Genomic DNA, 55,129 nt, shown 5'->3' with positions numbered 1-55,129 from the left:
GTAGTCCTTGCAGAGCTTGTAAAGGACGGCCTCGTACTTGCCCGTGAAGCTGTTGAAAATGTTCCAGTTCAGGAGGTGGAAGATCGAGTCTTTGCGATCGAGGTTCTCGACCGCCTCGCGGAGCACATCCGGAAAGACGACACCGATCCTCGTCGACATCACCTTCCACTGGCTGATGAAGCCCGTGCCTTCCTTCGCCTTCTGGCCATCCTTCTCAAGGACGTTGCGGACGAGGGACTCCACGCGGAGCGCCTCGAGGTCGCGCTCAATCTCGCTCGTCTTCGGCTGGTAGCCAAGCGCCTCGGTAACGGCGGACATCGATAGGTAACAGTACTCCCCCGCCCTGAAAGCCTCGCCGTCCTCGTAAAGTTCGCGGTAAGTCCGGAGCATGAGGATCCAGTACTTGTACTGGAGCAGCGTGATCTTGTGCTTGATGTGCACGAGCTCCTGCGGGGCCTTGATCTGAGCCAGGGAGCTCTCCCCTGTTTTCTTCAGCTCTGTAGCCATGTTCTGCGAGCGCGTCACGGAATGTCTCCCGATGCTGTTCAAAGGACTAGACTTGTAAAAATTTTTTCTAGTCTAGTCTTAAGCGAACCGTATCACACCAGGCAAGCTGAAGGGAGGGGGGATTTTCTAGACCTTTGCAGGATTCTGGACACGGGCGGCCAGATGGGGGGGAATTTCTAGACCTTTCTCGGGGGCCCTTCAGCACCGGATCGCTCCGTTGTCAGGAGAATTCTGCCGATCCGTGGGAAATCCGTAAGACGCAACACCGAAGTGACCACTGGAGAGGGGAGGTTCCCAGGCTTTTAAAGGGTTCAGGCCTAAAATCGCTTGCCGGATGGGGTGCAGAATCTAGTTTTCGGCCTTTTTAAGAGGTTCCCCGCTATGAGAATCGGCAGCAACGGTCCATCCGGACCTTTGGTCTGGGGGAGGGGTTTTTCTAGACCTTTACCAGTTCGGGTGAGGGGGTTTCCTAGACCTTAGGGGGGGGGTTTCCTAGACCTTTCGGGAATCTCTAGACCTTTCATTGGAAAGGGGGGGGGGTTTCCTAGACCTTAGAGGGGGGTTTCCCTAGACCTTACGAGCTGGAAACCCAGTACCAGCGCGGGTTTCCGGACGCCTAAAGTAGTTAAAGCTGCTTAATATTAAAAAGCAGTAGCAGTCGGAACCATTCAAAGGTGCCGAACCCCAATGCCTCAAATGAGCACCGAACGCTGCGGCTTTTTCAAATCGAGAATCAGGAAACCCTAGCGTTGTAAAGGTCAAAGAGAGGGCAACCCGAAAATGGCTTGCAAAGTCGGGATTGTCTGCATAACGGTAAACTCCCACGCTGTTTGAGCGTGAGCTCGGGTAACCAGAAGACTTCAAGATATCTTGCAAAGCATGTACGACGTACATGCATCGGTTGCACTGCAACATCAGAAAATCAACAGAACGGGAGAAATCCAAGTGACCGCGAAAATCATCGCCTTCAGCAACCACAAAGGGGGCGCCGGGAAGACACTAGGCAGCATGACCCTGGCTGGCTTTCTAGCCAAAAAGCATTCTGTTCTGGTGGTGGATGCCGACGAACTCCAGACGGCAACTAAGTGGGCTGCTCAAGCGGACGATGCAAAGCCCTTCCCAGCCTCTGTAGTTGGATTGTCTGCAGCCGGCGGGAAGATACATCGAGAACTCCAGCGGCTATCCCAACAGTACGACTTCATTATTGTCGACTGCCCTCCGTCCGTGACCTCGCCGATCCCCCAGTCAGTCCTACTTGTTTCTGATCTCGTTATCATTCCGACGCGTCCCAGCCTGGCTGACATCTGGGGCGTCAAAGACACGCTTGGTCTTGTCGAGCGGGCCAAGGTGCTCAACGAGAACCTCAAAATCGCCTTTCTGGTGAATGCCTTGACCCCGCGGACGCAGCTCGGGAAGGACTCGCTAGAAGTTCTTCAGACGATGGATGGTCACTTGCTTAAGACCGTTTTCCGTCAACGCCAGGCGTATGCACAAAGTCTCGTCCTGGGCGGCACTGTGTTCGATGTCCCAGGAGCCAAAGAAGCTCAACAAGAAGTGACCGCAGTGGGTCACGAGGTGCTCGAACTCTTGGGCATGCAAGGCACCTGACAGTAGACTCAATACCGATTTTTGTCATACTATCTAACGATATGATGATATATCAGTGTGAGGATGTTCTCGTATGAACAAGCTCAAAAACAAAATGCTGGCTGGGGCTGCTGCTCCCGATAAGTTCGCTGCTGCTGAAGCGGCAATGGCCGCTGGAGGCCTAGTTCAGGCGGTGGCTACCGTTGCTGAGTCAGCTGAATCTGCGCGGGTAGCGCCTGCTAAGGCGCCCGAGGGAAAGCGACCTACCCGCAGTGGACAAGCAGTACGCGAATCACTGACGCTTCTGCCTGATGAGAGCGCGATCATCGACAGCCTCCGTTTGCGGCTTGCGACTGTCGGGATCATCCCAAACCGTAGCGAGCTTATCCGAGCTGGCCTTCTCGCCATGCGAGATCTCGATGCTGAAACCCTGGCGCAGCTGTTGGAGAAGGTTCCCAAGCTCAAGCCCGGGCGGCCTGTTTGATAAAAATACTATACAATGATATTACGGTAATACTATATTCTGCATGTCTATGCCCAAGATCATCTACGTCCTGAAGAACGAAGTGATGCCCGGCCTAGTCAAGATCGGTCTCACAACTGATAGCGTGGAGTCGCGTATCGCCAGCCTTAGTACCGCAACCGGCGTGCCTTTGCCCTTCGAATGTCACTTCGCAGCTGAGATCCCTGATGGGGTGAACCTCGAAAAGCTGGAGAAGACGTTGCATCAACTCTTTGCAGAACGGCGTATCAACCCGAAGCGAGAGTTCTTCAAGGTTGAACCAGAGAAGATCGTCCTTGCGCTGAGCATTGGCGGTTTCAAGGAAGTCACCCCAGGCAAGACGAACATCGACCCGGTGGAGGTCGAGGCCATGGAAAAGCTAAAGGAGCAACGTAGAGCCCGCATAAACCTGAGCCCCCTGGGCATCGAGCCCGGAGCGGAGCTAGTGCTGTCACGTGATGAAGACGTGAAGGCCTTCGTAGTGCCCAACAACAAGGTCAGCTACAAGGGCGAAGTGATGAGCTTATCTGCTGCTGCCCTGAAAGCCTTGCAAGAGATGGGATACAAGTCGACAACAGTCAGCGGCTCAGGATACTGGATGTTCGATGGTGAACTTCTCGATGAGCGCCGAGTGCGGCTTGAGGCTCAGCAGTTTGAAAATCAGCCATGACTCGCTCGGATCTGATCGAGAGACTTTCCAGTACGTTTCCTACCTTAACCGCCGCGGACGTGACAGCCGCAGCCAAGGTCATCCTTAAAGCTATGGCTGATACGCTCGAGGAAGGTGGACGCATTGAGATTCGAGGTTTCGGATCCTTTAGCACCAATGTCCGCCCTCCTAGACTCGGTCGAAACCCCAAGACAGGGGTGACGGTTGATGTTCCAGCCAAGAGGGCGATCAACTTCAAACCCGGGCTCGAGCTTCGCGAGCGGGTTGATTTCTCTAGGACTTAGCTTCGCCGAACAACGCCAGTTGGCCTTTGAGCTCTGTTGCGGTAGTTTCAGCCCGACGAGCCTCTTCCTTGGTTTGAGCCAGCTCTTTGCTTGTACTGTCCAGAGATCCTTGGAGAGCACTTACTTGGTTCCGCAGCTTCCCGGCCTCCTGGTTCGCGTCGCGCAGGTCAGTTTCAGCCTTGGCCAATCGGCCTTTTAGGTCTTCAATCGAAGCCTGACTCTGCTCGAGTTTGGCGTTCGAGACCGCAGCAACCTGCTCCGCAACCACTCGGGCCGCGCGCTCAGCCTCGAGATCTGTCTTCAGCTTGGTTAGTTCAGCCTCAAGGCGGGGCACCCCTTCGAGGCGCAACTGGAGCTTCGCAGTCTCGGTCCGAGCTGCTTCAGCGGCCTGGCGCTGCGTCTCGGCTGCTTGTCTTGCTTCAGTGAAGTCTGCATGCAGTTGCGCGTAACGCCCCTCGAGCTGACTGTTATCCCCTTGCAGCGCCTCCAGTGCAGTCTTGAGATCCTCCAGATCTGATGCCTGAAGCTCGTTCTCTGCGATCAGGTCTTTTTGCGTCTGTTGTGCCGTAACGAGGTCTTGTTCGAGGTTCAGTTTTGCAGCTGCAACTTCCTGGCCGATGAACTCAACCAGGGCGCGCTGAAGTGCAGTAGGTAATGCGACAGGCGTGTCCGGCGCCCGGCTCTGCCCGGCCTGCCAATTCTGGAGCAGTCGCAGAACTGTCGCCATCGAGCCTCTTCCAAGCTCTTCGCGAACTCCTCGAGCAGTCGGCCTACCACCGCCGGCGCGGATACGGTCGGCGACAGCGTTCACTTCCTCCTGAGTAACCGTTGCTTCACGAGCCATGTCGAATCCTTTTAATGCGTTACGGTATGATATTACGTTATGATACGTTATGTTATGAATTGAGACAAGGGCAACATATACCCGACGGCCGCTGGCGTCTCTTCATGCACGAAGTTAATGCAGAACTCGACCGCGGTGAATCGATGGTGGTCGTGCTTGCGGCTGTCGGTTTGACGCCAATTGACGCTGTCTCCGATACCAACGTATACGACCTCGAGGTCAATGATTTCGACGGTACTGCAGTTATCTCGAGTTACGCCATCGACCGCCGGATGCAACGCCCGTACCTGCACACTGAGCGCTGAGCGCTTCCGACAGGAAGGCGTCCAGGCTACGACGCCGAACAACTCTGCCACCGACTCAGTGACTCTCAACATAAGCTGGTCGGTGAAGGAGTTCTAGGCGTCCAAGCACTGCTTAAATTTTAAGCGAATCTTCCAAACCCTTGTCTGCCAAGGGATTCAAAGCAAAGCAACCAGGCTGTCCACGAACTTATCCCCAGATGATGGGGGTGAATTTAAAATAATAATACGATATGTTTATATTATTAAAGTTTAATATTTTTGTTTTCAAGCTCAGATCAGGTCTTGCTCGAACGAAGCTCGCATCCGAGTCCGCAATGAGATCTCTATGTGCAAAGTGAAGATCATCCTATCCAGGTTTGCCGAGGCCGCCGACTTTATTCGCGCGCAGTGCAAAAACGATCAAGTACTGGTGGTGTCCAGCATCGTGCCGGCCAGTGGATTTGACTCGGAGGTGGTGCGCTTAGAGCGCACCTTCTGCCCATCCCATTCCACACAACTCATCCGCCATACCCCTGCCAGCTGAGGCGCACCCCGAATAACCCTTTGCATTAGTCTGGTATACCTCGTGCTTGCGTCATGCCATTTTATCGACCAAGGCATGATCATGAACCACCAAGGGAGCTGGGCAATGGACGAGTTTGGCGGGGCGCAGGTTGGGGATGCACGTCTGGGCAGGCGCCTGATCAAGTTGGTGGATCGGCTCGGTGATGCCCCATCAGCGAGCATTCCGGGTGCGTGCAATGGGCGCACTGAAACGCAGGCGGCTTACCGATTCTTCGACCAGGCGCGTGCGGACAAACGCGGGCTGGGCTGGGAGTCCGTTCTGGCGCCGCACATGGCGCGCACCGAGGCCCGTATGGCAGCGCACCCGGTAGTGCTGTGCCTGCAGGACACGACCGAGCTGGATTTCAACGGCCAAGACATCGACGGCTTGGGACGCTTGTCCTATGAAGCACAGCGCGGGATGTATGTGCATCCGACCTATGCGGTGACGCCCCAGCGACTGCCGCTGGGTATTCTGGACAACTGGATGTGGGCACGACCGCTGGGCACGCTGGAGAGCCGGCGCTGGGTTGAAGGGTATGAACGGGTGGCCGAGCGTGCGCAGAAATTGCCGGGCACGCGGCTGGTCTATGTCGCTGACCGCGAGGCCGACATGCTTGAGTTGATGCAGCGCGCCCATGCGCTGGCCTATCCGGCGGACTATGTGCTGCGCGCCCAGCACAACCGGTGCCTGCCCCAGGGCGGCAAGCTGTGGCCCGCGACGCTGGCCACGCCCTCTCTGGGCGAAATCGAATTCACTTTGGGCCCACGCACCCGACAGCCCGCACGAACCGTACGCCAGACACTTCATGCTCACGTCGTGGCGCTGCCTGACGGTCAGGGCGGCACCCTGCAGGTGAGCTGCCTGATTGCCTGCGAAACGGGCCTGCAAACCGGGCAAAAGCCTGTCGAATGGCGCTTGCTGACCAACCGGGTCATAAGCACCGTGGAGCAGGCCGCGGAGTTGATCGACTGGTATCGCTGCCGCTGGGAAATCGAAACCCTGTTTCATGTGCTCAAGAACGGCTGCCGTGTCGAGGCGCTGCAGCTGGGGGAGATCAAGAAGCTGGAGTTGGCGCTGGCTATCTACCTGGTTGTGGCCTGGCGCCTGACACATCTGCAGCATTTGGCCCGCACTCATCCCGAGCTGCCCGCCAGCGAAGTGTTTGATCCGGTGGAGTGGCAGGCCGCCTGGCTGCTGGCCGAGAAAGACCCGCCCAAGAAGACGCCATCGGTGCGCGAAGTCATCCGACGCATCGCCATGCTCGGTGGCTTTCTTGCCCGAAAAGGCGATGGTGAGCCCGGGGTCAAAACCTTATGGCAAGGCTTTGCGAGAGTCACCAGCTTCGTCAGAGGGGTCGAGAAAATGCGAACGATTCATGCGTTATGAGTTGTGTGGAATGGGATGCCTTCTGCCGCCTGGCGGAGATTCAGACTCGGCTCACACAGAGCAACATAACCGGCCTCGTTACGGAGATCGACGGGTGTTGTTCGGCGGCCTGATCGTGTAGCTCCCTTCTGGCTCGCGTGGTGTCTCAATGACGGCTTCGCGGGCATGGCCGGGAGCCGGTGCGCCTTTGGCCTTCGGTATCTGGCGGGGTGAACTCGCTCACCGGAAAGCCGTGTACGGTGCATCACCAACCCTGGGGAGATACCTATGTGGGCGGGGAGTGATCTGTTTAATAGTCATGCGTTGCCGGTCGTGATGCCACGATGACGTTACAAAGCGCAGCTGTTCCGCGTCACAGGAACTGCAAAGATGAAAAACCAGATCGACAACCTTGCACGTGGTATTCAACATGACCTCGCGCAGCCATCTCCAACCGTGCGCGAGGTGACTGCCTTTTTCAGGCCATCGGCCCATTCTTAGTCGTTAGGCCGGGCATGCGACTATGCGCTGCAGTAGCTAGCCATTCTCTCCGATTTCTGATCGCGACTTTTTATGGCGTAGCCCTAGCGAACAGCCGCCCTAGTGCGGGCTTTAGGCGTTTTGCAAAAAAAAATACCCCGACGCCTTATTGACGGTCGAGGTAACTTGCTTTAACCTAATAAAGTTGGACAATTCTCGGTACTGGGCGCAACCGGTACCGAGATCTACCAACTGGATCAGTCCCAAAACTCTGAAGAAAGAGAGCGTTTTATGGTATGCCTTTAGATTACATCCAAACTCTGGGTTATGTGTGCCTTGCCATCTACTATATGGCTAAAACACTGTCAAAGTTTCCGCTGTTTTAACTCTTAAATTTCCCCGCTTCGGCGGGGTTTTTTTAGTTCAACTCATCGGGGAGGTGATGCAAATTACTCCGAACTAAAGGGCCGCTTTGCTTGAGCAAAACGACCCGAGGAACATGCGGATAATATATAAATTATCCGCTTAAGTCAACAGGTGTTGACTTTTATAGGTTGTTGTTTTTGTTATGATTTTTTGTGTTGCTTGAAAAATTAGTTGATGGTATTGATTTTTTTGTTTCTAAGTATTTGACTTTAATGAATTTTTTTTTACTGCTGGCAATTGTCTGGGCTTGACAAGTTGCCTGGCGAGGGGGCGAGAAGTGGGGGGCAGAGAATCGATTTTTGAGTGCAACAGTTCAGGCAGCGGCGCTTTGTTAGACAAGGTGGAGCACGGTTTTCCTGCCCGCGCCCCTCGCTATGGGGCTGCCCCGCATTGAACGGGGCAAGACTTGATACCTGTCCTTGCCCCCATAGCTACACCGAGGCCTGCTGCGGTCAACAGCTGGCTCCGTGGAGGGTGCATTGATGGCTCACGAGCTAGCAGTTTCATGGGTTATATCTCTAGCCGGCATATATGCCGTCTAGAGTAACATTAAAATCTTCGATTTTCAAGGCTTAAAAGGCAAAAGCCATTGATTTGTATAGGTCTGTGTCTTGACTTAACATGTAAAAAAATCTATGCTGACGGGCATATATGCCCGTCAGCATGAAATATTAAATGGCAACTCGCCTTCAGATCGCTAAACCCGACATCGTTAAGGCTTTATCGCAAGGTCCGGCAATCCTGCGACCTAGCGATCTCGCAAAGGTCTTTGTCCAGAACCGCTCATTTTGGCGTCTTGCGCAGAACACCACCCTGCGTGAGTTTTCGAACTTCATGGTGGAGAAGAGCGAACTGAGGCAGGTCGCCATCACCTTTCCTCGGGAAGTCGTCTCTGGCTTCACTTGGGGTGAAGTTCCTCTCCTGGAAACATTGCTCGGGCTGGTGAAGGATAGCTACTACAGCCACTACACTGCTGTCCGCATTCATGGTTTGACGGAGCAGATTCCGAAAACCGTCTATCTAAGCCGAGAAAAACACCGTGGAGAGTCTTCCCGAAGGGAAACCCCCCCGCTCTACCCACAGGAGAATATCGACGAAGCCTTTCAAAGGCTTCCACGTATGTCTAGCAACCAGATCGAGCTCGAGGAGGAAGGTATTCGCGTCATGCTCTTGGAGGCGGCCTATCACGAAGGGCTCGGGATCTCTGCTGGTGAGGTGAACTTTGGAGGCGAGCGCCCTCTCAGGCTCCGATACACCAATCTTGAGCGAACAATGATTGATATTGTCGTCCGGCCCTTCTACGCAGGCGGCGTTTTCGAAGTGGCTAAGGCCTTTGAGAATGCCAAGGAGCAGCTATCCGTCAATGCGATGAGGGCGATGCTCAAGCAACTGCGTCTCGGCTATCCGTACCATCAGGCTATCGGCTACTACCTGGAGCGTGCAGGCTATCGGGCTTCCCAGGTGGAACTGTTCAGGCGAGAGCCAATGGAACGCGATTTTTACCTGACCCATGCCATGGGCAGGACGACCTATCACAGCCGCTGGCGCTTACATGTTCCAGAGGGGTTCTAGGCCCCGGCATGCCTCGACCACGAAATCGAAGTACTCGTTGAACGGCTTGACCTCCACGCCGGGCTTCATGGTCGCTCTGACCGCTTCGTAGCCCTGAGCATGGAAATCCCGTGTATATCCAATCTTCCCCAGCAGCGCCAGAGGGACGCGCTTCGCGGCGAACATCTGCTCGACCATATACCTCACCCTTTCTGTGGTGAGATCAATGTCAAACATCCGCACAAGGACCTCGATGTCGAGAAAGTCCCGTGCGCGCTGGTTGCCGAGCCCGTTCCGCTGGATGATTTCAGCGTACTCGGGCATCTGCTGGCAGATCGCGCGAAGCTTCTCACTCACGATCATCTCCGGCGGATATGCGTAGATCACGTAGCCGTCGAGCTCGTATTCCTTCTTGTCGGCGGTGTATTCGTGCCGGCTGATGTCAATCGTGAACTTGGGGCCTTCGCCAAGCCGGATGGCTTCGCGCCGCATGGTCGCCAGATCGTGCTTGACCTCGTCCGCCCGCTTCTGGGAGATCAGTTTGAACTCAACCAGGTATCCCCCCCAGAAAGACGCTAGATCCTCTGGCATCTTGCCGGGTTTCTGGGTCATTTTCACGTCGAACGCGTAGTATTTGTGCTGTTCGAAAGTCGCTCGGATTGTCCGCTCGATCTTGGGTTGCACAGCCTCATAGTCGAGGTCTTCGTCCATCGAGAAATCCAGGTCAACTGATGCCCGTGAGTTGGCTTGATGGACGATGTCCATGGCGTTACCGCCTTTGAGGACGAGTAGATCCATCAACTCGTCGTCAGCGAACATGGCAACGATCGCTGCACGCTTGATGACTTCCAAGTCTTTAGCAGTTGCTACGCCTGCCGTTGCACGATCCTTCTTCATCTAGTTGTCCTGGTTGAGGGGGAGTCTTGGTCAGTGGACCAAGCTTCGTCGGACGGACTCGACAAGCTCGGCAATGTCATCTGCTGGATACCCGAAGATTGTGCGCTGACCGATCTTCGGGTTCTCCGAGGAAACCCGGAAACTACCGCTGTTGATGTCGAACACACCGTCGTACTCGACATAGAAGGTCTTCTCGTCCTCGATGATCTTGGCTGGTTGCCGCTCACCATGCCAAAGCAGGCAGAGGGAACGATAGTCATCAGCATCCAGCAGCCAAGCATCCCCGTCGCCAGTGGAAAACAGGATGCAGGACTTCAGGCGAACCAGGTTACTGGAGCCCTTGAGCGCACAACCGATGATGTATTCAACTTCTGACGTGAACGACAGCTTAGTGGGGTCGATGAAATCGGCTTTGATCGAAGTCCCTTGCGACTGCCGAGAAGCCGACTCTTTCAAACACCAGGTGACATGTCCCCAGTGGTTGAAGCCATAGGTTCGGGCAACACGGTCAAGAGCTTCGGCCTGCTGAATAGCCTTACTACGCTTGAGCTTCTTGGCCTGCTGCTTGAGCTTCTCGACGAAAACGTCAGTAACGGGGATGTAGCGCATGGAGACCTCCATTAGCGCGGAAGGCACGGTGCCCGCATCCGAGTCCGCAATGGGATCTCTATGTGTAAAGTGAAGATCATCCTATCCAGGTTCGCCGAGGCGGGCAGCAGGCTTTGATCCAGCCCGCGGTCATTGTAGCCAAAATGCCGGATGGCATCACGCCTGAACTCCCTGAAACGGTTATCTCAAAAACGACCGTTTCTGAGACATCGCCACCTCTCTGGCCAGCTGTCGTTTTCAGAAGACGATTGCACCAATTAACTGGACGTAACGTCCGGAGTGCAGTCAGCTCCTGATAGCCAAATATCAGAAGTCATCTTCACCAATCTCGACTATGCTCAATACTCGTGTGCACCAAAGCGAGGTGTGAGCATGCCGTCAGACACATCATTGATTGCCGAGCAAGGCGTGGCCACCCTGCCCGATGCGGCATGGGCGCAGGCCCGGCAACGGGCGGAATTCATCGGGCCGCTGGCAGCCCTTGATGTGGTCGGGCATGAAGCCGCCGATGCCGCTGCTCACGCGCTTAGCCTGTCCAGGCGGCAGGTGTATGTCCTGATCCGCCGTGCCCGGCAAGGCTCGGGGCTTGTGACTGACTTGGCTCGCAGCCAATCCGGCGGCGGAAAAGGCAAGGGACGCTTGCCGGAATCGGTCGAGCGCATCATCCGCGAGTTGCTGCAAAAGCGCTTCCTGACCAAGCAGAAGCGTAGCTTGGCGGCGTTCCACCGCGAGGTCGCGCAGGCTTGTAAAGCACAAAAGCTACGGGTGCCAGCGCGCAACACTGTGGCCCTGCGGATCGCCGGCCTCGATCCGCTCAAGGCCGCTCGCCGCCGGGAAGGTCAGGATGCGTCACGCAGCCTGCAAGGTGTCGGTGGTGAGCCCCCCGCCATGACCGCGCCACTGGAACAAGTGCAGATCGATCACACAGTCATCGACCTGATCGTGGTGGACGAGCGCGACCGGCAACCGATTCGCCGGCCGTACCTCACCCTCGCCATCGACGTGTTCACCCGCTGCGTGCTCGGCATGGTGGTCACATTGGAAGCGCCGTCATCCGTTTCGGTCGGCCTGTGCCTTGTGCATGTTGCCTGCGACAAGCGTCCCTGGCTGGAGGGTCTGAATATAGAAATGGATTGGCCGATGAGCGGCAAGCCCAGGCTGCTCTACCTGGACAACGCGGCCGAGTTCAAAAGTGAGGCGCTGCGCCGTGGCTGCGAACAGCACGGCATCCGGTTGGACTATCGTCCCCCAGGGCAGCCGCACTATGGCGGCATCGTGGAACGGATCATCGGCACGGCGATGCAGATGATCCACGATGAATTGCCAGGGACGACCTTCTCCAACCCTGACCAGCGCGGGGACTACGATTCCGAAAACAAGGCCGCTCTGACATTGCATGAGCTGGAGCGCTGGCTCACGTTGGCGGTGGGCACCTATCACGGCTCTGTGCACAACGGCCTGCTTCAGCCGCCGGCGGCGCGCTGGGCCGAGGCGGTGGGGCTTGTCGGTGTACCGGCTGTCGTCACCCGCGCTACGGCTTTCCTGGTCGATTTCCTGCCCATCATTCGCCGCACCCTGACCCGCACCGGCTTCGTCCTCGACCACATCCACTATTACGCCGATGCGCTCAAACCGTGGATCGCGCGGCGCGAGCGCTGGCCGGCCTTCCTGATTCGGCGCGACCCGCGTGACATCAGCCGTATCTGGGTGCTGGAACCGGAGGGGCAGCATTATCTGGAAATCCCCTACCGTACCTTGTCGCACCCGGCAGTCACCCTCTGGGAACAACGGCAGGCGCTGGCGAAATTGCGGCAGCAAGGGCGCGAACAGGTGGATGAATCGGCGCTGTTCCGCATGATCGGGCAGATGCGCGAGATCGTGACCAGCGCACAGAAAGCCACGCGCAAGGCGCGGCGTGATGCGGATCGCCGCCAGCACCTCAAGGTGTCGGTTCCGCCGGACAAGCCGACTCCACCGGAAACGGACGTTGCCGACCCGCAGGCAGATAACCTGACACCGGCCAAACCGTTCGACCAGATCGAGGAATGGTAGCCGTGGACGAATATCCCATCATCGACCTGTCCCACCTCCTGCCGGCAGCGCAGGGGCTGGCTCGGCTGCCGGCGGACGAGCGCATCCAGCGCTTTCGCGCCGACCGCTGGATTGGCTATCCACGCGCAATCGAGGCATTGAACCGGCTGGAAACCCTGTATGCGTGGCCGAATAAGCAACGCATGCCCAACTTGCTGCTGGTCGGCCCAACCAACAACGGCAAGTCGATGATCGTCGAGAAATTCCGGCGCACACATCCGGCCAGTGCTGATGCCGACCAGGAGCACATCCCGGTGCTGGTCGTGCAGATGCCGTCCGAGCCGTCGGTGATCCGCTTCTACGTCGCACTGCTCGCCGCGATGGGCGCGCCACTGCGCCCGCGCCCACGGCTGCCGGAAATGGAGCAACTGGCGCTGGCCTTGCTGCGCAAGGTCGGCGTGCGCATGCTGGTGATCGACGAGCTGCACAACGTCCTGGCCGGCAACAGCGTCAACCGCCGGGAATTCCTCAACCTGCTGCGCTTCCTCGGCAACGAACTACGTATCCCGCTGGTCGGGGTCGGCACGCGCGACGCCTACCTCGCCATTCGCTCGGATGACCAGTTGGAAAATCGGTTCGAGCCGATGATGCTGCCGGTGTGGGAGGCCAACGACGATTGCTGCTCACTGCTCGCCAGCTTCGCCGCTTCGCTTCCACTGCGGCGCCCCTCGTCGATTGCCACGCTGGACATGGCCCGCTACCTGCTCACACGCAGCGAAGGCACCATCGGCGAACTGACGCACTTGCTGATGGCGGCAGCCCTCGCCGCCGTGGAGAGCGGCGAGGAAGCGATCAACCATCGCACGCTGAGCATGGCCGATTACACCGGCCCCAGCGAGCGGCGTCGGCAGTTCGAGCAGGAACTGATGTGAAATCGGCTCCACGCTGGCCGCTGCATCCAGCTCCCAGAGAAGGCGAAGCCCTGTCCTCATGGCTCAATCGCGTCGCCGCCTGCTATCAGATGGATATGCTCGACCTGCTGGAACACGATCTCGGGCACGGCCAGGCCGATGATCTGGACACCGCACCACCACTGGCGCTGCTGACGATGCTCTCCCAGCGAAGCGGCATCGAGCTGGACCGGCTGCGCGGCATGAGCGTCGCCGGCTGGGTGCCGTGGCTGCTGGACAGCCTCGACGACCGTGCTCCGGCCGCCCTGGAAACCTATGCGTTCCAGTTCTCGGTATTGCTGCCGAAGCGCAAGCGCAAGACGAGATCGATCACGAGCTGGCGCGCGTGGCTGCCCGGCCGGTCAATCCATCGGGCCTGCCCGCTCTGTCTGAATAACCCAACGGATCAAGCTGTGTTACTCGCCTGGAAGCTGCCCCTGATGCTGAGCTGTCCGCTGCATGGCTGCTGGCTGGAATCCTATTGGGGCGTACCGGGGCGTTTTCTCGGCTGGGAGAACGCCGACGCTTCGCCGCGCCCAGCCAACGACGCCATCGCGACGATGGACCGGCGTACCTGGCAGGCGCTGACGCTGGGGTATGTGGAATTGCCGCGTCGACGCATCCATGCCGGCCTCTGGTTTCGGTTGCTGCGCACCCTGCTTGATGAGCTGAATACCCCGCTCTCGCATTGCGGGACTTGCGCCGGCAGTATTCGCTATATCTGGGAGCGCTGCGGCCATCCGCTACGCGCCGGGCAAAGTCTTTGGCATCCCTACGAGATTCTGGACCCGACGATACAGTTGCAGATGCTGGAGGCGGCGGCCATCGCCATCGACCTGATCGAATCGAAGGTGCTGAGTCCGCGCGGGGAACAGGCTGTGCTGTTCCTGCCAGAGCCGTTGACCGGGTTCACCAATGGCCTGCCAGCGGTTGTGCAGAAAACCGAGCCGATCAATCATTGGCAGCAAGCCGTCAAAGCAATCGGCGATGCCATTGTCGAGGCGCGACACAACCCCGAAACCGCCCGCTCACTGTTCGCGCTCGCATCCTATGGACGGCATGACCCCGAGTCGCTGGAGCGCTTGCGCGTCACGTTTGTAAAGGAGGGCATCCCTCCAGAATTTCTGTCACATTATATGCCTGACGGACCCTTTGCATGCCTTAGACAGAATGACGGGTTAAGTGACAATTTTTGACGGCCATAACTTTCTGGATCACACTGTCACATAATCGAACGTATATGTGACAGGTACGACATGCTGATAGGCTACATGCGGGTATCGAAGGCGGACGGCTCCCAGGCTACCGATTTGCAGCGCGACGCGCTGATTGCCGCCGGGGTCGATCCAGTACATCTTTACGAGGACCAGGCATCCGGCATGCGCGAGGATCGGCCCGGCTTGACGAGCTGCCTGAAGGCGTTGCGAACTGGCGACACACTGGTCGTGTGGAAACTGGATCGGCTCGGACGCGACCTGCGACATCTCATCAACACCGTGCACGACCTGACTGGGCGCGGCATCGGCTTGAAGGTATTAACCGGGCACGGCGCGGCCATCGACACCACGACCGCCGCCGGCAAGCTGGTCTTTGGCATCTTCGCCGCCCTGGCCGAGTTCGAGCGCGAGTTGATCGCGGAGCGCACGATTGCCGGCCTAGCCTCGGCCCGCGCGCGCGGGCGGAAAGGCGGCCGGCCGTTCAAGATGACCGCCGCCAAGCTGCGGCTGGCGATGGCGGCAATGGGTCAGCCAGAGACCAAGGTCGGCGACCTGTGCCAGGAACTTGGCGTCACGCGGCAGACCCTGTATCGGCATGTTTCACCCAAGGGTGAGCTACGTCCAGATGGCGAGAAGCTACTCAGCCGAATTTGATGCCGGCATGAGGCAACGTAGCGACAGCGTGGTTTGTCTCAATGGGAAGCGCTCATGATCGATCTTTGAAGGCCCGCAGCAGTCGTGTCACAGACAGGACGAACAAACCGGTCAGCGTGAGGGCTGCGATACCCCAGTACTCTCCGATGAACGCGCCGGCCGTCGTGCCGGCCAGCACAATGGCGAGAATCGGCAAATGGCAGGGACAGGTGAGCACGGCCAGCGCGCCCCACAGGTAGCCGGTGATCGGTTTGTGCGTCTCGGACGGCAAGCGCTCGGGGCTGTTCATGGCAGACTCTCCGCGTGCTGTGCCGGCTCGGTCGGCATGGTGGCCAACTGCACCTCCAGATCGGCCAACGCTTCGCGCCGACGCTCGACGAACTGGCGCAGAACGGCAAGCTGCGCGGCCGCTTCATCGCCGTCCGCAGCATCCAGCGCCCGGCACAGCCGCGCCAGCGCGTCCAGGCCGATGCCCGCCTCGAAGGCCGCCCGCACGAAGCACAGCCGTTGCAAGGCGGCATCATCGAACAGGCCATAGCCGCCCGGGGTGCACGCCACCGGACGCAGCAATCCGCGCAGCAGGTAGTCGCGCACGATATGCACGCTCACCCCGGCATCAAGGGCCAGCCGGGACACGGTGTAGGCGCTCATTGAAAACCTCCTTTTTTTATCCAGCGCAGCAGGAAAGCTGCTTCACGTCCTTGTTGAAGGTCTGCGCCGCAAGCTTCAACCCCTCGACCATTGTCAGGTAGGGGAACAACTGGTCGGCCAGTTCCTGCACCGTCATGCGGTTGCGGATGGCGAGCACCGCCGTCTGGATCAGTTCGCCCGCTTCCGGGGCCACCGCCTGCACGCCGATGAGCCGTCCGCTACCTTCCTCGATGACCAGCTTGATGAAGCCGCGTGTGTCGAAGTTGGCAAGCGCTCGCGGAACGTTGTCGAGTGTCAGCGTGCGACTGTCGGTCTCGATGCCATCGTGGTGCGCTTCCGCCTCGCTGTAGCCCACGGTGGCGACTTGCGGGTCGGTGAACACCACTGCCGGCATCGCGGTCAGATTGAGGGCTGCGTCGCCGCCGGTCATGTTGATCGCGGCACGGGTGCCGGCGGCCGCTGCCACGTAGACGAACTGCGGCTGGTCGGTGCAGTCGCCGGCCGCGTAGATGTTCGGGTTGCTCGTGCGCATGCCTTGGTCGATAACGATGGCCCCTTGCGCATTGACAGTGACCCCCGCCGCGTCCAGCGCGAGGCTGCGCGTATTCGGTGCCCGACCGGTGGCAACCAGCAACTTGTCAGCGCGCAATTCACCGTGTCCGGTGGTCAGCACGAATTCGCCGTTCACATGGGCGACCTGGCTGGCTTGCGTGTGCTCCAGCACCTCGATGCCCTCGGCGCGGAAAGCGGCTGTCACGGCCTCGCCGATGGCCGGGTCTTCCCGGAAGAACAAGGTGCTGCGTGCCAGGATCGTGACCTGGCTGCCGAGCCGGGCAAAGGCTTGCGCCAGTTCCAACGCCACCACCGACGAACCGATCACGGCCAGGCGTGCGGGAATGGTGTCGCTGACAAGCGCTTCGGTGGAAGTCCAGTAGGGTGACTCTTTCAGGCCCGGAATCGGCGGCACGGCCGGACTGGCACCGGTGGCGACCAGGCAGCGGTCGAACGTTACCTCGCGCTCGCCACCCTCGTTCAAACGGACGACCAGGCTCTGGTCGTCCTTGAAACGCGCTTCACCGTGCAAAACGGTGATGGCTGGATTGCCGTCCAGGATGCCTTCGTATTTGGCGTGCCGCAGTTCATCGACACGGGCCTGCTGCTGGGCCAGCAGTTTGCTGCGGTCAATCGCAGGCACAGTTGCCGCAATACCGCCGTCGAACGGACTTTCCCGGCGCAGATGGGCAATATGGGCAGCGCGGATCATGATCTTGGACGGCACACAGCCGATATTGACGCAGGTGCCGCCGATGGTGCCGCGTTCGATCAGCGTGACCGTCGCGCCTTGCTCGACGGCCTTCAGCGCCGCCGCCATCGCGGCCCCGCCGCTGCCAATGATGGCGATATGCAAACCGGCGCCCTCAAGTGCATCACGGATTTTTGGTTCATCTTTGAAATCACCAACCCGGATCGAGCCTTGATAACCCAATGCGGCGATGGCGGCCAGCAGTTGGTTGTGGCTCACGGCGGTGTCTGCCATGACTTGCGCGCGGCTTTCTGGATAGGACACCACAGCGGCATTCACGCCGGGAATCTTTTCCAAAGCATCTTTGACATGGGTGGCGCAGGATGTGCAGGTCATGCCATTCACGGTGATTTCGGTCATTTTTTTACTCCATTGAATTTCGGGGTGCAGCAGGCATCGGCTTGGCGTTTTCGTTGGATGGCGTAGATGGTCAAGCCGATGAAAATCGCCAGCGCAGGCAGCAGCACATAGTCCAGATAGCCGGTCAGCGCGGACAAGCCGACCACACCGAGCAAAATGACCAGAACAGGGGTGAAGCAACACAGCGCCACGAGGGTTGTGCCAATGATGCTGACCCGCAGCAGTGTCTTCGGGTCTTTCATGATCAGTTCTTGACTGATGATGGGTAGCCCGCATCCTCGGTAGCCTTGGTCAGTTTCTGCACGCTGGTCTTGGCATCATCGAAGGTGACCACCGCTTCGCGCGTCTCGAAGGTCACGTCAACTTTACTGACGCCATCGACCTTGGAAATCGCCTTCTTGACAGTGATCGGACAGGCCGAGCAGGTCATGCCCGGTACGGACAGCGTAACGGTCTGGGTGGCGGCCCACACGGGGGCAACAACGGCAGCGAGGGCAAGGGCGGAAAGCAGCTTTTTCATGGTGAACTCCTGTGATCAATAGAAAAATGGCACGACGTAGGGAAATCCGAGCGCGACCAAAACCAGCACGGCCACGCCCCAGAAAATGAGCTTGTAAGTAGCTCGCACTTGGGGAATCGCGCAAACCTCACCCGGTTTGCAGGCGGCTGACGGCCGGTAGATGCGCCGCCAGGCGAAGAACAACGCCACCAGCGCCACGCCGATAAAGATGGGGCGATAGGGTTCCAACACCGTCAAGTTGCCGATCCAAGCGCCGCTGAACCCCAAGGCGATCAGAACCAGCGGCCCGAGGCAGCAAGCCGAGGCGAGGATGGCGGCCAGCCCGCCAGTGAAGAGCGCGCCGCGCCCGTTTTGAGGTTCAGACATACGTTTGTCCTTTCGAATCTGAATTGGATAGCTTAAGCTTACTTCCGTAGTTATGTACGGAGTCAAGCGATATGGAAAACAATTTGGAGAACCTGACCATTGGCGTTTTCGCCAGGACGGCCGGGGTCAATGTGGAGACCATCCGGTTCTATCAGCGCAAGGGCTTGCTCCCGGAACCGGACAAGCCTTACGGCAGCATTCGCCGCTATGGCGAGACGGATGTAACGCGGGTGCGCTTCGTGAAATCAGCCCAGCGGTTGGGCTTCAGCCTGGATGAGATCGCCGAGCTGCTGCGGCTGGAGGATGGCACCCATTGCGAGGAAGCCAGCAGCCTGGCCGAGCACAAGCTCAAGGACGTGCGCGAGAGGATGGCTGACCTGGCGCGCATGGAGGCCGTGCTGTCTGATTTGGTGTGCGCCTGCCATGCGCGGAAGGGGAACGTTTCCTGCCCGCTGATTGCGTCACTGCAAGGGAAGAAAGAACCGCGCAGTGCGGACGCGGTGTAGCCCGAGGGAACTACGCCTTAGCGTGCTTTATTTTCCGTTTTCTGAGGCGACTCCTTCCTCATCGTGTCGCTGCTGATATCAGCGGCGGTGGTTCCGATCACCTTGCTGCCCAGTCATCCGCCGGCCCAGGTGGAACAGGAATGGGTCGCGTTCAGGGACCTCGTCCTCGTATCACCTCTCGCTGCGGCTGGCGCTTTCCTGGCCGGCCTGGCTATCGGTGGTTTCTGGGGCATGGGCGCGAACTTCGCCCAGAGCATCGGCCTCGATGTGGGCGGTATCTCCGCCTTCATGGCTGCGGTTCTTGGTGGAACGCTCGCCTTCCATTGGCCACTCGGTTGGCTTTCGGATCGAGTGCCCCGGAATCTTGTCATCGCCGGTGCGGCGCTGGCGTCCGCAGCGTCTGCCATCGGCGTAGCGTTGGCGGTGGAAGCGCCTCTGCCGCTGCTCCTTGCGGCAGGTGCGCTGTTCGGCGGCTTTGGCATCCCGATTTATTCGTTGTGTCTCGCCGTCGCAAACGACGATCTTCCGGCCGGTCGGCTACTCGGCACCGCGCGCGGGCTTCTGTTGCTCAACGGGATCGGGACAGCCGCTGGCCCCCTAATAGGAGCAGCTGCAATGAATATCGTCGGCCCTGGCGGCCTGTTCCTTTATGCGGCGGCGTTGCTCACGCTCCTGGCAGTGCTGGCCATCGCCCGCAGGCAGCCGAGGCGCGCCAACCAGGCCAAGGCGGCCCCCCGTTCTCCGAGCACGCCGATGATAACCGGATCTCTCGATACGATGATATGCATGGAGAAGCGGGCGCAGGGCGTGCGGGATTAGCGCGGCACGGCGCCTGCACGAACCGCGGGGTCAGGCGATGATAGCTGTTACGCGAATTTCGATACGCATGGTTGGAAGCCCCAGCGCTTCGATTCCCAACTGCGTCCAGATTGGAGCGCGGTCGGGCATGTAGTGGCGATACAGCTTGGCCATTGTTTCGTTGATCACGGGAGGGAATCCACCGACGTGATAGGAATTGACGTGGACCACATGCGGCCAGCGTGCTCCGGCGGTCGCGAGCGTCCGTTCCACGTTCTTGAACGCCTGCTCGATCTCTTCCTCAATCGACTCCGGAATGACGAGATCGTCGTTCCATCCGCCCTGTCCGGAGATCTCCACGCGGTCACCAATGCGCATTGCCTGAGAATAATGAAGCGCGTCATGCAGGCGCGTCCCGTATCCGGGGGTGATGAAGAATGAAGGTGTTGTCATGAGTTTGCCTTTGATGAGCCAGGTCAACGCGGCTGCAAGTGACCGTATGCATGCAGAAAGAGATGCAGGGCGTTCGGCACTAGCGCGCCGGCTGCGGTGGAGGGCTTTATTCCACGTCTTCTACGGTGAGGTCCCGGCCGTTGAACTGCACGGTCTCCCCGGCTCGGGCACCCTCGATCGCTTCGAAGATCGGCGCCATCGTGGAAATGCCCATGAGCTCACGCCCCTGACAGGTAAACTTGCTCGTTGACACCGCGATCACAAAGTGGCGGCCGGACAGCTTGACGACAGCGCCTTCGTTGACGGCCAACTTGGGGCCGAAATCGATCGTCCTGAGCTTTTCGAGTTTATTGGCGTAGTCATGGAGCGTGTCATCGAGCGCTTCAGCGAAGTCGCTCGCGACCTCGGCCTGAGCTAGTTCGTCGTTTTCGATCGGTTCGCTCCGATCGAGCCGAGCGGTAGAGACATAGTCCAGGTAGTTTTCGCGAGCGCTGTGCAACGCTGCTGTCTCCAGCAAGAGCATAGTTTCTCGTATGTGGTCCTTGTTCCAGTCCATAATCACCTCCTAATTTTCGATGTTCTTAAAGTTCAGCCTGCAGATGTGTGGGCCAGGAAGGCCAGCCTTTCCGGCTAAGCGACACCGCTATTCGTCGCTGATGACGTCTTCGCCCTGGTATGGAACCCTGATCAGCCGAGGATCTCGAATGATGCTCGTGACGAGCCAGACATATTCCTGCTCGGCGGTATCGAAGCCGAGGATGCTGAAGGATTGGCCGAAAGGGCATGGCGGGAAGTCTGGAAAGCCCTCGCGCAGAACGTAACGCTCGGGATCGCTGTGAAACTCGCTCTTGTAGACTTTCCGTAGTCCGTGCTTGCTCGGCGCGTCCTGGTCACCTGCCGGTGCTGTTTCCCGATGCGCCACAAGGCGCTCGGACAAGTCGCGGGGGCAGATTTCGTGGAACACGTCGAAGGCGTCGATCAACAGGCCTTTATGCTCTGTCGCCGGATCGGTGATCGCGTAGATGTTGGAGGCATCTTCGCCGTCGTCCCCGCTCTCGAGGCGCAACGCCGCATCGACGCGAATGCTGCATGCATCGAGGGTTGACCCTAGTTCGAGATCGACGAGATTGCCGTCCTTGACGCGGTATTCGCGGTCATAGCCTTTGGCGATGAATGACTGGACTGCTTCTAGAACGTCGGTCACCTGGGAGGTCATGGAAGCACCTTCATCTTGAACTGGATTGGACACGCTCGCGCACAAAGCGCGCTGTGACTCGGCGGACGGAGAAGCTCGCGAAGTGCGTTACTCATAGCCACTTGGCCTTCTTGAAGCGCATGAACAGGAGAAGGCAGAACACCGCTATCACTCCGAGCACGACGAAGTAGCCATATGGCGTGTCCAGTTCCGGCATGTGCTTGAAGTTCATGCCATATATTCCGGCGATCGCCGTCGGGACCGTCAAGATCGCCGCCCAGGCCGCGAGCTGGCGAGTGACCACACCGATCCTTTGCGCTTCCAGAAGGCTGCTGGCCTCGAAGACCGTGGACAGGACAAGCAGGAGGCCGTCGACCATGGACTGCACGCGGTGGACATGGTCCGCGACGTCGTGGAAATATGGTGTCATTTCGGCGCTGATGCAGGGAAAGTGGCCGCGAACGAGCTTTCGCACCAGCTCGGCCATAGCCCCGAGCGTGCGCTGGAACCGCGTGAGTTCGGACCTTAGTTCGAAGATTCGCGCCACCTCTTCTGGCCCGAGGAAATCGTGCAGCGACCGTCGCTCCATCGCCAGGACGTCGTCCTCGATCATTTCGAAGATGGGCAGATACTGGTCGACCACTCGGTGCAAGATCGCGTGCAGCACATAGTCGACACCCTTGCCGAACTGCGTCGGCGATGCCTCGAGTTGCTCCCGAAGTTTGCCCAGCGCTCCGGCATTGCCGTGCCGCACGGTGATAAGGTGATTGTGACCGGTGAAGATCGCCATCTTGCCGTAGCTGATCCGGTCGCCGACCAGCTCGGCGGTCTGGGCGACGACGTACAACTCATCGTTGTAGACCTCGAGCTTGGGCGGGCACAGCGGGTGCATGGCGTTGTCGATCGCCAAAGGATGGAGGTTATACGTCGTCTGGATCGCGCTGAGTTCGTCTGCGGTGGGCTCGCTAAGCGCGATCCAGCAGAAGCCCGAGCGATTCTCGTTTAGTTCGACGTGCTCATCGAGCCTGATTTCACGGACTCGCTTACCTTCGTTGTAATAATATGCGGCGATAATGGTCATGCAGGCCTCGCAGGAATTCGCAGGCCACGCTGTACAGCCGGTCGCGCCAGCCCGCGTTCGAGCCATGCCTGCACGTTCGAATAGCTGCTTAGGCCGAGGATGTCGCCCGCTGCGTAGAATTCGACCAGCGCATTCACCCAGCCAAACGTCGCAATGTCCGCGATCGAGTAATCATCGACAATCCATTCGCGGCCCTCCAGCCGGTGATCCAGGACCCCGAGAAGACGCCTGGATTCATCAACAAAGCGCTGCCGAGGTCGCTTGTCCTCATAGTCCTTGCCGGCAAATCGCAGGAAAAAGCCTAGCTGTCCGAAGGTCGGCCCAACGCCCGACACCTGAAAGAACACCCAGGCCAGAGTCTCGTACCGCTGGGCGGGTGTTGTTGAGATGAGCTGCCCCGTCTTGTCGGCCAGATAGATGAGGATCGCACCGGTTTCCCATATGCCAATGGGCTGGCCGTCAGGGCCAGCCGGATCGATGATCGCGGGTATGCGGCCGTTGGGATTCAACGACACGAACGCTGGATCCTTCGACTCGTTGTTCGAGATGTCGACGAAGTGGGGCTCATACGGCAGGCCAGTCTCCTCCAGCATCATCGAGACCTTGACGCCGTTGGGCGTGGGGGCCGCGTATAGTTGCAAGCGATCCGGATAAGATGCTGGCCAGCGCTGCGTGATGGGAAAGGAGGAGAGGTCTGTCATATCTGGATCCTGGCACTGCGACGGCGGCTGAATGGAATGATCTGCTTCAAGGCCGGGTTCGACGACCGCGTCGATTGACGCGGTCGTCGGAGGTTGCGAACCGGATCGGCGCGGCACTAACGGCAGCGAAGCCTATTCCGCTGCAGCCCCGGCCGCAGGGCTCACATCGCCGGCCTCATGCCGCTTTGGAAGAACCCAGTCGGGACGGACGAAGTGGCAGGTGTAGCCGCCCGGCCGCTTCTCCAGATAATCCTGGTGATCGGGCTCGGCCTCCCAGAACTCGCCGACCGGCTGGACCTCGGTCACCACTTTGCCATCCCACAGCCCCGAGGCATCCACATCGGCGATCGTATCCTCGGCGACGCGCTTCTGCTCCTCGTCGACATAATAGATGCCCGACCGGTAGGAGAGCCCACGATCATTGCCCTGGCGGTTCAGCGTCGTCGGATCGTGGATCTGGAAGAAGAATTCCAGGATGTGCCGGTAGCTCGTCACTGTCGGGTCGAAGACAATCTCGATCCCCTCGGCATGCGTGCCGTGATTACGATACGTGGCGTTCGGAATATCGCCGCCCGTGTAACCCACACGGGTCGAGATGATGCCGGGCCGCTTGCGGATCAGATCCTGCATGCCCCAGAAACATCCTCCTGCGAGAACAGCGCGCTGATGCATGTTAAGCCTCCTCTACTTGATCGAGATATTCACCGTATCCCTCGGACTCCATCTCGTCGCGCGGGATGAAGCGAAGGGACGCAGAGTTGATGCAGTAGCGCAGACCGCCGCGGTCGGAAGGACCGTCCGGGAAAACGTGGCCCAGATGGCTGTCGGCGTGTACCGACCTGACCTCCGTCCGGACCATGCCGTGTGCACTGTCCCGCACCTCGTTCACGTTTGCCGGAACGATCGGCTTGGTGAAGCTGGGCCAGCCAGTACCCGAATCGAACTTGTCCGTTGAAGCGAACAGCGGCTCTCCCGACACTATGTCGACGTAGATGCCAGGCTCCTTGTTGTCGTTGTGCTCACCCGTGAAGGGCCTTTCGGTCCCCGAATCCTGGGTAATCCGGCGTTGCTCGGGGGTCAGGCGGTCAACTGCTGCCTGTGACTTCTCAAACTTCATGATAGTCTCCAATAATTAATCTAGAGAGCTCGACACACTGTCATTTATCTTTGCAGTCATTGCGCCGACTATAGCAGTGCGCCCCAGATTTATCCAATACGCTGCGCGTATAGTTTCCATAGCGCCGAAGCTCTTCACGTCGTGATTCAGTTCCACTCATACCGGGCTGCCAGCTGCGCGATGTTCCGTATCTCGACCGTTGCCGTGGAGCCGGATACTGTCGCGATCACGACTTCGCGCTCCAAGACAAATCCGTCGATCGGCCGAGTGACGAGGCCTTGCACGGTCGGCGATCGTTCCGGAAGAATGCATATGGCGTGGCCGTCAGCGACGACCCGTTGCACCCAGTCCTCGCGATCTGATCGAAAGCGAGGTCGCATGAGCAAGTCCCGTCGCGCGAAGTGATCGAGGATCCGATCGCGAAACTCGCATTTCAGGCGATCGACGAAAGGAAACTCGAGCAGGTCTTCGCCGCGCACGATCTCGTTGGCAGCCAAGGGATGGTTTGCAGAACAGCCGAGCACGAAGCGCTCCCGAAATAGAGGATGCACATCCAGCTTGCGTTCCGGTCTTGTTTCACGCGGCATGATGCACGCGTGGTATTTTCCTGAAAGCACCTCCGATGTGTCCTCGTTCGACTGGAGCGAGTGCAGCTTGATTTCGATGGATGGCATCTCCGCCAATGCGCTCTCGAAGAATGCCGTAAATTCCTTTGGTCCGACGGTGGGCGCGACGGCGACATCCAGCACGCGGTGCCCCCCCATCGCCCAGTGCTCCGAGTGATTGCGAACGCTCTTCATCGCGACCACCATGCGCCGGAATTCTGCCTCGACGTCATGGCCAAGGCCAGTCAGGCGGCTGTTCTTCCCGTCGCGATAGATCAGCGGCCCGCCAAGCTCATCTTCCAAGCGGCGGATCGCGCGGGTCAGACTTGGCTGTGACACACCGCTCAAGCGAGCGGCCGCTGTGAAATTCAGCGTCTCGGCCAAGTTGATGAAATAGCTGACTTGATTGAGTTCCATAGTCCTTTGGCCCACGCGCCTGACTGATACCTCTTCCGTGAGACCGCCTTTGGAACGCAGGTCGCAGAAGTATGCTTGGCGCATATAATCATGATATAGGGGCTTGTCTATATGCGCCAGACATATAAATGATAGCCTGAGATGACGATTACCGGTTGGCGGTGCGCTCCGCTCAGCTCCGTCGAAGGTTCTGAGAGCGCAACCGCCAAGCCGCGTGCTGGAGGTTTGATGGACATGGCAGGAAGATCATTTACGTTTGTCAGTGGGGCTGGCTCTCCGCTGTCCGGGCACCTCGAACCGCCGGAAGGGACGCCGCGGGGCTGGGCGATCTTCGCCCACTGCTTCACGTGCGGGAAAGACAGTCGCGCCGCTGTTCACATCTCGCGCGCGCTGTCGCGTGCGGGCATCGGGGTCTTGAGGTTCGATTTCGCCGGGACCGGGATCGGCGGTGGGACGGGAGAACCTGTGAACTTCGCGTCGGACGTCGAGGACCTTCGGGCCGCCGCAAATGCGATGGCGGCGGCGGGCATGTCACCGTCCCTCCTCGTCGGGCACAGCCTGGGTGGCACCGCTGCGATCGTAGCCGCCGCCGACATGCCTGATATTGCGGCGGTAGCGACGATTGGTGCGCCGGCCGACCTTCAGCATATCTTGCGCCTCTTCGGACCGAATGATCTGGACACCATCGCGAGCGAGGGCGAGGCCTCGGTGGAGATTGCCGGTAGGCCCTTCCTCATTCGCCGAGGGTTCCTTGAGGCGGTTGAGGGGATCGACGTCGAGAAGGCCATTGCCTCCCTGCGACGGCCGGTGCTGGTCATGCACTCTCCGCTGGATCAGGTGGTCGGCATCGACCACGCGTCGCGCATCTTCGTCGCGTCCAGGCACCCTAAAAGCTTCATCTCGCTCGACAACGCGGATCACCTTCTCACCGACGTCGCGGACGCGAACTACGCCGCGGCCATGGTGGCGGTTTGGGCGAGCCGCTTTCTCCCACCACTCAGCGCGGATCTTCCGCAGATCGAGGTTGCGGAGGGCGTCGTCGCCACCGAAACTCTTGCAGGGACGTTCCAGCTCAAGGTCCGCAGCGGCGAGCACACTCTGTTCGCCGACGAGCCAGCATCGGTCGGTGGCCTCGGGACCGGACTATCTCCCTACGAACTCGTATCTGCCGGCCTCGCAGCCTGCACGGTGATGACGATGCGTCTCTATGCGAACCGCAAGGGCTTTCCGCTCGAACGGGCGAGCACGACCGTGCAGCACGAGAAGGTGCCGGACATGATGCCACCCGACCGGTTCACCCGCACCATTGTCCTCGATGGGCCGCTGAGTGATGATCAGCGCGCTCGGATCCTCGCGATCGCTGATCGGTGTCCCGTCGATCTGAGTCTCATCCGGGGTTCGGACGTGCAGACCGAGCTCTTGAGCGCCAGTCAGGCTGCGGATCCCGCGAGGCTGGCTTGACCGTGGCGCACACGGAGGAGGGCGAACGGACTGTGAGCCAATCGCCTACCGGCAATAGGGCGGCCGCGACAGAGCGAGCAATTCTCGCAGGCGGCTGCTTCTGGGGCATGGAGGATTTGCTGCGCCGAGCCAGGGGAGTCATTTCGACGCGTGTCGGTTACACAGGCGGAGAAATGCCTGATCCGACCTACGCGAGACATTACGGCCATGCGGAAGCAGTGGAAGTGACCTTCGACCCTTCCGTTCTCGCCTATCGCTCGCTCTTGGAACTCTTCTTCCAGATACATGACCCCACGACCTACGAGCAACAAGGCAGCGATGTCGGTCCGAGCTATCGATCGGCGATTTTCTACACCACCGAAGTGCAGAAGGAAGTCGCCCTCACAACCATCGCGGAAATCGAGGCATCAGGAAGCTGGCCTGGCCCGGTCGTGTCGGAGATCAACCCAGAAGAACCCTTTTGGGAGGCGGAGCCAGAGCACCAAGAATACCTGGTGCGCTATCCTGGGGGCTATAGCTGCCACTTCGTGCGCCCGACCTGGCGGTTGGACCGCTCAGACGAACGCCCAGCTGTAATACTTGACAGAAAGAGTTGATGATGACCGAAACCGTGACTAATCAGGCCGCCTGGCAGAAAGCGCCGGGGCAGCCACTGAGGATCGGTGTCACCGCTCTGCCGCATCTGGCGGCGAACGAGATATTGATCCGCAACGCGGCCATCGCGATCAACCCACTCGACTGGATTCTGCAGGACGTCGCGCTTTTGCCATGGCTCGACTATCCCGCGATTCTCGGCAGCGACGTCTCCGGTGAGGTCGCGGCGGTCGGTGGCGCGGTCGAGCGGTTCAAGGTCGGCGATCGAGTCATCGGACAGGCGGTCGGGACAACCGTAAATCAACCTGCGCAGGGTGCGTTCCAGCACCACACGATCGTGCTGGACCACATGGCGGCGCCGATCCCCAACAACATTGCCTTCGCTGATGCGGCAGTCCTCCCGCTTGGCCTTGGCACCGCCGCAAGCGGGCTCTACGGACGGACACAGTTGGCTCTCGCGCCACCGTTACACTCGCCGACCGCGCGTCCAGAGGTCGTTCTGGTCTGGGGTGGATCGTCGAGCGTTGGCTGCAACGCCATCCAGCTCGCGGTGGCGTCGGGCTACAGGTGCGTCGCCACCGCTTCGGCGCGCAACGTCGGCCTGTTGAAGGAGCTGGGTGCAAGCGAGGTTCTTGACCACTCGAGTCCAGCCATCGTGGAAGACGTGATTGAGGCAATGCGCGGGCGCAGTCTCGCTGGAACGCTTCACGCGACCGGTCACATGAAAGACTGTTTTGCCGTAGTTGCGAGATGCGAGGGCTCGCGCCGGGTGGCAGCGACGCTGGCCCCGCCCGACGAGCGTTCATTTGGAGTCGAGGCGACGCACATCTCCGGGACGAGCCTCAAGGATGACGAGGTTGGTCCAATGATCTACCGCGAATTCCTGCCGCAGGCTCTCGCGGCGCGCACGTTCGTCCCCGCCCCTCCGGCGAAGATCGTGGGCCAGGGCCTTGAAATGCTCCAGGCTGCCTTGGAAGCCCTGAAGGCGGGTGTATCCGCAGCGAAAATCGTCGTTACCCTGCCTTGAGTGACCAGCCAGGCGGTTTTTCGCGTTCGCAGTCTGAGGTGGCCCGCACTTTGCCGATTGGGAAGCTCTACCGGGAAAACGCGTTTGGGACGCGCGCTGCGCTCCTGCCGGAGCATGCGTTCCCGAAACCTGTTCCCGACTGCTTTTCCCCGAAACTACCTATCGGACATAGAGAAATGGGAATGCAGCGAGTGGTTTGAACGGCCGCTTCCGAAACCGCGTTCCGATCAATTGAGCGGCTAAAAGTGGGGCGATCACCGACATATTAGAATGAGACCGCCATGCCCGATCGGCCGGCTTGACGCGTAGCCAAAAGAATGCGGCTGATGGTAGGCTCGCTGACATTATGAAGCCCCGCCATCTGAGCAGCGTTGAGCTGCCGCAATTGCGAGTCTCCTACGCGTCGTCGTTCTTCTCGCGGTCCACACCTCGCTCATGCAATTCGGCATCGACGGGGCAGTTCGTGCAGCCCTCGTAGCAGCACAAGCGGCAGATGCGGTATGACTGCTCGAGGTTTTCCAAGCGATTTCGGAGAACGCGTTCAGCGATGTCCGATAAGGTTTTCAGTTCGTCTGGATTAAGGATCGATAGCCCTTCGGCAATCACTTGATCGCGCGAGGCCAGGACCTCGTCGCTCGCGACCTTGCCAGTTGGAGTAAGATAGAGGGATCGCGCGCGCCCGTCTGTCGAATGCTCCCTACGCTCGATCAATCCCTCGCTTACCAATCTATCCACCAGGCGAACAGTTCCAGCATGTGAAAGGCCCACCCCGATCGCAAGCATACGGATCGAGAGCCCGGGCTTGTGCGCGAGCAACGCCAGCGCTGAGGCGGCGGGTCCAGCTTCCGGCGCCCGCGATGAACTAGCGCGAACGATGTCGTCGCTGATCATGAGTGCGAACGCCCCGAAAATGTTTCGATCTCGAGGTCCATCCATTGCCACATCTATATGTGCGCGGAGCATAGACAGCAAGCCATACCGTGGTCCTCTTCCTCCGCGCGGCTTGTGGAAAATGTCCTGTTTTAGAAGGGTTTCGGAGGATTTCGACTGATCGAGCGCGCCGAAAAAAACGGGTCCGGCTCGTTAAGGCCGCGGAACCGTTGATACCTGGCGGCTATAGGGCAAGCCTTTTCGCTCGGAATCGCCGTAGGTCGCGCCCGAGAATCACTCCGCGTCAGCGCTGTCATCCAGGCCGCGCAGGTGCAGATCAGCGAGACCTAGCTTGCCCCCGGCGTCGCACTTCCATCGTGTCACCGCGCGCGATCACGATTGTATCAATCCCATTGAGGAACAGTCCGTGCTCCACGACGTCGGGGATTGCGGCGAAACGGGCGAAGACCGCGTCGCCATGCAGCTGAGCGCCTCCGGGCTCGATATCGCGACGGAGCATCCATGCCCCGCGGAGGTTCTGCAGGATTTGCACGCCCGCCGTCACGAGAGGACCACAGTCACGAGAGCACAAGCGCCCCTCTGTGGCGGACCGAAGCACGCAGCAGCACGAGGGACGCCGCTAGCAGAACTGCGTCCTTCAGTAGAAACTGCCCTGGTGCAGCCGAAATCGCAGGAAAGCCGCCGGCAGTCTGCTCCGCGACACCTGGAGTGGTGATGAAAAAGGTCAGCGTGATCAGATAGGTCGCTGCTGACATTAGTGCGCCTAGCGCAGAGAAGAGTGGACGAAATGCACCAAGGATCAGAACGAGACCGGTCGATAACTCGATAACGCCGATGAAATAGCTTTGCCCCTGCGTCCCGAACATGCCGAGCCAATTCATGATCGGGCTGTGTTCGATAAACGGGGCGATACCATAGGCCTCGTACGCTGTGAACTTCATCGCGCCGAACCACAGAAATACGATCACGAGAGCCCATCTAAGCAGGCCAAGATCCCTCCGACCGTGCTCGGGGACAAGAAATTCATAACGGTCGAAAATGCTCATCTAAAATTCCTCAACAGTGGTCCCGTGGGAACGTCACGAACGTCGTCTACGTGCTTCGGGCAGGCGTTACAGTATAATATACTAATAAGCGAGATATGTCGAGCGGCTGGCTCGCGCTTCGCTGCCTCACGAAGCCATCCTCATCGGCGATGCCTTTACCCAGCAAACGCGCGACCTTTGCGGGATTTTGACTTGATGGGGCTGGCGCTCCGGGTGGGCCTATAGCCCGTTGGCAAACGTCCAGCCTGTACGGATGGACGCGGCCCTGGACGAGATAACCATGCCCACCGAAATCGTAGCAGCGATCGGCGAAGGCGCGCTCGCTTATCGAGAGAGCGGCATTCTCTCACTGGCAGATGGCAGAGTATTCTCCGCGTGCCGGCAGTATCGCTATCGCTTGAGCGAGGACAGTGTTGTCGTCGAGTTCGCAGACGGACCTCATATCGGGACGCAGTTCCTCAGCTTGAGTTTCTCGCGGACGGATACCGGGTTGGAAGCGAGTGGCGTCTATGCCTGCGGAGACGACACCTACCATGCAACCTACAGGATTCTGGGGCCGGCGGCCTTTGAAGTGGTCATCATGGTCCAAGGGCCTGCAAAGGCATACGAGCTAGTCAGCCGATATTCCCGGTCGGGATAAATGCTCATGTCAGGAGGGCAAGTCCTCTGTTGCCCTTATCATGGCCGTGAAAGGCAGCGCCGGAATAACTTACCACGCGCTGCAAATCCGAAGACGATTGTCGTCGTCATCAGAAGGTAGGCGACTATCCCACCAGGTGAAAGAGTCGGAACCGCTGCGAGGATCAACCCATCATTCCCGCCGGGTATGAGCGCGATGCCGATACCCATCAATGTGCCGCCGACGACAGATCGCAGAATGCCATTGGCTGTCGGCAGTTGGAGACGCAGATTGCCTTGGCGAAAGGAGGCGGTTAGGGCGCCTGCGATCGAAGAGATCACCGCAGTGAGCGCGACCTCGCCGGCCGGGGACATTCTGAGAGGAAGGGCGCGTTGAATCACGTCTGCGAAGGTCCAGGCCGGCGAGAGTGCATATAGAAGTCCGCCAGTGATACCGAGTCCAATCATCGAAGCGCCGAACGACCAACCCGGCTTTGTTCGCAGAACGCTCTTCGTGGAAACGAAAACGAGTGCCAGCACGAGCACAACTAGGAAGGCTAGGAGAGTAACGAGGCCTGTTGCGCTCGGTTTGGAGATTAAGCTTGGCCATGTTGAATCGTAGCCGAACCTGCCATGGTCGGCAGCCAAGATACCAATCGTTAATCCCAAGGGTAGAGCTAGAAGTCGCATCTCCCCATCCCCAAGCCGCGCCAGCGATCCGAGCAGGCATGTGTCATTAATGAGTGCGCCGAGGCCGAAGGCGATGGCGCCGATGAGCAGGAGGAAATTGATGCTGGTCGAGGGTGCGAGTGTTGCGCCCAGTGTTCCCGTCCAGACTATCGGGACCGCAACCAGGCCTGCCGCTGCCGACGCTGCGAGAAATCCGACGAACATTTTCGGCGGCTGTCTTCTGTGTAACTCATGAGCGGCCACCACTAAACAGGTTCCGCCTTGGTTCGCCGCATATCCGAACCCGAAGGCAAGTACGCATAGAAGAAGTTCGAGCGCAAACGATCCCATTATTTCAAGCCTGCCTGATCATATCGTCAGCCTTCTGATGCGACGTTCCAGCGTGGCGAGCGCCCCGGCTTAGCTTTACCACGGGAAGGCGCGATCCTGCTGTAGCCGCACAGATGGCAAAGGCTGACCGAGCCATCTTTGTCGAAGCCGTTTGCCACAAGGAGCCGCTCCGACAGCATGCCTAGAATGTCGAGGTCATTGGGCGACAGGGGCGAAATACATTCGGAGATCACCTGCTCCCGTGCCTTGAGCAAGGCGTCCGTTATCTTCTTCCCCGAATTGGTGAGGTGAATGAAGCGCGCCCGCCTGTCGGTGATTTGTCTTCGTCGTTCCACCAACTGTTCGCGCTCGAGCCTATCGATCAATCGCACCGTCCCGGCATGAGAAAGCCCGATCGAGGTAGCCAAAACGCTGATCGGCAGTCCGGGCTCCATGCTGAGTAACACCATCACGGCGGTCCCCGGGCCGCTTGGTGAAAACGAGGCCGAGACACTGGCGATGCTGTCTGCAACGGCCAACGCGAGTGCACCTAAATGGTACTTGGCGACCTCAGGCTCCATACCGCAAGAATATATGCTTCGCGCATAGACTTCAAGCGTGTGAAAATGTATGACCGCCGCATGCATCTATGACAGATTCGGACATGGTCATGCTCATTGAGGGGCTCAGCTCGGATTCCACATCTGAGATCAACGGACGTGCTCGTTCCCCAGGCGCTAGCGGGGGTGGGCTCGATGAAAGTGGACGTGCATGGGTGCCGCTCACCGGGCGCAGGCGGTTCGCCGATGAGACCGCCGGTATGATCGGACGGGTCTCATGCCCGACCTGACTCTTGATCTCCGATACCTGAAGTACGCCGTTCAGGTCGCCGAGGCCGGCAGCTTCCGCCGAGCGGCGGAGCGCCTATCGATATCGCAATCCACCGTCAGCCGACGTGTGCAGCTGTTTGAGCGCCAACTTGGCTTTTCTCTCTTCAAGCGTACGCGAGCGGGGGCAGGGCTGACTCCAGAAGGTGAGCGCTTCCTTCAACAAGCGGTGGTGGGAGCGCGCTACCTTCGTAACGCCGCAACGGAGATCCGCTCCGCGCGGAAACTCAAGACCGGGCTCGTGAGGTTTGGAATGCTTGAAGCGTTCCCGGCGTGCCCGATCATCAACATTCTCTCGGCATTCAGAAATAGACATCCGACGATCGAGGTAAAGCTTGAGGAAGGCACTTCAGAAGAAAACACTTTGGGGGTGAAGCGCGGATTACTGGACGCAGCAATCAGCCTGAGTGCGAGCAAGAGCCCTCAGTTCCAAGTTCGACGTCTCTGCGAACCAGATCTGTTCGTGGCATTGTCCCCGCTTCACGAGTTGGCAGCACGGCCACAGCTGTCGTGGGAGGACGTTTGTGACGAAGTCTTCCTCGTTCGCTCGGATGGCGCTGGGCGTGAGCTCGCTGGCATACTCCGGCGCATGGTGGGCGCCGGAGACGGAGCGGTTCAACTCTCGATCCAACAAGTCAGCCGAGAAACCCTGCTGACGATGGTCGAACAGGGCTTCGGCTTGACCATCACCAGCGTGATCTACCGGCCGGATATCGCGTTGATCCCGCTCCCATCGGCGCGGGCGCCGACGGCCGCTATAATTTCTTCCAGTGACAACGACAACCCGACTCTGCCGCTGCTGCTGAAGTGTTTCGACACCCCCTCTAGAGCGGGGACCACGGATTAATCGGCGCTCCCCGGCGTCAACGTTCGCCTGGCTTTGGCGAAGCCACGGTCTGTCGCGATGAACCGTTGTAACATCGGGACGATTAACCGAGCTGGGTCAACAGCGGACTGACCTTGCTCTCGGCCCAATAGGTGGGCGTAGTCAACAAGGTCCTGGTGGAGAGCTGCAGGTAGCTCGACCTGTACCTTAAGCGGCTTGTCGTCCGCGATGGGGCCTAGCTTAAGCTTCGACATCATCACCCTCCATATGGCTCCAGTACCAAGTCTCGCGTCACGAGAACGCGCACGGGAAATCCGGGCCGAATAGTGATCGTGGGCGCGACGTTGAGCTGACGCCTCACAATCTGCTGCCCTGCGTCGTTGATGGTGTCCTGCCCACCGTTCCGGATCGCCTGAACGAGCTGATCGTCGTTGTCGACCGCGAGTTCGGCGCCGACGCTCAGCAGTGTCGACAATCCCGCAGCCTTGGCCAGATCCCACCAATGGTAATCGACGCCATCCTGCAGCCCGGCGAACCCTTCAGCGTCAGCACCAGGCTGGCGCTCGAGAACGATCGAGCGCCCGTTCGGGAAGACGAGCCGAGTCCAGACGAGCAGGACTCGGCTCTGGCCGAACTGCACGTTGTTGTCGTACTGCCCGACCACACGAGTGCCTTGCGGCACAAGCAAGATACGGCCGGTTGGGCTGTCGTAGATGTTTTCGGTGACCTGCGCGGTGATCTGGCCGGGTAGATCGGATCGGATGCCGGTGATCAGCGCCGCGGATATCACTGCTCCCGCCTGAAGGACGTTCGGCGATACTGGCGCAGCGACGCGATCGGGCGCAACCGTCCTGCGATCGGCCGCGGCGTTCAGAAACGCGTTCTGCCGGTCCTGCGCCGAGGGCGTGGCGGGCGGCGGAGCGAGGCCAATGCTCGCCAAATCCGGCACCGGCGCGAGCGCTGGGGCAGCTCCCGCAGCAGCGGGTGTGCCCCGGCTTTCCGATCCGGAGAAGAGACGGCTGGTGCGCGCGGTCTCGATTTCCTGAAGGCGGCGCTGCTCTTCCGGGCTGATGCCGGGATTGGGCGTGGCCGTCCCGGGTGTGGGCACCGGCTGTCCGCGATCCTGGGTACTAAGGATCGGCCGGCCGAGGTCACCGGGAAGAGGGGGACCGAGCTGTGGCACGCCACTGTAATCTCGCGGCAGGCCGGCCAGTCCGTCAGCGGTCGAGCGGTTCTCGGTCGAATAGAGTTCGTCGTTCGGCCGACCGGCGTCGCGGGTCTGAAGCGCGTAGATCAGCGCACCTCCGAGCCCGACGCTGGCGACAAGACCGAGGCCGGCGAGAACCTTCCGCGACAACCGGGTGACGCGGGGCGGTTCGGCCCGCAGCCGCATCGGCGCAGGCCCGACCGGCTCGCCGGTCAGGGGCTGCGCATCGTCGTCCGGCACTTCCTCAATCCGGGGCGGGTTCTCGCTCACGAGGTCGGCCTCCCGTCTGTGCGGACGATCCTGACGCGCTTCTGCTCGCGGCCGGAGCCGAAGCGAAGTTCGGCAGCCGCGAACAGACGATCAACGATCATGTGGTGGCCGCGAACGCGATAGTTCACGAGCTCAGAGGTGTTGCCCTCGGGGCCGACGACGAAGAGTGGCGGCATCTCGCCCTGACCGATGCCGCGCGGAAACTCGATAAAGACCTGGCGTCCGTCGTCGAAGGCGCGCAGCGGCCGCCACGGCGCACGGTCGCCCTCGATCGCATAGCGGAAGTTGACGTTCGCGAGATCGACGCCGCTCGCCACCGGCTGGGCCGCCTGCGCCTCGGCGTTCTGACGGCGCAGCGCAATGAGCTGGTCTTGCGGATACTGCCATGAGACCGACGCCATATAGGTGCGCTCTGTCGAGCGCAGCTCCATGTGATAGGTGCGCATGTTGGTGTTGATGACGAGGTTTGTCATCAGGTCGGCGCGGGTGGGCTTTACTAGGATGTGGATCTGGCGCGTTGCCCCCGATCCGCTCTCGGTGTCGCCGATGATCCAGCGCACTGTGTCGCCGGCGGCCACCGGGCCTGCGCCGACAAGCTGCTCCCCGGGTTGGAGCGCGATGTCGGTGATCTGCCCGACGGCGGTATAGACTTGATAAAGCGCCCCTTGAGTCCACGGGTAGACCTGCATCGAGTTAATGAAGCCGTCGCGCACCGGCTGGACTCGTGCCGCCTCGTTTGCCTGGTTGACGCGAGCGGTCGGATTAGAAGGCTCCGGGGCACGCCGCGTCTCCTCCACACGCTGCAATTGGCCAGGCAGCGGCAGCGGCCGGGGCAGCTCGACCACGGTGACCGGCGCGGGTGGATCGACGGTCTGCACCGCCGGAGCCGCATTGTCGTAGGAAATCTCCGGCGGCGGATTGGTGGTCGCGCAGCCCGCGAGCGCGGTCGCCGCTAGCAGAACGACCGGGAATGCGGCTCTACGGAGAGCCGGGAGTACGTGTGTGTGTGAAGCCGGGTTTCCGGCTTTACGGAAATACGGCTTCATTGCCCAAGCTCCCGTGACCAGTTGATGGCGTTGACGTAGATGCCGAGCGGGTTCGCCCTGAGCCGGTCGGCGTTTCGGGGGATCTGCACGACGATCGTCAGGATCGCGGTCCAGCGCGTGGTCTCGGCGAGCTGGCCATTTTCGTATCGGCGCTCGACCCAGGCGACGCGGAAGCTGTCCGGGGACGCGCGGATGACGCTGGAGACGTCGACAGCGACCTGCTGCCGGCCGACCCGTGTAAAGGGGTCGTTGGAGCGGGCGTAGTCATTGAGCGCCATGGCGCCGCGGTCAGTCGTGAAGTCGTAGGCGCGCAGCCAGGGGTCGTCTCAGAAAACGGAAAATAAAGCACGCTAAGCCGGTTGCAGCGGCCGTAGCGGCCTGAACTTGCCCGCGCCGATCTTGGCGCTGCTGCGCCAGAGGTAATCGCCGGTCAGGTTGATGTGCTCCCAGCCGAGCGGCGACAGGTACTGCAACAGGCCGTCATCGACGGCTTGACCGTGGCCACGCAAGGCGTTCGCGGCCCGCTCCAGATAGACCGTGTTCCATAGCACGATGGCCGCCGTCACCAGGTTGAGGCCGCTGGCCCGGTAGCGCTGCTGCTCGAAGCTGCGGTCGCGGATTTCCCCCAGGCGGTTGAAGAACACGGCGCGGGCCAGCGCGTTGCGCGCCTCGCCTTTGTTCAGCCCGGCATGCACGCGGCGGCGCAGCTCGACGCTTTGCAGCCAGTCCAGGATGAACAGTGTGCGCTCGATGCGTCCCAGCTCACGCAGGGCGACGGCCAGGCCGTTCTGGCGCGGGTAGCTGCCAAGCTTCCTGAGCATCAGCGAGGCCGTCGCCGTGCCCTGCTTGATCGAGGTGGCCATCCGCAGGATTTCATCCCAATGGGCGCGGACGTGCTTGATGTTGAGCGTGCCGCCGATCATCGGTTTCAACGCCTCGTAGGTGGCATCGCCCTTCGGGATGTAGAGCTTGGTGTCGCCCAGGTCACGAATGCGCGGGGCGAAGCGGAAGCCCAGCAGGTGCATCAACGCGAAGACGTGGTCCGTGAACCCTGCCGTGTCGGTGTAGTGCTCCTCGATCCGCAGGTCGGATTCGTGATACAGCAGGCCGTCGAGCACGTAGGTCGAGTCGCGCACGCCGACGTTCACGACCTTGGTGTGGAACGGCGCGTACTGGTCGGAGATATGGGTGTAGAACGTCCGCCCTGGGCTGCTGCCGTATTTCGGATTGATGTGGCCGGTGCTCTCGGCCTTGCTGCCGGTGCGGAAGTTCTGGCCGTCCGACGATGACGTGGTGCCGTCGCCCCAATGCTCGGCGAAGGGATGTCGGAACTGCGCGTTGACCAGCTCGGCCAGTGCCGCCCCGTAGGTTTCGTCGCGGATGTGCCAGGCTTGCAGCCAGGCCAGCTTGGCGTAGGTCGTGCCGGGGCACGATTCCGCCATCTTGGTCAGGCCCAGGTTGATCGCGTCGGCGAGGATCGTGGTCAGCAACAGGTTTTTGTCCTTGGCCAGGTCGCCTGACTTCAGGTGGGCGAAGTGCCGGGTGAAGCCCGTCCATTCGTCTACCTCCAGCAGCAATTCGGTGATCTTGACGTGCGGTAGGATCATCGCCGTCTGGTCGATCAGGGCCTGTGCGGTATCGGGCACCGCCGCATCGAGCGGCGTGATCTTCAGGCCCGACTCCGTGATGATGGCGTCCGGCAGCTCGTTGGCCAGCGCCATGCGGTTGACGGTGGCGAGCTGCGTTTCCAGCAGCGTCAGCCGGTCATGCAGGTACTGGTCGCAATCGGTGGCCACGGCCAGCGGCAATTCGCTGGCCTGCTTGAGGCTGGCGAATTTCGCGGGCGGCACCAGGTAGTCCTCGAAGTCCTTGAACTGGCGCGAGCCTTGCACCCAGATGTCGCCGGAGCGCAGCGCGTTCTTCAGCTCCGACAGCGCGCACAGTTCGTAGTAGCGCCGGTCGATGCCGGTGTCGGTCATCACCAGCTTCTGCCAGCGCGGCTTGATGAACTCGGTCGGCGCGTCGGTGGGCACCTTGCGGGCGTTGTCGCTGTTCATGCTGCGCAGCACCTCGATGGCGTCGAGTACGTCCTTGGCGGCGGGCGCGGCCCGCAACTTGAGCACGTCGAGAAATTCCGGCGCGTAGCGGCGCAGCGTGGCGTAGCTCTCGCCGATGCGGTGCAGGAAATCGAAGTCCTCGGGTTGCGCGAGCCGCTGCGCTTCGGTGACGCTCTCGGCGAAAGCATCCCAGGACATGACGGCCTCGATGGCGGCGAACGGATCGCGGCCCGCTTGCTTGGCCTCGATCAGCGCCTGGCCGATGCGCCCGAACAGCCGCACCTTGGCATTGATCGCCTTGCCGGATGCCTGGAACTGCTGCTGATGCTTGTTCTTGGCGGCATTGAACAGCTTGCCCAGGATGCGGTCATGCAGGTCGATGATTTCGTCGGTGACGGTGGCCATGCCCTCGATGGCGAGCGCCACCAGGGTCGCGTAACGCCGCTGCGGCTCGAACTTCGCCAGGTCGGCGGGCGTCATCTGGCCGCCCTCGCGGGCGATCTTGAGCAGCCGGTTCTGGTGAACCAGCCGCTCGATGCCGGAGGGCAGGTCGAGCGCCTGCCACGCCTTGAGGCGTTCGATGTGTTCCAGCATGTGCCGCGAGTTCGGTTTGACCGGGGATTGCCGCAGCCAGGCCAGCCACGTCGTCTTGCCGTTGTCGCGGCGCTTGAGCAGATCGTCGAGGCGACGGCGATGCACGTCCGTCAGCGGCTCAGCCAAGGCGTCGTAGAGACGCCGGTTGGCGCGGGTAATCGCTTCGGCGCTCGCCCGCTCGACGGCGTTGAGGGCGGGCACAATGACCGACTGCCGCCGCAGGTGCTCGATCAAGGCTCTGGCCAGCACGATGCCCTTGTCGGTTTGCATGGCCAGCTCGGTCAGCAACTGGACAGCCTGCCGGTAGTGGCCAATCGTGAACGGCTGGAAGCCGAACACCGTTTGCAGCTCGACCAGGTGCTCGCGTCGGGTCTGCTCACGCTGCCCGTACTCGTCCCAGCTTTCGATGCCGACCTTGAGCTGGTTGGCGACCAGTCTCAGCAATGGCGGGAACGGTGGCTCATCAGCGCCAAGGATGACGCCGGGAAAGCGCAGGTAGCAGAGCTGCACCGCGAAGCCCAGCCGATTGGCCGGGCCGCGCCGCTGCCGGATGATGGAGAGGTCGCTTTCGCTGAACGTGTAGTGACGGATCAACTCATCCTTGGTGTCCGGCAACGCCAGCAGGCTTTCGCGCTCGGCGGCGGAGAGGATCGAACGGCGGGGCATGCGGTTTCCTTCTTCTTGAAAACGTAGGTTTGTGACAAGCCCGCCAAGGCAACCGGCGCTGTCATTTTCAGAAGACGACTGCACCAGACAACGCGGTTTGAAGGCTGTTGTGCAGTCGTCTATTGAACGAACAGTATCAGGAGTCCGCTGCACGAATGATGACCTCAAGCCGGTTCTGGTCGCGCTGGCGACCGATCAGCCCCTGGATGTGCGATACCGCGACCACGATCTTTCCGGCGATTGGGCGGGCTACCGCGAATGCCACATCAAGCCCGACCTGCTGCTGATCTACCGCAAGTCCGACGCCGACACCCTGCGACTGGCGCGGCTTGGCTCCCATAGCGAGCTGTTCGGCTGATGCCAGTCGCCTTGTCCGCCAAACGATCATTAGGCGGCCAAACCGGACGCCTGTCCGAAAACATCTTGCGCAACGGGATGACGGACAATAAGATAGGCGGACGGTATAACGGACAAATTGGCGGAAATGGCACTCATCGGCTATGCGCGGGTATCGACGGCGGAACAGGACACCGCCTTGCAGACGGATGCGCTGCGCAATGCAGGCTGCGAACGGGTTTTCGAGGACACGGCATCCGGGGCCAAGGCAGACCGGCCCGGCTTGGCCGATGCGCTGGCTTATCTGCGCGATGGCGATGTGCTGGTCGTCTGGCGGCTGGATCGGCTTGGCCGCTCCCTGCCGCACCTGATTGAGACGGTCGGCAAGCTGGAAGCACGGGGCGTCGGCTTCCGCTCGTTGACTGAAAACATCGACACCACCACGCCGGGCGGACGGCTCATCTTCCATGTGTTCGGTGCGCTGGGCCAGTTCGAGCGCGACCTGATCCGCGAGCGCACCAAGGCCGGGTTGACCGCTGCCGCCGCACGCGGGCGCAAAGGCGGACGCAAGCCGGTTGTCACTGCCGACAAGTTGCAACGAGCGCGGGAGCTTGTCGCCAACGGCTTGAATGTCCGCGAGGCCGCCGCACGCCTCAAGGTAGGAAAAACCGCTCTCTACGCTGCCTTGCAGGCGGCCAGTTCTGGCAGTGCAGCCGACTCCTGATATTTCGTGCAGTCGCCTTCTGAAAACGACAGTCTCAAAATCTTATCTCGTTATCAAAGTCTCACGCGACTATAATTTGATGAGTTTTAAGACATTCAGGAGCTGTAGATGTTGATCGGCTATGCGCGGGTCTCCACAGAGGACCAAAACCTCGAGCTTCAGCTAGACGCACTGCACCAGGCTGGCGCTGCGAAAGTGTTTACGGACAAGGTCAGCTCCGTGAAGCACCGTCCAGGGCTTGATGAGGCGCTCGCATACGCTCGGGAAGGTGACATCCTGGTGGTGTGGAAGTTAGATCGCCTTGGCCGCACGGTGAAAGGACTCATCGACCTAGTCGAGGCACTCCAGAAAAGAGGGGTCCAGTTTCGCTCGCTGACTGATGGCATCGACACATCGACCGCGCCAGGGAGGTTCTTCTTCCACGTCATGGCGGCGCTGGCCGAAATGGAACGCGAGCTCATCCGTGAGCGAACCAATGCCGGACTGGCAGCTGCTCGAGCTCGAGGTCGACAGGGCGGTCGCAAACCGAAGATGTCTGACTCAAAAATTGCCGCGGCCAAGCAGCTCATGGATGCCGGGCGCCCAGCCCAGGAGGTTGCGGACAACTTAGGTGTGTCGCGCGCAACGCTCTACAGGAGCTTGACCAAGGCTGGCTGAGCAGGGTGCCAGGCTAACTATGATCCTGACCCCGCGTTCAGGGCCTTGTTCTTCGCCTCAATCCGCTTGCGGACGGCAAGCGCCGCGTTCATGGCGTCAGCCGCCGAGGTATTGACCGTGAACATTTCTATGGTGGATGTGTATTGTCGGTTCGATACTCCGGCGTACGAGGAGCCAGAAACGTAACGCCCGTCTTCGCTCAGGCAGGAAAATCCCGCGTGTACGCGTAGTTTCATATCGTTGATTTGCTCGATGGCGAACCTGCCGTCACTGGAAAAATTCCTGACTGCATCGGCCACGTGGTCATCCACGCAACGGCCCTCGAGCTTCCAATCCCATCGAACTGACAATTCAGAAATCTGAGTGCCAACAGTGGAGACATGGATGTTGACTACCTTCGGGCTGTCGTCCATGAACTGGTAGGTGATTCGTGTCACGTTCTGCCCCAGGAACCGCACGCGCTCCTTTTCTGGCGTGTAACTGCACGAGGCGAGACGCTCGGTTCTCTGCTGACAGGATCCCAGCCGGCCCAAAGCTTGCACTTCTTCTTTGTCGGTTCCAAGTGTGACCCCCGCCACTGTGAAGGGGGTTTTTTCAGTGGCGACCACTGGACGGTTATCGCAGCCGGCCAAGGCCAGCATGATCAGGACAGCAAAGGAAGTGACGTGATAGGAACTCATGAAGGGTGCGAGTAGGGAGCGGACCCCCGGAATGATAAAGGGGTAGTCCGCTTTACCCGAGTTGGTCGTTTAGGTTCGAGCGTCGACGTACCCGTAGTGTCTTAGCAGCAGCCGGCTAAGCTGTTGGTTCACGTTAAACAGGTCCGCCAAGGGCGCCCACAGCGGTTCGGCTTGGAGAGCCAGCAGTAACACGCCGGCCTGGTTGCGGGCTTCAAGCCGTCCGCTGGCGTAAGCGTAAGTCCAGGTTGTCATTGTTTTTGACTCAGAAAGGTGGGCTGCCGAGGTGGCCGCCCTGTTCCTTTTGTACCGTCACGACGGTTCTGGAGCTGTAGTTGTAGCAAGCGAACGGCTCCCATGCCATTGCTCGCAGGCGGAGAATGCACCCTCATATTCTTGGACAACAACGTTTAACTATCAATACATACAATAATATTGTATTACTGTATTTTTATATTAACTTTTTATATTTCTAGCGCCGGCTGCCTGACCCTAGCTCTTTTCCTGCTCCCAGTTGGTCATCTTCTTCGGGATGAACTCAGTGACGGGCCGATGTTGTTCCGAACGCCGGTCTCTTGAAGAGTAGCTATGTAGGCAGCCCTGAAGAAAACCGCGTCAGTAACGAATCTGCTCGATGCAGCCGGCTCGATGTGGCCAGCCCAGTGTAGCCGGCTCGGTGTGGCCGGCCCGATGCAGCCGGCCCGATGCAGCCGGCTCGGTGCCAGCCCAACCCGACCGCGCTTGGCTTCGCGTAGCTGGGCTGAAAGCCGACGATGGTTTACAATTCATGTATCGGCGGTGGTGTCCTATCGCGGCACTTTAGGTCAGTTGCTGTGGTCGCCATTTACCTTAGCCCTTAGCCGGGCGGCCAACAAAATTTGTTCTGAAAACCGGGATTTTCAGAACATTAAGTTCCTCCCCCCTGGCCGGGCCAATCGCAACTGCTCGAGAGCAGCTGCCCGGCCCGTTTTTCGGTCAGTACCAGTTTGGGCCGGGCCGTGTCGAGAAGCCCGCCGTCGGTGTTAATTAGCCAGTGCAAGAAGGCGACGGCACGTCGAAAACGAGCACTGTGACAGTGAGTTCCCGGTTCCGGTCGCCCGGGTGGTGGAAGATGTACCGGCAGCCGCTCTCATGCTTCCAGTCGACAGTCCGCTTCCAGTTTGGATGGGCCTCCGTCCGTTCCCTCACTCCGTTGAGGACGGTCGAGGCCGACGTCCCCCGGTTGAACACCAGGATCGCGGTCTTCGCGTCTCGCCAGGACGAGTAGCCGAGGAGCTGGTCGATGGTCGCCTCGTAGTGCTTCGGCCCCTTCCAGAACTTGCACTCGGCGATGAACACGTTCCGTCCGTTCTCTCGCAGGAGGACATCCGTTTTTCCGCTGGCGTTGAAGGTCTCACCGGTGGCTCGCCCCTCGAACTGCCCGTTGAGCTGGACGAGGAAGTGATCGCGGAGCGCCTCTTCGCCCATGTAGGCGAACGAAGACGGGCTCCGTTCCATGACCTGGACCATGTTCTGAACGACCGAGAGCACATGCTCGTAGTGTTCGGCGTCAATGACTGGCTCCGGCTCGTATGGGACGGAGGTAGCAGGGGGTAGGGTTGGGACGATCCTCCTCCGCACGTCCGGCAAGGCGTAGGTGGAAGGGGTTCCCGACCTTTTCTTGAGCGGGATGCCGAGCGCTGCGGCGCGACCCTGGTTGGCGAGCAGCCGGGCGCGGCGGTTCGAGACCGCCGTCTCCGCCTCGTAGGAGAGGCTCCGGTTGTATTGGTCCGCTTCACCATGGATCCGGGAGAGGTATTGCTCGATTTCCGCGAGGGAGCGGTCGGCTTCCGACCGGACGTCCCGATCTTCCCCTTGGGGAATTTCGAACGAAAGGAATAGCGATCCTCCCCGGACCGCGGCTCGGGGAGGGGAGAGCGAGAACTGGTTCGGACGGACGTAGAAGAGGTCTGGATCCCCGTCGAATGGTACTTCGACGTCGATCTTCTGGCTGGGGACGTAGAAGGGCCGGCTCCGATCGCTGATCCAGCGGTTCTGATCGCGGCTGACGTCGAATTTCGTTTCGGACTCTTCTGCGCTCCATTCGTCCCTGCGGAGGGCCGGTGGGTCGAGGCGGTACTTCTCTGCCAAGTAGCTGGCGAGATCAGCCGGCGCCGTGTTGAGGAGCCTGTTCGAGTCAATGGAATCGATCTCGTCTCGGAGCGCCTTCGCGAGTTTGGCCGTCAGGTCGCTGAGGCCTTGGGAGGAGAAGAGAAGTCCAGAGGACTTGTCGGCGTATCTGAACATGGAACCGGTTCTGGTGATGTCGTCAGGAAGGGATCGCGGCCGTCTTCAGGCTGCCTTTTTCCTCTTGTACGGAAGCTGAAGTTCTTCGACGTCGAGAGTGAAATCTAGGGGGATTTGGATAGGGGGCTGCGCAGGGTTCTTGTCGTTGTAGACGTCGACATCCGTCTTCAATTGGAAGCAGTCGCCCACAATTTGCTGGCGCCTCTGAGAGAACGACCGTGCGAAATGCTCCCGCGGCGCCCTCTCATCGTCGATGTCAGCCCAAAGGGAGGCTGTCTTCCCACCTTGTTTGGAGCGGACGGCGTGCTTGGCCCGGTAACGTTGACCACTGGGGTCCGTGCGGTACTCTTCCCGGAACACTTTGGAGATGTCCGCCGCGATCGCGTCGATGACGGTGCTGATGCTCGGTTTGTGGAGCCCCTTCCTGTACGCCCATTCCGCGACCGCGTGCGGATCGAGCAGGCCGCTCCCGTCGACTTCCTTCTGGTATCGCTCGAGATAGGCCTTAACTTCGTTTGCGTAAGCGGACATTTTTCCTCCTTCGTTTTATTCCGAAAAAGAACCCCATCCGTCCGAGTCTGCGGCTTGCAGCGCGCAGTCCCGAACCTTCACCTGGTGTTTTCTTAGAAAATCGTGTCGCTTGAGGCGGCGCTGGAGCTGGCCTACGACTAGGCCGGGATGCACGTTGATACGCTGCGCGAAGAGCAGGACCTTCTTTTCGGAGAAGTAAGGCTGGACGCGGGCGACGAAATCGTCGAGCTGCCCTCTCGGTACGCAGAAGTCGGCCCCTGCTTCGTTCGCCCGTGCCTCGCACTCGGCGATCCCATCCGTTTCGCTGCCGAGGTCCGAGTCTATGAGCACGTCTGCGTCGGCCTTCCCGTCCTCACGGAGGACGTGCTCGATCTCGTGTCGGAGCACGAACCAGAAGTTATCGATGCGATCGAACCTGAGTGTCATGCCGATGACGGGCTTCCCGTCGTCGAGCCAGAACGTGGCCCCGTCGATCTTCGATCCGGGCATGGCTTCCACGAAAACCAGTCGCACGCCGGCCTCAGCCAGGATCCGCGGTGCGTGGCGCGCTTCTTCCGGTGCGAGGAGGAGGGCTTTCAGCTTTTCGATGGCGGCGGTCAGCTTCTCCACGGAATACGCGGGGACGACCTGCTTCTCAGCCAAAGTCCGGACGCGGAACAGCCAAGCCATCTGCAGGGGCGTGGCCTCGAGATGCTCGTGCGTCTTCTTCGCGTTGTGGACAAGCTCGGGCCGGACGCTGACGTCCGGAATCCGGAAAAATTCGCAGAAACGAGCCTCCAGCACTTCGACGCTCTCGCTGGCTTGGACCCAGCCGCGCCGGATCATTTCCCTGACGGGGAACCGGCCGTACAGAGCAGCTTTCCTGGCGACGATGCCGTCTTCCGTCTTCACCTTGGAAAGCTGGTACTGGCTTTCCAAGGACATCCAGTAATCGGGAGACGTCCCAAAAGCTTCGGCCAGCCCTTTAGCTGTTTCCGGGGTGACGGCGCGCTTTCCGGAAATGAGCTCACTGATGAGGCGCGCGGGGCGCCCCATGATCTCCGCGAGTTCCTGCTGGCTCCAGTCCCGCGCCTCCAACTCCTCGCGCAGGAACTCTCCTGGCGGGAATACTTCCGCGGGTACTCGTGCGTTCATGATTTCCCCCACCTATTAGTGATAATCGACGATTTCAACGATGCCGACGACCTTGCAGGGGTGTTCGCCCCTGATCTCCAGGACGAGCCTCCACTGTTTGTTAAGTCGGATCGAATGCAGTCCTTCCCTGTCTCCTTTGAGCTTCTCGAAGTGCAAGGATTTCAGCGCGTAGAAGTCGCGCTCGTCTCGGAACCCGCGGATCTGCTGCATCCGCCTCCGGTAGGCGCTCACGATTTCCTGAGGGTGCCCAGCGGTGAATTGGGCATCGGTTTCGAGCCTGTCAAGGTCGTCGTCGTCGAACTCAACTTCCATAGTGTGGAGTTTATCCCTTAAATGGTAAAAGTCAATTCCATCATTACACATGGTGTAAAGATGGGCAACTGAACTTATTGTATCAGGGTTCGCGGGGAGGTCTGGAACGCCCCAACCTTCAGGGGCGCCGGAAGGTTGCAGGCCGCGTTACGCGATCACCCGACCAGGTAGTTGAAGATGCCGAGCACCGGGTCGGCGACCGCGACGGGTCCGGACGGTTTGCACATGAGCGTAGGTCGCGGATCAGACGAGGAATACTCCGGCGGCGGGGATCGCCGCCGAGAGTTTCTGGTTCGTGGGCATGGTTGGGGGCTAGGGACTGTTGGGTTCGAGAACTTCGTGGATGGTCGTGGCATCCTTGAAGTCGACGCCGAGCGCCCTGAAGTGGGCCTTGCCGCAGTCGACCTTGCGGTTTTCCGAGCCGCGGCGTTCGTCGCGGTCGAGCGTGCTCTTCGTCTCACGCACCAGGTAGAGCTTCCCGTCGTCTTCGAGGACGATGGCCCAGTCCGGGTTGTAGTTTCCGACTGGAGTCGGGATCTTGAACCCGCGCGGGAGCTTGCAGAAGAATTTCACCCGCGGGTCGCCGTCCAGCCGTTCGGCCACCTTTCGTTCGCCGTCCGATTCGTAAGCGATCCAGTCGTACGGCGTACGCACGACCTCGGTACCGTCCTCGAGCGTCCCGTTCGATTCCTGCACGGCGTAAAGCCGGTCGAGGTACTCCTCGATCTCCGATTCCTCGAACAGCCGCATTTCGTACGCCTGGCCGGCGATGGGCTCGTACTTGATTCCGGACACGATGAGCTCGTGGAGCGCGCGGTTGACGTGCTTGGCGCACTCCGTCATGAAGGCTTGCGGGTTGGTGCCGAAGTCCTTCAGGCGGCCCGAATCCTTGAGGATCCGCACCAGCGTGCCGCGCGTGAGTTCCGTCTCGCGCTGCAGGAACGCGAGGATGTCGGGGAGGGGGAGGGAATTCTCCACCACGTACATCCGGTTGGAAGTGACCCGTCCGCCGCCGACGCCGGATTCCGTGAGCTCGACCGCGCGCTTGGTGGTCTCGATGCGGACGGCCTTGATTTCGGGCATCTCCTTCACTTTGGCAGCCGCCCGGGTGACCAGTTCGTCGGTCTTGAACTCGACCGAGTAGCGGGTCTTCAGGCTGATGCGCTTCCAGAGTTCCTGGAACTCGGGGTTCAGCTCGACGCGCTTGTTGTACTTCACGGCCTCGCGCTTGCGGGCGTCCTTGGCGAAGTCGCGCGGAACGAACCGGTTCAGGCGGCTGAGGACGGACTTTCCGAATTCCGCCTCGGCGAACTCGTCCGGGAGGTCCAGGGAAAAGCCTTCCGCGGACGGTTTGAACGCCTCCTGGAAGTCGCCGTTCTTGTCGATGAACCCTTTGGAAATGAGGTGCTTCCAGAGCGCTTCCGACTGCTCTTGGGTGATCTGGGCCGTCCCTTCCGGGTTGAGCAAGGGCGTGAACGCCAGCTTCGGAACCCTGCCGAAACGGAAGTTGCCGTCGGGGTCGATGGCCTTCTCGATGTCCGACTGGAGGCCCTTCGCGTAGTCCTGGAAGGTTTCGTTCGCGATCACCGTCAGGCGGTTGACCTGCTCGTCGAAGATCCGGTCGCCGTCCTTGTTGACGGGAAGGCGCAGGCCGCGGCCGAGGGTCTGCCGGCGCTCGTTCTCGGTGCCCATTTCCCGCAGCGTGCAAATCTGGAAGACGTTCGGGTTGTCCCAGCCTTCCTTGAGCGCGGAGTGGCTGAAGATGAAACGGAGCGGTTCCTCGGGGTCGAGGAGGCGTTCCTTGTCCTTCATGATGAGCTCGTACGTCTCGTCGTCCTTCGCCGTGCTCCCGCTCGTGTCGAGGAGCCCCACGACCTTGCCCTTCTTGCGGTCCGCGGAGAAGTACCCGTCGTGGACCTGGTCGGCGGAGTAGGGGAGGACGCCGCGGTAGATCGACTTCGCCGACACTTCCGCGTAGATCTCCTCGAACCAGTCGGCGACCTTGCCGTTGCCGCGGTTCCCGTCGTCGTCGTAGAGCCGGTAGCTGGCCACCTGGTCGAGGAAGAACAGGGAAAGGACCTTGATGCCGCGTTCCTTGAACCGCTTCTCTTTGGCGAAGTGCTCCTCGACGGTCTGCCGGATCTGGTTCTTCATCCGCTCGTCGGCCATCCCGCCGGTTTCCGCCGAAAGCTCGACGATTTGGCCGTTCCCGAATTCGACGTACTCGTTACCGGGTTCCGCGCTGACGTTCGTCACCTGGTAACCGTCGTAGTCCGGCCGGTTTGTGAAGTGGGAGAGGTCCGCGCCGTGCTTGAGCGCGACCTGCTTCTCGCGGGGGCCGTTCGGCGTGTCCTCGAAGATCGTCACCTTGGCTTGCGGCGTCTTCGCCCTTCCCGGATATCCGATCCAGTCCAGGCGGACCATGGTCCGGTTGAAGTCCTGCGTGGGACTCGCGTCCACCACTTCGATCTGCTTGACGAGCTTGAGGTCGTACGCCCGTATTGGGTCTAGCTGGTAGATCAGGTTGTACGGGTGGACGTGCGTCGCGGAATACCTCAGGCAGAAGAGGGGGTTGAGGTTGGCGATGGCCCGCTGCGACTTCGGGGTGGTATCGACGCTCTGGGGCTCGTCGATGATCACCACGGGGTTCGTCGCCCGGACGAAGTCGATGGGCTTGCGGCCGGACATCCGGTCCTGCTCCTGGTGGATGACGTTCCCGGCCTTTTCCGCGTCCTTCGCGAAGGCCTGGATGTTGATCACCATGATCTGGATCTCGTTGTTCACGGCGAATTGCCGGACGCGGCTGAGGTCCTTGGAGTTGTAGACGAAGCTGTCGAAGGCGGCGTTGTCGTACAGGCCGCGGAAGTGGTCCCGCATGAGCTTGATCGACGTCGTGACGCCTTCGCGGATCGCCACGGAGGGGACGACGACGACGAACTTCCGGAGGCCGTACAGGCGGTTCAGTTCGAAGACGGTCCGCAGGTACACGTAGGTCTTGCCCGTGCCGGTTTCCATCTCGACCGAGAAGTTCGGGAACTCGTAAGGCCCCCCTTCTTCGACGAGCGCCCGGGATTTGGGGACGGCGTTGCGGGATTGGACCGCGTGGAGGTTGGCGAGGAGCTGTTCGGGAGCGAGGGCCAGGACGTTGCCGATGCCGAGCTCGGAGTGCTCGGTTCCGAGCATGGCTTCCGTCCCGAGTGGCACGGAAAGCCCTTCCCGGTTCTGCGGAAGGCCTTCGAAAAGGTCGGTCACCGCCCCGACGGCGTCGCGCTGGTATTCCAGCGATGAGTCGAATTTCAGTTTCATGGGCGGGCTATCAGACTGTGCGGAAGACGATCTGCGAGGCTTTCTCCCGGCCCTGGTTGCGCGCCGCGAAGGTCTGGACGGCGTTCGCCTTGAGCTGGTCGTCGCCGGCGAAAGCGGAATCGAGACAGAAGAAGTGCATCGGCTCGGCTTCGGCCACGGCGTCGACGAGTTCCTTGGTAACCCGGTCGGCGAGGCAGATCAGCAAAGCCCCGCCGGCGATCGAATAGACCGGCAGTCCGGCGATTTCGACGAGCTCGGCCTTCTCCGTCGGACGGAACCCCGCCTTGAGGAGGATCTCGAAGAGGAGGTCCTCCTGGGAGGCCGAAGGGTCGACGTGTTCTACGTGGAGCTCGAGCTGCTCCGCGATCTGGTCCGCCGTAGCGTCTGCTCCGAGCTTCTGCCACTGGCGGAAGTTGGATTTGTCGAGCCTGAAGACGCGGAAACCGCGATCCTGGCCGTTCTCGTTGCTGTCCGCTTCGGTCAGCTTCGCCGCGGCGCGACGGATCCGTTCCTTGGCGATGTCGGCGATGGTATTCAGCCCTTTATTGAGTGCGGCCTTGCCAGACTTGTCCTTCTGGTCACACGGCTCTGGAAGCTGGATAAGGACAAACCGCTTCCTTGTTCCGTCCTCGCGGTTGAGCTCCATTACGGCCTCAGCGGTGCTTCCAGACCCTGCGAAGAAATCAACAATGACCGCGTTGTCGTCACCGGCAGTCACGTAACGAATCAAACGCTTTATCTCAACGTGATCCTTCTGATAGTCGAAAAGCTTTGCTCCCATCAGATTCCGGAGGTACTTAACCGTAACTTGCGATTGCTTGTAGAAGTAGCTGCCGCGGACCTGAGTAGCCATCCCTTCTTCATCGGCTTGGTCCGACGCGTCGTCTTCCTCACCGTCTGCTTCGCAATCCGTGTCGAGCTCTTTCGAAATCGGCTTGATGTGGGACTTTCGGAATGGCGGCTCCGTATGGTCTTCGCGGAATGCGACAACGCCGAGTTTTATCATCTGCGCCATTCTTTCCGGGCTAGCGTATATCCATCCTCGCCCAGGCACTGCGCACGGTTGTTTGGTAACTGGATGGATGACGTCGTAGCGAGGGCCGCCGCCGCCGGGCCACGAAATATTGTCGTCACGCCAAGGGCCATGCTGATCGACCCGTCGGTACCGGGACAACTTTTTCGAGGGATGGGAGTCCGGTAGTTCTCTGAACCAACCTTGCAGATCTTCTTCAATCGCTGTTAGGTCGTTCCCATGCTTCGTTTTTAGTTCGAGGTACGTTTCCCAGATTTCCTTCGCTCCGGGTTTTTCCTCACGCCAAACAGTTTTGTCCTCCTTCAGACGGGCCAACCGTTTGGCGTAGACAAGAACGTACTCATGGCCGACAGAGAAGAGCTTCGCGTCGTTCTTGCGTCCCTTCTCCCAGACGAGCTTGGCTATGAAGTTCTCTTCTCCGAACACTTCATTGCATAGGTGGCGGAGGTTGTCGACTTCGAAGTCGTCGATGCTGATCATGATGACGCCGTCGTCACTCAGAAGGTTTCGCGCCAAGTAGAGGCGCGGCCACATCATGTTCAGCCACTTGGTATGGAATCGGCCCTCTCTAGCCGAATTTGTGACGAACTGCTTACCGTCATCGCTCAAAAGCCCGGCATAGGCGAGGTAGGTGTCAAGCGATTCAGAATAGTTGTCGGGGTAAATGAAGTCGTTTCCTGTGTTGTACGGGGGGTCGATGTAGATCATCTTCACCTTGCCGTAATACGACTTCTGCAGGAGTTTGAGCGCCTCGAGGTTGTCGCCCTCGATGAACACGTTTTCGGTCGAATTCCAGTCGACTGATTGGTCCTTCGCAGGCTTGAGCGTCGCGTACGTTGGGGACTGGATTGCCTTAAGGCACTCCTTCTTCCCAGGCCAATCCATCCCGTAACGTTCCCGCCTGGCTTCGAAGAGGTCCGTGAACGTCCCGAGTTCAGCCTTCAGCCGCTCGAAATCGACGCTTTCAACGAGGTTTCCGTTTTCATCTCGGGTTTCCGTGAAACAGGAAGGGAAGAGGGCGCGCAAGCGCGCGCGGTTGTCCGCGGCGACGTCGAGCGACGTGCCGTCCAGGCTGTGGGAGGTTTCGGTAGTCATGACGCAGAGTTTATTCAAATATTCTGAAATCGGAAGGGCTATCACCGCACCGTCCATCTGAGGGCGAAGAGGTCTTCCGAGGCTGTTTCCTGCCGGAGCTGCTCTTCGACCTGGTCGAGGAGCCCGTCCTTGTGCCGTTCGACGTCCCTGGCGGCCGCGTCGTACGCCCGCCAGGCTTCGTCCCGTTTCTTGTCCACGTCACGGAGCTTCTTCTGGACAGCGAGCTTCTCCGGTAAGGTTGGCGCCGTTCGGGCCTGTCTCTTCAGTTCCGCGATCTGGTCGTCGTAGTCTTTGAGCTCAGCCTTGAGGCCGTGGCGCTTGTCTTCCGCCCAGCCGTTGAGCTTCTCCATCTCCTCGTCGAACCAGGCAGCCTGCCGGGCCGAGAGGTCAGCGAGGATCTCGTTTGTCCTGCGTTCCGCGACGTCGGCCGCCGGCCCTGCGCCGGTCGGGAGGTCGGTACCGACGATTGAGCAGGGGAGTTCGAACAGGCGCCGGACGACGGCTTCCGGCACTTCCTCCCCGTCGTCGGCCACCGCCGCGAGGATCACATGGTCCTGGGCGTCGGCGCCGGACACGGAAAGTTTCTTCGCGAGGAGGAATCCCGACCGTCCCACCAGGCGTTCGACGCCCACGGCGGTCTGGGCCCATTCCGAGTAATGGAATTCCGCTTCTGCTTCGGGAAGGCTCCGTCCGGAAGCTGCCGCAATCACCGCCTGCGCGAGGGGGTGGCCGATCCGGTACCGGTGGGCGGCTCCTGGGTATTTCGAGAGCGCGTACGCGCCCTCGTCGATTCCCGTGCCGGGGTAAGGGGGCTCCCGAAGGCGGAAACGCAAGGCCGCGTCGTCGAACTCGGCTTTCCCCGCGAGCTCGTGCCTCGTGAGCGCCCAGAGCATGGACTCGTACTTGTTCAGGTACTCGCGGCTCTCGTCGAGGTTGACCCTCAGCCGGTCGTGGACCTCGGCGTCGAAGTTCTCGAGGAGCTTCTTCCGCGTGTCTTCCATCGTTTCGCTGATCTGCGATTCCATCTCCTCCCGGAGCCGGGAGAACTCGGACTCGATTTCGCCCGTGGTGCGGCAGTTCTGGTAGATCGCGACGATGCGCTTCTCGAACTCCACCCCGGACTCAATCGCGCCGAGCACCTCGTCGCTCGCCCCGAAAACGCCCGAGAAGAGCTTGAATTTCTCGGCGAGGAGCTCGAAGACGCGCTGGTCGGCCTCGTTCTTCTTGTTCAGGAAATTGACCACGACGACGTCGTGGCGCTGCCCGTAGCGGTGGCAGCGGCCGATCCGCTGCTCGATCCGCTGGGGGTTCCAGGGGAGGTCGTAGTTCACCACCATCGAGCAGAACTGGAGGTTGATGCCTTCGGCCGCGGCCTCGGTGGCGATCATGACCGTCGCCTCGTTCCGGAAGTGGTCCACCAGCGCCGCGCGTATGTCCGCGCTCCTGGATCCGGTGACCCTGTCCGTCCCCTTGTTGGCCTCGACCCATTCGGCGTAGATCGCTTTCGACTGGTCGTCCGAATTGGAGCCGTTGAACAGGACGAGCTTGCCGGCGTAGCCGTTGTCGCTCAGGAGGCGCACCAGGTAGTCCTGGGTCCGGCGGGACTCCGTAAAGACGATGGTCTTCTCGGCGGCCCCGAGGTCCCTGGCTTTGGCGAACCCGGCGCTCAGCGCCTTCAGCAGCGCCATTCCCTTGGCGTTCTCCGAAATCGAGACCGCCAGGTCGCGGAACTCCTCGAGCGCCGCGATCTCCTCCTCGATTGAGGAAATTTCCTCGCGGGACAGGGCTTCCGGCTCCGGGTCGTCGCCCCATTCGTCGGCGTACTCGTCGAACTCCTCGAAGTCGTCGGCGATCGCGTCCTCGTCCCCGGTGGCCGCGGCATTGTCACGGATCTGCTTGCGGAGCTTGTTCGCCAGCGACTCCAGGGCGCCGGCGATCGCGAAGGTCGACGACGCGAGGAGCTTCCGGAGGATCAGCGTCATGAGTTGGCGCTGGGAGTTCGGCAGGGCGTGGAGGGATTCCCGACGAAGGTAGTCCGACACCATGTCGTAGAGCGCGTGCTCGTCGTCGGAGGGGACGAACTCCTCGGTGATCGGGATCCGGTTCGTGTACCGGATGTATTCGAGCACCTGACGCCGCAAAGTCCGGTGGCAGATGGGCTTCAGACGGACCTTCAGCTCGTCGAACGTCGAATCGCCGTTCAGTCTGGCGAACTGGGTGCGGAAACTCTTCGCGTCCCCGAAGGCGTAATCGTCGATCAGGCTCACGAGGCCGTAGAGCTCGAGCAGGGAGTTCTGCAGCGGTGTCGCTGTCAGGAGGACCTTGGGCGCGTTTCCGAGCGCCCGCTTGAGGGCGTTCCCGATCTTGTTGTCCGGACGGTAGACGTTGCGGAGGCGGTGGGCCTCGTCCATGACCACCAGGTCCCAGCGCGTGACCATGAGCTCGTCGGCGTGCTTGGCTGCGAACTGGTAGGAGCAGACGACCATCTGGTCCCGCTCGAACGGACGCCGGACGCCGGACTTCCGAAGCTGGTTGTAGTTCTTCGCCTCGAGGATGAGCGTGGGGAGGAAGAACTTTTCCGCCATCTCTTGGGACCACTGCTTCCGCAGGTTGGCGGGCGTGACGATGAGGATCCGACGCTTTCCCTCCGCCCATTTCTGGGCCAGCACCAGTCCGGCTTCGATCGTCTTGCCGAGACCAACTTCGTCCGCGAGGATCGCGCCCTTGGAAAGGGGTGACTTAAACGCGAAAAGGGCCGCCTCAAGCTGGTGGGGGTTGAGGTCGACCTGGGCGTCGAGAAGGGCTCCCGCGAGTTTCTCGGAATCCGCCGCCGAATGCCGGCGGCTCAGTTCGTGGGCGAAGTACTTGGCGTGGTAGTCGGTGATCATCCGGCGGTCAGTTTATTATTTTTAATACGGTAAACGCACTTTAAAAATACGTTTACCGTATGTCATGAGAATTTTTTTCGATATCAAAGCACAGAGATTCCCTCAATCTATTAACCCGGCCCTTAAATAGCCTGTCTATGCAGCATAGGCGGCCAGAGGGTGCCGGAAGTAAGACTGAACCCGTCCGGGGATCTGGGCGAGGCGTTTCATGATCCGCATCGCCTTCTGCATCAGGTCGCTGCCGTTGTCGCTGGCCGGCTCCAGGCGCAGGGACGTCTTGAAGTCGTGGTTCAGGTACTCGTCGGGGTTGGACTCCGGGGCGTAGGGCGGCAGGTAGAACAGTTCGATCTTGTCCTTGAGGGGCTCTGCCCACGCGCGGACAATTTTGGCGTGATGAACCCGCAGGTTGTCGACGATCAGGAAGATCTTGGCCGTTGCATCCTGCAGAAGATGCGCCAGGAA

General features: G+C 60.3%; 58 protein-coding genes (1 of these 58 cut by a window edge). 22 read left to right on the top strand and 36 right to left on the bottom strand.

The window, feature by feature from the left end:
* On the bottom strand, positions 1-525 hold the 5' end (the start) of the coding sequence (locus ZRA01_RS09605; protein ID WP_141351576.1) for a replication initiation protein. The gene continues 735 nt to the left of window position 1, outside the view; the window shows 525 of its 1,260 coding nt (coding positions 1-525); it begins with the start codon at positions 523-525; the stop codon falls past the left edge of the window.
* A gap of 861 nt (positions 526-1,386) precedes the next feature.
* Between ZRA01_RS09605 and ZRA01_RS09600 the strand changes: the two genes are divergently transcribed.
* The 4 genes from ZRA01_RS09600 (at position 1,387) to ZRA01_RS09585 (ending at position 3,550) form a co-directional block, all read left to right on the top strand.
* Positions 1,387-2,115 (top strand): AAA family ATPase, encoded by a 729-nt coding sequence (locus tag ZRA01_RS09600; protein WP_141351574.1) that lies wholly within the window; start codon positions 1,387-1,389, stop codon positions 2,113-2,115.
* A gap of 73 nt (positions 2,116-2,188) precedes the next feature.
* On the top strand, positions 2,189-2,578 hold the full coding sequence (locus tag ZRA01_RS09595; RefSeq protein ID WP_141351573.1) for a hypothetical protein: 390 nt from the start codon (positions 2,189-2,191) through the stop codon (positions 2,576-2,578).
* A gap of 49 nt (positions 2,579-2,627) precedes the next feature.
* Positions 2,628-3,266, top strand: coding sequence for a GIY-YIG nuclease family protein (locus tag ZRA01_RS09590; RefSeq protein ID WP_141351571.1), 639 nt, complete (start codon positions 2,628-2,630; stop codon positions 3,264-3,266).
* A complete protein-coding gene (locus tag ZRA01_RS09585) occupies positions 3,263-3,550 on the top strand; it encodes an integration host factor subunit beta (RefSeq protein WP_141351569.1) in 288 nt (95 codons plus the stop codon). Before ZRA01_RS09590 ends, ZRA01_RS09585 begins: the two co-directional genes overlap by 4 nt.
* On the opposite strand, the gene ZRA01_RS09580 is transcribed toward ZRA01_RS09585, so the two are convergent.
* On the bottom strand, positions 3,540-4,394 hold the full coding sequence (locus tag ZRA01_RS09580; protein WP_141351567.1) for a DNA-binding protein: 855 nt from the start codon (positions 4,392-4,394) through the stop codon (positions 3,540-3,542). The two genes, ZRA01_RS09585 and ZRA01_RS09580, sit on opposite strands and share 11 nt — an antisense overlap.
* A gap of 104 nt (positions 4,395-4,498) precedes the next feature.
* Here ZRA01_RS09580 and ZRA01_RS09575 point away from each other — a divergent pair, with 104 nt between their 5' ends.
* The 4 genes from ZRA01_RS09575 (at position 4,499) to ZRA01_RS09560 (ending at position 9,089) form a co-directional block, all read left to right on the top strand.
* The gene (locus ZRA01_RS09575) at positions 4,499-4,699 is read left to right on the top strand and encodes a hypothetical protein (protein ID WP_141351566.1); all 201 of its coding nucleotides are present in this window, start codon (positions 4,499-4,501) and stop codon (positions 4,697-4,699) included.
* Between the two features lie 325 nt (positions 4,700-5,024).
* Positions 5,025-5,222 (top strand): hypothetical protein, encoded by a 198-nt coding sequence (locus tag ZRA01_RS09570; protein ID WP_141351564.1) that lies wholly within the window; start codon positions 5,025-5,027, stop codon positions 5,220-5,222.
* Between the two features lie 75 nt (positions 5,223-5,297).
* A complete protein-coding gene (locus ZRA01_RS09565; RefSeq protein WP_443096950.1) occupies positions 5,298-6,632 on the top strand; it encodes an IS4 family transposase in 1,335 nt (444 codons plus the stop codon).
* Positions 6,633-8,192: 1,560 nt separating this feature from the next.
* A complete protein-coding gene (locus ZRA01_RS09560; protein ID WP_141351562.1) occupies positions 8,193-9,089 on the top strand; it encodes a type IV toxin-antitoxin system AbiEi family antitoxin domain-containing protein in 897 nt (298 codons plus the stop codon).
* Here ZRA01_RS09560 and ZRA01_RS09555 read toward each other — a convergent pair.
* Positions 9,066-9,965: a nucleotidyl transferase AbiEii/AbiGii toxin family protein gene (locus ZRA01_RS09555; RefSeq protein ID WP_141351559.1), complete on the bottom strand. Its 900-nt coding sequence runs from the start codon at positions 9,963-9,965 to the stop codon at positions 9,066-9,068. The two genes, ZRA01_RS09560 and ZRA01_RS09555, sit on opposite strands and share 24 nt — an antisense overlap.
* A 30-nt stretch (positions 9,966-9,995) precedes the next feature.
* Complete coding sequence (locus ZRA01_RS09550) at positions 9,996-10,574, bottom strand: hypothetical protein (RefSeq protein ID WP_141351557.1); 579 nt, start codon at positions 10,572-10,574, stop codon at positions 9,996-9,998.
* A 372-nt stretch (positions 10,575-10,946) separates the two neighbouring features.
* Here ZRA01_RS09550 and ZRA01_RS09545 point away from each other — a divergent pair, with 372 nt between their 5' ends.
* The 4 genes from ZRA01_RS09545 to ZRA01_RS09530 are packed head-to-tail and all read left to right on the top strand — an operon-like array spanning position 10,947 to position 15,426.
* The gene (locus tag ZRA01_RS09545; protein WP_141351555.1) at positions 10,947-12,626 is read left to right on the top strand and encodes a TnsB C-terminal domain-containing protein; all 1,680 of its coding nucleotides are present in this window, start codon (positions 10,947-10,949) and stop codon (positions 12,624-12,626) included.
* A gap of 2 nt (positions 12,627-12,628) precedes the next feature.
* Positions 12,629-13,537: a TniB family NTP-binding protein gene (locus ZRA01_RS09540; RefSeq protein ID WP_054485447.1), complete on the top strand. Its 909-nt coding sequence runs from the start codon at positions 12,629-12,631 to the stop codon at positions 13,535-13,537.
* Complete coding sequence (locus tag ZRA01_RS09535; protein WP_054485448.1) at positions 13,534-14,751, top strand: TniQ family protein; 1,218 nt, start codon at positions 13,534-13,536, stop codon at positions 14,749-14,751. Before ZRA01_RS09540 ends, ZRA01_RS09535 begins: the two co-directional genes overlap by 4 nt.
* A gap of 60 nt (positions 14,752-14,811) precedes the next feature.
* The gene (locus ZRA01_RS09530; RefSeq protein ID WP_000904941.1) at positions 14,812-15,426 is read left to right on the top strand and encodes a recombinase family protein; all 615 of its coding nucleotides are present in this window, start codon (positions 14,812-14,814) and stop codon (positions 15,424-15,426) included.
* 52 nt (positions 15,427-15,478) lie between these two features.
* Here the strand turns inward: ZRA01_RS09530 and merE are convergent, their stop codons facing one another.
* The 6 genes from merE to merT are packed head-to-tail and all read right to left on the bottom strand — an operon-like array spanning position 15,479 to position 18,626.
* On the bottom strand, positions 15,479-15,715 hold the full coding sequence (gene merE, locus ZRA01_RS09525; RefSeq protein ID WP_001087809.1) for a broad-spectrum mercury transporter MerE: 237 nt from the start codon (positions 15,713-15,715) through the stop codon (positions 15,479-15,481).
* On the bottom strand, positions 15,712-16,077 hold the full coding sequence (gene merD / locus ZRA01_RS09520; protein ID WP_003465059.1) for a mercury resistance co-regulator MerD: 366 nt from the start codon (positions 16,075-16,077) through the stop codon (positions 15,712-15,714). Before merD ends, merE begins: the two co-directional genes overlap by 4 nt.
* A gap of 16 nt (positions 16,078-16,093) precedes the next feature.
* Positions 16,094-17,740 (bottom strand): mercury(II) reductase, encoded by a 1,647-nt coding sequence (merA, locus tag ZRA01_RS09515; RefSeq protein ID WP_000136268.1) that lies wholly within the window; start codon positions 17,738-17,740, stop codon positions 16,094-16,096.
* Complete coding sequence (gene merF, locus ZRA01_RS09510; protein ID WP_000654684.1) at positions 17,737-17,982, bottom strand: mercury resistance system transport protein MerF; 246 nt, start codon at positions 17,980-17,982, stop codon at positions 17,737-17,739. The genes merA and merF overlap by 4 nt, the downstream gene beginning before the upstream one ends.
* Positions 17,983-17,984: 2 nt before the next feature.
* A complete protein-coding gene (gene merP, locus ZRA01_RS09505; protein WP_000735441.1) occupies positions 17,985-18,260 on the bottom strand; it encodes a mercury resistance system periplasmic binding protein MerP in 276 nt (91 codons plus the stop codon).
* Positions 18,261-18,275: 15 nt separating this feature from the next.
* Positions 18,276-18,626 (bottom strand): mercuric ion transporter MerT, encoded by a 351-nt coding sequence (gene merT / locus ZRA01_RS09500; RefSeq protein WP_001294667.1) that lies wholly within the window; start codon positions 18,624-18,626, stop codon positions 18,276-18,278.
* A gap of 71 nt (positions 18,627-18,697) precedes the next feature.
* Between merT and merR the strand changes: the two genes are divergently transcribed.
* A complete protein-coding gene (merR, locus tag ZRA01_RS09495; RefSeq protein WP_000429838.1) occupies positions 18,698-19,132 on the top strand; it encodes a mercury resistance transcriptional regulator MerR in 435 nt (144 codons plus the stop codon).
* Between the two features lie 63 nt (positions 19,133-19,195).
* Positions 19,196-19,951, top strand: coding sequence for an MFS transporter (locus ZRA01_RS09490; protein ID WP_241360701.1), 756 nt, complete (start codon positions 19,196-19,198; stop codon positions 19,949-19,951).
* Between the two features lie 30 nt (positions 19,952-19,981).
* Here ZRA01_RS09490 and ZRA01_RS09485 read toward each other — a convergent pair whose 3' ends face one another.
* The 8 genes from ZRA01_RS09485 to ZRA01_RS09450 all read right to left on the bottom strand — a co-directional run bounded on the left by ZRA01_RS09485 (position 19,982) and on the right by ZRA01_RS09450 (position 25,499).
* The gene (locus ZRA01_RS09485; RefSeq protein ID WP_018429625.1) at positions 19,982-20,410 is read right to left on the bottom strand and encodes a RidA family protein; all 429 of its coding nucleotides are present in this window, start codon (positions 20,408-20,410) and stop codon (positions 19,982-19,984) included.
* Between the two features lie 79 nt (positions 20,411-20,489).
* The gene (locus ZRA01_RS09480) at positions 20,490-20,939 is read right to left on the bottom strand and encodes a hypothetical protein (RefSeq protein ID WP_004099042.1); all 450 of its coding nucleotides are present in this window, start codon (positions 20,937-20,939) and stop codon (positions 20,490-20,492) included.
* Between the two features lie 87 nt (positions 20,940-21,026).
* A complete protein-coding gene (locus tag ZRA01_RS09475) occupies positions 21,027-21,599 on the bottom strand; it encodes a hypothetical protein (RefSeq protein WP_004099040.1) in 573 nt (190 codons plus the stop codon).
* A gap of 91 nt (positions 21,600-21,690) precedes the next feature.
* Positions 21,691-22,659 (bottom strand): magnesium and cobalt transport protein CorA, encoded by a 969-nt coding sequence (locus ZRA01_RS09470; RefSeq protein ID WP_002118270.1) that lies wholly within the window; start codon positions 22,657-22,659, stop codon positions 21,691-21,693.
* On the bottom strand, positions 22,656-23,360 hold the full coding sequence (locus ZRA01_RS09465; RefSeq protein WP_004099038.1) for a glutathione S-transferase N-terminal domain-containing protein: 705 nt from the start codon (positions 23,358-23,360) through the stop codon (positions 22,656-22,658). The genes ZRA01_RS09470 and ZRA01_RS09465 overlap by 4 nt, the downstream gene beginning before the upstream one ends.
* Before the next feature lie 132 nt (positions 23,361-23,492).
* Positions 23,493-24,032, bottom strand: a complete 540-nt coding sequence (msrA, locus tag ZRA01_RS09460; protein ID WP_004099036.1) for a peptide-methionine (S)-S-oxide reductase MsrA — start codon at positions 24,030-24,032, stop codon at positions 23,493-23,495.
* A gap of 1 nt (position 24,033) precedes the next feature.
* Positions 24,034-24,477, bottom strand: a complete 444-nt coding sequence (msrB, locus tag ZRA01_RS09455) for a peptide-methionine (R)-S-oxide reductase MsrB (protein ID WP_004099035.1) — start codon at positions 24,475-24,477, stop codon at positions 24,034-24,036.
* A 146-nt stretch (positions 24,478-24,623) separates the two neighbouring features.
* Complete coding sequence (locus ZRA01_RS09450; protein WP_011191349.1) at positions 24,624-25,499, bottom strand: LysR family transcriptional regulator; 876 nt, start codon at positions 25,497-25,499, stop codon at positions 24,624-24,626.
* 228 nt (positions 25,500-25,727) lie between these two features.
* Here ZRA01_RS09450 and ZRA01_RS09445 point away from each other — a divergent pair, with 228 nt between their 5' ends.
* Genes ZRA01_RS09445 through ZRA01_RS09435 form a run of 3 tightly spaced genes read left to right on the top strand, consistent with a single transcriptional unit; the run spans position 25,728 to position 28,581 of the window.
* Positions 25,728-26,960, top strand: coding sequence for a bifunctional alpha/beta hydrolase/OsmC family protein (locus tag ZRA01_RS09445; protein WP_045269764.1), 1,233 nt, complete (start codon positions 25,728-25,730; stop codon positions 26,958-26,960).
* Positions 26,867-27,556, top strand: coding sequence for a peptide-methionine (S)-S-oxide reductase MsrA (msrA, locus tag ZRA01_RS09440; protein WP_425267728.1), 690 nt, complete (start codon positions 26,867-26,869; stop codon positions 27,554-27,556). The genes ZRA01_RS09445 and msrA (ZRA01_RS09440) overlap by 94 nt, the downstream gene beginning before the upstream one ends.
* A complete protein-coding gene (locus ZRA01_RS09435; RefSeq protein WP_004357654.1) occupies positions 27,556-28,581 on the top strand; it encodes a zinc-binding alcohol dehydrogenase family protein in 1,026 nt (341 codons plus the stop codon). The genes msrA (ZRA01_RS09440) and ZRA01_RS09435 overlap by 1 nt, the downstream gene beginning before the upstream one ends.
* A 396-nt stretch (positions 28,582-28,977) precedes the next feature.
* Here the strand turns inward: ZRA01_RS09435 and ZRA01_RS09430 are convergent, their stop codons facing one another.
* Both ZRA01_RS09430 and ZRA01_RS09420 read right to left on the bottom strand, forming a co-directional pair.
* Positions 28,978-29,472 carry a MarR family winged helix-turn-helix transcriptional regulator gene (locus ZRA01_RS09430; RefSeq protein WP_004099028.1) on the bottom strand — a complete coding sequence of 165 codons (495 nt, stop codon included), beginning with the start codon at positions 29,470-29,472 and terminating at the stop codon, positions 28,978-28,980.
* A 557-nt stretch (positions 29,473-30,029) separates the two neighbouring features.
* Positions 30,030-30,518: a YkgB family protein gene (locus tag ZRA01_RS09420; RefSeq protein WP_004099027.1), complete on the bottom strand. Its 489-nt coding sequence runs from the start codon at positions 30,516-30,518 to the stop codon at positions 30,030-30,032.
* A 280-nt stretch (positions 30,519-30,798) separates the two neighbouring features.
* Here ZRA01_RS09420 and ZRA01_RS09415 point away from each other — a divergent pair, with 280 nt between their 5' ends.
* Entirely contained in the window at positions 30,799-31,158 is a 360-nt protein-coding gene (locus ZRA01_RS09415; RefSeq protein WP_166479491.1) for a DUF6314 family protein, read from the top strand.
* A gap of 38 nt (positions 31,159-31,196) precedes the next feature.
* On the opposite strand, the gene ZRA01_RS09410 is transcribed toward ZRA01_RS09415, so the two are convergent.
* Both ZRA01_RS09410 and ZRA01_RS09405 read right to left on the bottom strand, forming a co-directional pair.
* On the bottom strand, positions 31,197-32,156 hold the full coding sequence (locus ZRA01_RS09410; protein WP_004099025.1) for a YeeE/YedE thiosulfate transporter family protein: 960 nt from the start codon (positions 32,154-32,156) through the stop codon (positions 31,197-31,199).
* Positions 32,157-32,182: 26 nt separating this feature from the next.
* Entirely contained in the window at positions 32,183-32,716 is a 534-nt protein-coding gene (locus ZRA01_RS09405; RefSeq protein WP_004357616.1) for a MarR family winged helix-turn-helix transcriptional regulator, read from the bottom strand.
* 256 nt (positions 32,717-32,972) lie between these two features.
* Here ZRA01_RS09405 and ZRA01_RS09400 point away from each other — a divergent pair, with 256 nt between their 5' ends.
* The gene (locus tag ZRA01_RS09400) at positions 32,973-33,869 is read left to right on the top strand and encodes a LysR family transcriptional regulator (protein ID WP_011191354.1); all 897 of its coding nucleotides are present in this window, start codon (positions 32,973-32,975) and stop codon (positions 33,867-33,869) included.
* Here the strand turns inward: ZRA01_RS09400 and ZRA01_RS09395 are convergent.
* The 5 genes from ZRA01_RS09395 to ZRA01_RS09375 are packed head-to-tail and all read right to left on the bottom strand — an operon-like array spanning position 33,866 to position 39,688.
* Positions 33,866-34,102: a DUF2274 domain-containing protein gene (locus ZRA01_RS09395; protein WP_026227538.1), complete on the bottom strand. Its 237-nt coding sequence runs from the start codon at positions 34,100-34,102 to the stop codon at positions 33,866-33,868. The genes ZRA01_RS09400 and ZRA01_RS09395 overlap by 4 nt on opposite strands.
* A gap of 2 nt (positions 34,103-34,104) precedes the next feature.
* Positions 34,105-35,325, bottom strand: a complete 1,221-nt coding sequence (locus ZRA01_RS09390) for a TraB/TrbI/VirB10 family type IV secretion system protein (protein WP_011191355.1) — start codon at positions 35,323-35,325, stop codon at positions 34,105-34,107.
* Entirely contained in the window at positions 35,322-36,371 is a 1,050-nt protein-coding gene (gene trbG / locus ZRA01_RS09385; RefSeq protein ID WP_011191356.1) for a P-type conjugative transfer protein TrbG, read from the bottom strand. The genes ZRA01_RS09390 and trbG overlap by 4 nt, the downstream gene beginning before the upstream one ends.
* On the bottom strand, positions 36,368-36,685 hold the full coding sequence (trbF, locus tag ZRA01_RS09380) for a conjugal transfer protein TrbF (protein ID WP_223177685.1): 318 nt from the start codon (positions 36,683-36,685) through the stop codon (positions 36,368-36,370). Before trbF ends, trbG begins: the two co-directional genes overlap by 4 nt.
* Positions 36,686-36,721: 36 nt before the next feature.
* Positions 36,722-39,688 (bottom strand): Tn3-like element ISPa38 family transposase, encoded by a 2,967-nt coding sequence (locus ZRA01_RS09375; RefSeq protein WP_003100881.1) that lies wholly within the window; start codon positions 39,686-39,688, stop codon positions 36,722-36,724.
* Positions 39,689-39,719: 31 nt separating this feature from the next.
* On the opposite strand from ZRA01_RS09375, the gene ZRA01_RS09370 reads away from it, so the two are divergent.
* The 3 genes from ZRA01_RS09370 to ZRA01_RS09360 all read left to right on the top strand — a co-directional run bounded on the left by ZRA01_RS09370 (position 39,720) and on the right by ZRA01_RS09360 (position 41,405).
* Positions 39,720-40,046, top strand: a complete 327-nt coding sequence (locus ZRA01_RS09370) for a type II toxin-antitoxin system YafQ family toxin (RefSeq protein ID WP_431311737.1) — start codon at positions 39,720-39,722, stop codon at positions 40,044-40,046.
* Positions 40,047-40,172: 126 nt separating this feature from the next.
* Positions 40,173-40,748 (top strand): recombinase family protein, encoded by a 576-nt coding sequence (locus ZRA01_RS09365; RefSeq protein ID WP_001173919.1) that lies wholly within the window; start codon positions 40,173-40,175, stop codon positions 40,746-40,748.
* 108 nt (positions 40,749-40,856) lie between these two features.
* Positions 40,857-41,405 carry a recombinase family protein gene (locus ZRA01_RS09360; protein ID WP_141351553.1) on the top strand — a complete coding sequence of 183 codons (549 nt, stop codon included), beginning with the start codon at positions 40,857-40,859 and terminating at the stop codon, positions 41,403-41,405.
* A gap of 17 nt (positions 41,406-41,422) precedes the next feature.
* Here ZRA01_RS09360 and ZRA01_RS09355 read toward each other — a convergent pair whose 3' ends face one another.
* The 9 genes from ZRA01_RS09355 to ZRA01_RS09315 all read right to left on the bottom strand — a co-directional run.
* Positions 41,423-42,085 carry a hypothetical protein gene (locus ZRA01_RS09355; protein WP_141351551.1) on the bottom strand — a complete coding sequence of 221 codons (663 nt, stop codon included), beginning with the start codon at positions 42,083-42,085 and terminating at the stop codon, positions 41,423-41,425.
* A gap of 1,023 nt (positions 42,086-43,108) precedes the next feature.
* On the bottom strand, positions 43,109-44,368 hold the full coding sequence (locus ZRA01_RS09350; protein ID WP_141351549.1) for a hypothetical protein: 1,260 nt from the start codon (positions 44,366-44,368) through the stop codon (positions 43,109-43,111).
* A 45-nt stretch (positions 44,369-44,413) separates the two neighbouring features.
* On the bottom strand, positions 44,414-44,899 hold the full coding sequence (locus ZRA01_RS09345; protein WP_141351548.1) for a hypothetical protein: 486 nt from the start codon (positions 44,897-44,899) through the stop codon (positions 44,414-44,416).
* Between the two features lie 15 nt (positions 44,900-44,914).
* Positions 44,915-46,033 carry a HigA family addiction module antitoxin gene (locus ZRA01_RS09340; protein WP_141351546.1) on the bottom strand — a complete coding sequence of 373 codons (1,119 nt, stop codon included), beginning with the start codon at positions 46,031-46,033 and terminating at the stop codon, positions 44,915-44,917.
* Positions 46,034-46,048: 15 nt separating this feature from the next.
* Positions 46,049-46,345 (bottom strand): type II toxin-antitoxin system RelE/ParE family toxin, encoded by a 297-nt coding sequence (locus tag ZRA01_RS09335; protein ID WP_141351544.1) that lies wholly within the window; start codon positions 46,343-46,345, stop codon positions 46,049-46,051.
* A gap of 312 nt (positions 46,346-46,657) precedes the next feature.
* Positions 46,658-49,651 (bottom strand): restriction endonuclease, encoded by a 2,994-nt coding sequence (locus ZRA01_RS09330; protein ID WP_141351542.1) that lies wholly within the window; start codon positions 49,649-49,651, stop codon positions 46,658-46,660.
* Between the two features lie 10 nt (positions 49,652-49,661).
* The gene (locus ZRA01_RS09325; RefSeq protein WP_141351540.1) at positions 49,662-51,779 is read right to left on the bottom strand and encodes a site-specific DNA-methyltransferase; all 2,118 of its coding nucleotides are present in this window, start codon (positions 51,777-51,779) and stop codon (positions 49,662-49,664) included.
* Positions 51,780-51,820: 41 nt separating this feature from the next.
* Positions 51,821-54,667, bottom strand: coding sequence for an SNF2-related protein (locus ZRA01_RS09320; protein WP_141351538.1), 2,847 nt, complete (start codon positions 54,665-54,667; stop codon positions 51,821-51,823).
* Between the two features lie 135 nt (positions 54,668-54,802).
* A partial coding sequence (locus tag ZRA01_RS09315; protein ID WP_174851607.1) for a transposase occupies positions 54,803-55,129 on the bottom strand: 327 nt, incomplete at its 5' end.

The organism is Zoogloea ramigera, from assembly GCF_006539865.1.
GTDB lineage: Bacteria > Pseudomonadota > Gammaproteobacteria > Burkholderiales > Rhodocyclaceae > Zoogloea > Zoogloea ramigera.
Note: the sequence above shows the minus strand (reverse complement) of the source record. Positions and strands in the feature narration are given on the sequence as shown.

Bases quoted from the DNA above. Each gene is read 5' to 3' on its own strand.
- ZRA01_RS09355 (WP_141351551.1), bottom strand. From the start codon at position 42,085: ATGAGTTCCTATCACGTCACTTCCTTTGCTGTCCTGATCATGCTGGCC.
- merP (WP_000735441.1), bottom strand. From the start codon at position 18,260: ATGAAAAAGCTGCTTTCCGCCCTTGCCCTCGCTGCCGTTGTTGCCCCC.
- ZRA01_RS09470 (WP_002118270.1), bottom strand. From the start codon at position 22,659: ATGACCATTATCGCCGCATATTATTACAACGAAGGTAAGCGAGTCCGT.
- ZRA01_RS09410 (WP_004099025.1), bottom strand. From the start codon at position 32,156: ATGGGATCGTTTGCGCTCGAACTTCTTCTATGCGTACTTGCCTTCGGG.
- msrA (WP_004099036.1), bottom strand. From the start codon at position 24,032: ATGCATCAGCGCGCTGTTCTCGCAGGAGGATGTTTCTGGGGCATGCAG.
- ZRA01_RS09555 (WP_141351559.1), bottom strand. From the start codon at position 9,965: ATGAAGAAGGATCGTGCAACGGCAGGCGTAGCAACTGCTAAAGACTTG.
- ZRA01_RS09365 (WP_001173919.1), top strand. From the start codon at position 40,173: ATGGCACTCATCGGCTATGCGCGGGTATCGACGGCGGAACAGGACACC.
- ZRA01_RS09325 (WP_141351540.1), bottom strand. From the start codon at position 51,779: ATGACTACCGAAACCTCCCACAGCCTGGACGGCACGTCGCTCGACGTC.
- ZRA01_RS09350 (WP_141351549.1), bottom strand. From the start codon at position 44,368: ATGTTCAGATACGCCGACAAGTCCTCTGGACTTCTCTTCTCCTCCCAA.
- ZRA01_RS09480 (WP_004099042.1), bottom strand. From the start codon at position 20,939: ATGGACTGGAACAAGGACCACATACGAGAAACTATGCTCTTGCTGGAG.
- ZRA01_RS09320 (WP_141351538.1), bottom strand. From the start codon at position 54,667: ATGATCACCGACTACCACGCCAAGTACTTCGCCCACGAACTGAGCCGC.
- ZRA01_RS09330 (WP_141351542.1), bottom strand. From the start codon at position 49,651: ATGAAACTGAAATTCGACTCATCGCTGGAATACCAGCGCGACGCCGTC.
- merE (WP_001087809.1), bottom strand. From the start codon at position 15,715: ATGAACAGCCCCGAGCGCTTGCCGTCCGAGACGCACAAACCGATCACC.
- ZRA01_RS09575 (WP_141351566.1), top strand. From the start codon at position 4,499: ATGCACGAAGTTAATGCAGAACTCGACCGCGGTGAATCGATGGTGGTC.
- ZRA01_RS09585 (WP_141351569.1), top strand. From the start codon at position 3,263: ATGACTCGCTCGGATCTGATCGAGAGACTTTCCAGTACGTTTCCTACC.
- ZRA01_RS09340 (WP_141351546.1), bottom strand. From the start codon at position 46,033: ATGAACGCACGAGTACCCGCGGAAGTATTCCCGCCAGGAGAGTTCCTG.
- ZRA01_RS09430 (WP_004099028.1), bottom strand. From the start codon at position 29,472: ATGATCAGCGACGACATCGTTCGCGCTAGTTCATCGCGGGCGCCGGAA.
- trbG (WP_011191356.1), bottom strand. From the start codon at position 36,371: ATGAAGCCGTATTTCCGTAAAGCCGGAAACCCGGCTTCACACACACAC.
- ZRA01_RS09465 (WP_004099038.1), bottom strand. From the start codon at position 23,360: ATGACAGACCTCTCCTCCTTTCCCATCACGCAGCGCTGGCCAGCATCT.
- ZRA01_RS09405 (WP_004357616.1), bottom strand. From the start codon at position 32,716: ATGGAGCCTGAGGTCGCCAAGTACCATTTAGGTGCACTCGCGTTGGCC.
- ZRA01_RS09375 (WP_003100881.1), bottom strand. From the start codon at position 39,688: ATGCCCCGCCGTTCGATCCTCTCCGCCGCCGAGCGCGAAAGCCTGCTG.
- merF (WP_000654684.1), bottom strand. From the start codon at position 17,982: ATGAAAGACCCGAAGACACTGCTGCGGGTCAGCATCATTGGCACAACC.
- ZRA01_RS09565 (WP_443096950.1), top strand. From the start codon at position 5,298: ATGATCATGAACCACCAAGGGAGCTGGGCAATGGACGAGTTTGGCGGG.
- ZRA01_RS09530 (WP_000904941.1), top strand. From the start codon at position 14,812: ATGCTGATAGGCTACATGCGGGTATCGAAGGCGGACGGCTCCCAGGCT.
- ZRA01_RS09580 (WP_141351567.1), bottom strand. From the start codon at position 4,394: ATGGCTCGTGAAGCAACGGTTACTCAGGAGGAAGTGAACGCTGTCGCC.
- ZRA01_RS09595 (WP_141351573.1), top strand. From the start codon at position 2,189: ATGAACAAGCTCAAAAACAAAATGCTGGCTGGGGCTGCTGCTCCCGAT.
- merT (WP_001294667.1), bottom strand. From the start codon at position 18,626: ATGTCTGAACCTCAAAACGGGCGCGGCGCGCTCTTCACTGGCGGGCTG.
- ZRA01_RS09570 (WP_141351564.1), top strand. From the start codon at position 5,025: ATGTGCAAAGTGAAGATCATCCTATCCAGGTTTGCCGAGGCCGCCGAC.
- ZRA01_RS09600 (WP_141351574.1), top strand. From the start codon at position 1,387: ATGTACGACGTACATGCATCGGTTGCACTGCAACATCAGAAAATCAAC.
- merR (WP_000429838.1), top strand. From the start codon at position 18,698: ATGGAAAACAATTTGGAGAACCTGACCATTGGCGTTTTCGCCAGGACG.
- ZRA01_RS09545 (WP_141351555.1), top strand. From the start codon at position 10,947: ATGCCGTCAGACACATCATTGATTGCCGAGCAAGGCGTGGCCACCCTG.
- ZRA01_RS09415 (WP_166479491.1), top strand. From the start codon at position 30,799: ATGCCCACCGAAATCGTAGCAGCGATCGGCGAAGGCGCGCTCGCTTAT.
- msrB (WP_004099035.1), bottom strand. From the start codon at position 24,477: ATGAAGTTTGAGAAGTCACAGGCAGCAGTTGACCGCCTGACCCCCGAG.
- merD (WP_003465059.1), bottom strand. From the start codon at position 16,077: ATGAGCGCCTACACCGTGTCCCGGCTGGCCCTTGATGCCGGGGTGAGC.
- ZRA01_RS09475 (WP_004099040.1), bottom strand. From the start codon at position 21,599: ATGACCTCCCAGGTGACCGACGTTCTAGAAGCAGTCCAGTCATTCATC.
- ZRA01_RS09550 (WP_141351557.1), bottom strand. From the start codon at position 10,574: ATGCGCTACATCCCCGTTACTGACGTTTTCGTCGAGAAGCTCAAGCAG.
- ZRA01_RS09435 (WP_004357654.1), top strand. From the start codon at position 27,556: ATGATGACCGAAACCGTGACTAATCAGGCCGCCTGGCAGAAAGCGCCG.
- ZRA01_RS09400 (WP_011191354.1), top strand. From the start codon at position 32,973: ATGCCCGACCTGACTCTTGATCTCCGATACCTGAAGTACGCCGTTCAG.
- ZRA01_RS09445 (WP_045269764.1), top strand. From the start codon at position 25,728: ATGGACATGGCAGGAAGATCATTTACGTTTGTCAGTGGGGCTGGCTCT.
- merA (WP_000136268.1), bottom strand. From the start codon at position 17,740: ATGACCGAAATCACCGTGAATGGCATGACCTGCACATCCTGCGCCACC.
- ZRA01_RS09395 (WP_026227538.1), bottom strand. From the start codon at position 34,102: ATGTCGAAGCTTAAGCTAGGCCCCATCGCGGACGACAAGCCGCTTAAG.
- ZRA01_RS09420 (WP_004099027.1), bottom strand. From the start codon at position 30,518: ATGAGCATTTTCGACCGTTATGAATTTCTTGTCCCCGAGCACGGTCGG.
- ZRA01_RS09345 (WP_141351548.1), bottom strand. From the start codon at position 44,899: ATGTCCGCTTACGCAAACGAAGTTAAGGCCTATCTCGAGCGATACCAG.
- ZRA01_RS09335 (WP_141351544.1), bottom strand. From the start codon at position 46,345: ATGGAAGTTGAGTTCGACGACGACGACCTTGACAGGCTCGAAACCGAT.
- ZRA01_RS09360 (WP_141351553.1), top strand. From the start codon at position 40,857: ATGTTGATCGGCTATGCGCGGGTCTCCACAGAGGACCAAAACCTCGAG.
- ZRA01_RS09450 (WP_011191349.1), bottom strand. From the start codon at position 25,499: ATGGAACTCAATCAAGTCAGCTATTTCATCAACTTGGCCGAGACGCTG.
- ZRA01_RS09590 (WP_141351571.1), top strand. From the start codon at position 2,628: ATGCCCAAGATCATCTACGTCCTGAAGAACGAAGTGATGCCCGGCCTA.
- ZRA01_RS09560 (WP_141351562.1), top strand. From the start codon at position 8,193: ATGGCAACTCGCCTTCAGATCGCTAAACCCGACATCGTTAAGGCTTTA.